The sequence below is a fragment of the Janibacter sp. RAF52 genome, from assembly GCF_052114035.1.
GTDB lineage: Bacteria > Actinomycetota > Actinomycetes > Actinomycetales > Dermatophilaceae > Janibacter > Janibacter hoylei.
The window spans coordinates 1-55,969 of sequence record NZ_JBFRDY010000007.1; the positions used below are offsets into that span (position 1 = coordinate 1).

General features: G+C 71.9%; 54 protein-coding genes, 1 tRNA gene and 1 other RNA gene (1 of these 56 cut by a window edge). 14 read left to right on the forward strand and 42 right to left on the reverse strand.

Annotated elements, in window-relative coordinates:
- Positions 1-607: 607 nt before the first annotated feature.
- Positions 608-1,879 carry a tyrosine--tRNA ligase gene (gene tyrS, locus AB4Y78_RS10570; RefSeq protein ID WP_259921457.1) on the reverse strand — a complete coding sequence of 424 codons (1,272 nt, stop codon included), beginning with the start codon at positions 1,877-1,879 and terminating at the stop codon, positions 608-610.
- Positions 1,880-2,061: 182 nt separating this feature from the next.
- Between tyrS and AB4Y78_RS10575 the strand changes: the two genes are divergently transcribed.
- Positions 2,062-2,283 (forward strand): (2Fe-2S)-binding protein, encoded by a 222-nt coding sequence (locus AB4Y78_RS10575; RefSeq protein ID WP_259921460.1) that lies wholly within the window; start codon positions 2,062-2,064, stop codon positions 2,281-2,283.
- A complete protein-coding gene (gene bfr / locus AB4Y78_RS10580) occupies positions 2,270-2,758 on the forward strand; it encodes a bacterioferritin (protein ID WP_007925953.1) in 489 nt (162 codons plus the stop codon). The genes AB4Y78_RS10575 and bfr overlap by 14 nt, the downstream gene beginning before the upstream one ends.
- Here bfr and AB4Y78_RS10585 read toward each other — a convergent pair.
- Genes AB4Y78_RS10585 through AB4Y78_RS10635 form a run of 11 tightly spaced genes read right to left on the reverse strand, consistent with a single transcriptional unit; the run spans position 2,745 to position 15,583 of the window.
- Positions 2,745-3,374, reverse strand: coding sequence for a DNA-3-methyladenine glycosylase (locus AB4Y78_RS10585; RefSeq protein ID WP_259921463.1), 630 nt, complete (start codon positions 3,372-3,374; stop codon positions 2,745-2,747). The genes bfr and AB4Y78_RS10585 overlap by 14 nt on opposite strands.
- 1 nt (position 3,375) lies before the next feature.
- Positions 3,376-4,824: an argininosuccinate lyase gene (gene argH, locus AB4Y78_RS10590; protein ID WP_259921466.1), complete on the reverse strand. Its 1,449-nt coding sequence runs from the start codon at positions 4,822-4,824 to the stop codon at positions 3,376-3,378.
- Entirely contained in the window at positions 4,821-5,333 is a 513-nt protein-coding gene (locus AB4Y78_RS10595) for a hypothetical protein (protein ID WP_007925948.1), read from the reverse strand. The genes argH and AB4Y78_RS10595 overlap by 4 nt, the downstream gene beginning before the upstream one ends.
- On the reverse strand, positions 5,330-6,268 hold the full coding sequence (gene argF, locus AB4Y78_RS10600; protein ID WP_259921471.1) for an ornithine carbamoyltransferase: 939 nt from the start codon (positions 6,266-6,268) through the stop codon (positions 5,330-5,332). The genes AB4Y78_RS10595 and argF overlap by 4 nt, the downstream gene beginning before the upstream one ends.
- The gene (locus AB4Y78_RS10605) at positions 6,265-7,473 is read right to left on the reverse strand and encodes an acetylornithine transaminase (RefSeq protein WP_259921473.1); all 1,209 of its coding nucleotides are present in this window, start codon (positions 7,471-7,473) and stop codon (positions 6,265-6,267) included. The genes argF and AB4Y78_RS10605 overlap by 4 nt, the downstream gene beginning before the upstream one ends.
- Entirely contained in the window at positions 7,470-8,426 is a 957-nt protein-coding gene (gene argB, locus AB4Y78_RS10610; RefSeq protein ID WP_007925943.1) for an acetylglutamate kinase, read from the reverse strand. Before argB ends, AB4Y78_RS10605 begins: the two co-directional genes overlap by 4 nt.
- Before the next feature lie 14 nt (positions 8,427-8,440).
- Complete coding sequence (argJ, locus tag AB4Y78_RS10615) at positions 8,441-9,592, reverse strand: bifunctional glutamate N-acetyltransferase/amino-acid acetyltransferase ArgJ (RefSeq protein WP_441714838.1); 1,152 nt, start codon at positions 9,590-9,592, stop codon at positions 8,441-8,443.
- Positions 9,589-10,638: an N-acetyl-gamma-glutamyl-phosphate reductase gene (gene argC / locus AB4Y78_RS10620; protein WP_441714890.1), complete on the reverse strand. Its 1,050-nt coding sequence runs from the start codon at positions 10,636-10,638 to the stop codon at positions 9,589-9,591. Before argC ends, argJ begins: the two co-directional genes overlap by 4 nt.
- A gap of 55 nt (positions 10,639-10,693) precedes the next feature.
- Entirely contained in the window at positions 10,694-13,207 is a 2,514-nt protein-coding gene (gene pheT / locus AB4Y78_RS10625) for a phenylalanine--tRNA ligase subunit beta (RefSeq protein WP_441737118.1), read from the reverse strand.
- Positions 13,207-14,301 (reverse strand): phenylalanine--tRNA ligase subunit alpha, encoded by a 1,095-nt coding sequence (gene pheS, locus AB4Y78_RS10630; protein ID WP_007925939.1) that lies wholly within the window; start codon positions 14,299-14,301, stop codon positions 13,207-13,209. The genes pheT and pheS overlap by 1 nt, the downstream gene beginning before the upstream one ends.
- Before the next feature lie 55 nt (positions 14,302-14,356).
- Positions 14,357-15,583, reverse strand: coding sequence for a hypothetical protein (locus AB4Y78_RS10635; RefSeq protein ID WP_441714842.1), 1,227 nt, complete (start codon positions 15,581-15,583; stop codon positions 14,357-14,359).
- A gap of 103 nt (positions 15,584-15,686) precedes the next feature.
- Here AB4Y78_RS10635 and AB4Y78_RS10640 point away from each other — a divergent pair, with 103 nt between their 5' ends.
- Together AB4Y78_RS10640 and AB4Y78_RS10645 are read left to right on the forward strand one after the other, a co-directional pair.
- Positions 15,687-16,133 carry a Fur family transcriptional regulator gene (locus AB4Y78_RS10640; protein WP_265229603.1) on the forward strand — a complete coding sequence of 149 codons (447 nt, stop codon included), beginning with the start codon at positions 15,687-15,689 and terminating at the stop codon, positions 16,131-16,133.
- Positions 16,134-16,174: 41 nt separating this feature from the next.
- Positions 16,175-17,737, forward strand: coding sequence for a catalase (locus AB4Y78_RS10645; RefSeq protein ID WP_441714844.1), 1,563 nt, complete (start codon positions 16,175-16,177; stop codon positions 17,735-17,737).
- Between the two features lie 57 nt (positions 17,738-17,794).
- Here AB4Y78_RS10645 and AB4Y78_RS10650 read toward each other — a convergent pair whose 3' ends face one another.
- The 14 genes from AB4Y78_RS10650 to AB4Y78_RS10715 form a co-directional block, all read right to left on the reverse strand.
- Entirely contained in the window at positions 17,795-18,559 is a 765-nt protein-coding gene (locus AB4Y78_RS10650; RefSeq protein WP_007925932.1) for a TrmH family RNA methyltransferase, read from the reverse strand.
- A 56-nt stretch (positions 18,560-18,615) separates the two neighbouring features.
- Positions 18,616-18,999, reverse strand: coding sequence for a 50S ribosomal protein L20 (rplT, locus tag AB4Y78_RS10655; RefSeq protein WP_007925930.1), 384 nt, complete (start codon positions 18,997-18,999; stop codon positions 18,616-18,618).
- Positions 19,000-19,038: 39 nt separating this feature from the next.
- Complete coding sequence (rpmI, locus tag AB4Y78_RS10660) at positions 19,039-19,233, reverse strand: 50S ribosomal protein L35 (protein WP_007925928.1); 195 nt, start codon at positions 19,231-19,233, stop codon at positions 19,039-19,041.
- 42 nt (positions 19,234-19,275) lie between these two features.
- Positions 19,276-19,899, reverse strand: a complete 624-nt coding sequence (gene infC, locus AB4Y78_RS10665; RefSeq protein ID WP_083853656.1) for a translation initiation factor IF-3 — start codon at positions 19,897-19,899, stop codon at positions 19,276-19,278.
- Positions 19,900-20,216: 317 nt separating this feature from the next.
- A complete protein-coding gene (locus AB4Y78_RS10670; protein ID WP_259910621.1) occupies positions 20,217-20,939 on the reverse strand; it encodes an SseB family protein in 723 nt (240 codons plus the stop codon).
- Positions 20,940-20,944: 5 nt separating this feature from the next.
- On the reverse strand, positions 20,945-21,688 hold the full coding sequence (priA, locus tag AB4Y78_RS10675; protein WP_040880879.1) for a bifunctional 1-(5-phosphoribosyl)-5-((5-phosphoribosylamino)methylideneamino)imidazole-4-carboxamide isomerase/phosphoribosylanthranilate isomerase PriA: 744 nt from the start codon (positions 21,686-21,688) through the stop codon (positions 20,945-20,947).
- Positions 21,685-22,335 carry an imidazole glycerol phosphate synthase subunit HisH gene (gene hisH / locus AB4Y78_RS10680; RefSeq protein WP_441714849.1) on the reverse strand — a complete coding sequence of 217 codons (651 nt, stop codon included), beginning with the start codon at positions 22,333-22,335 and terminating at the stop codon, positions 21,685-21,687. Before hisH ends, priA begins: the two co-directional genes overlap by 4 nt.
- Positions 22,332-22,925, reverse strand: a complete 594-nt coding sequence (locus AB4Y78_RS10685; RefSeq protein WP_259910626.1) for a hypothetical protein — start codon at positions 22,923-22,925, stop codon at positions 22,332-22,334. The genes hisH and AB4Y78_RS10685 overlap by 4 nt, the downstream gene beginning before the upstream one ends.
- Positions 22,926-22,933: 8 nt before the next feature.
- Entirely contained in the window at positions 22,934-23,545 is a 612-nt protein-coding gene (gene hisB / locus AB4Y78_RS10690) for an imidazoleglycerol-phosphate dehydratase HisB (protein ID WP_259910628.1), read from the reverse strand.
- Entirely contained in the window at positions 23,542-24,660 is a 1,119-nt protein-coding gene (locus AB4Y78_RS10695) for a histidinol-phosphate transaminase (protein WP_441714852.1), read from the reverse strand. The genes hisB and AB4Y78_RS10695 overlap by 4 nt, the downstream gene beginning before the upstream one ends.
- On the reverse strand, positions 24,657-26,003 hold the full coding sequence (gene hisD, locus AB4Y78_RS10700; protein ID WP_007925905.1) for a histidinol dehydrogenase: 1,347 nt from the start codon (positions 26,001-26,003) through the stop codon (positions 24,657-24,659). Before hisD ends, AB4Y78_RS10695 begins: the two co-directional genes overlap by 4 nt.
- Positions 26,004-26,047: 44 nt before the next feature.
- On the reverse strand, positions 26,048-29,023 hold the full coding sequence (locus AB4Y78_RS10705; protein WP_282070845.1) for a bifunctional [glutamine synthetase] adenylyltransferase/[glutamine synthetase]-adenylyl-L-tyrosine phosphorylase: 2,976 nt from the start codon (positions 29,021-29,023) through the stop codon (positions 26,048-26,050).
- A gap of 7 nt (positions 29,024-29,030) precedes the next feature.
- Complete coding sequence (locus AB4Y78_RS10710; protein ID WP_128276704.1) at positions 29,031-30,368, reverse strand: glutamine synthetase family protein; 1,338 nt, start codon at positions 30,366-30,368, stop codon at positions 29,031-29,033.
- A 110-nt stretch (positions 30,369-30,478) separates the two neighbouring features.
- A complete protein-coding gene (locus AB4Y78_RS10715) occupies positions 30,479-32,890 on the reverse strand; it encodes an immune inhibitor A domain-containing protein (protein WP_337590119.1) in 2,412 nt (803 codons plus the stop codon).
- Positions 32,891-33,078: 188 nt separating this feature from the next.
- Between AB4Y78_RS10715 and panB the strand changes: the two genes are divergently transcribed.
- The gene (gene panB, locus AB4Y78_RS10720) at positions 33,079-33,975 is read left to right on the forward strand and encodes a 3-methyl-2-oxobutanoate hydroxymethyltransferase (RefSeq protein ID WP_007928099.1); all 897 of its coding nucleotides are present in this window, start codon (positions 33,079-33,081) and stop codon (positions 33,973-33,975) included.
- A 2-nt stretch (positions 33,976-33,977) separates the two neighbouring features.
- Positions 33,978-34,610 (forward strand): class I SAM-dependent methyltransferase, encoded by a 633-nt coding sequence (locus tag AB4Y78_RS10725; protein ID WP_007928101.1) that lies wholly within the window; start codon positions 33,978-33,980, stop codon positions 34,608-34,610.
- Positions 34,611-34,620: 10 nt separating this feature from the next.
- Here AB4Y78_RS10725 and AB4Y78_RS10730 read toward each other — a convergent pair whose 3' ends face one another.
- Positions 34,621-34,818 carry a hypothetical protein gene (locus AB4Y78_RS10730; protein WP_007928102.1) on the reverse strand — a complete coding sequence of 66 codons (198 nt, stop codon included), beginning with the start codon at positions 34,816-34,818 and terminating at the stop codon, positions 34,621-34,623.
- 80 nt (positions 34,819-34,898) lie between these two features.
- Here AB4Y78_RS10730 and map point away from each other — a divergent pair, with 80 nt between their 5' ends.
- The 3 genes from map to AB4Y78_RS10745 all read left to right on the forward strand — a co-directional run bounded on the left by map (position 34,899) and on the right by AB4Y78_RS10745 (position 37,858).
- A complete protein-coding gene (gene map, locus AB4Y78_RS10735) occupies positions 34,899-35,762 on the forward strand; it encodes a type I methionyl aminopeptidase (protein ID WP_259910642.1) in 864 nt (287 codons plus the stop codon).
- Between the two features lie 13 nt (positions 35,763-35,775).
- Positions 35,776-36,531, forward strand: a complete 756-nt coding sequence (ppgK, locus tag AB4Y78_RS10740) for a polyphosphate--glucose phosphotransferase (RefSeq protein ID WP_259910644.1) — start codon at positions 35,776-35,778, stop codon at positions 36,529-36,531.
- Between the two features lie 67 nt (positions 36,532-36,598).
- Positions 36,599-37,858, forward strand: coding sequence for an amino acid permease (locus AB4Y78_RS10745; RefSeq protein ID WP_441714856.1), 1,260 nt, complete (start codon positions 36,599-36,601; stop codon positions 37,856-37,858).
- A 17-nt stretch (positions 37,859-37,875) separates the two neighbouring features.
- On the opposite strand, the gene rnpB is transcribed toward AB4Y78_RS10745, so the two are convergent.
- The 3 genes from rnpB to AB4Y78_RS10760 form a co-directional block, all read right to left on the reverse strand.
- An RNA gene (gene rnpB, locus AB4Y78_RS10750) (RNase P RNA component class A) lies at positions 37,876-38,256 on the reverse strand.
- Positions 38,257-38,286: 30 nt separating this feature from the next.
- Positions 38,287-38,871 carry a TMEM165/GDT1 family protein gene (locus AB4Y78_RS10755; RefSeq protein WP_259910647.1) on the reverse strand — a complete coding sequence of 195 codons (585 nt, stop codon included), beginning with the start codon at positions 38,869-38,871 and terminating at the stop codon, positions 38,287-38,289.
- Positions 38,872-39,108: 237 nt separating this feature from the next.
- Positions 39,109-40,572, reverse strand: coding sequence for an RNB domain-containing ribonuclease (locus AB4Y78_RS10760; protein ID WP_441714859.1), 1,464 nt, complete (start codon positions 40,570-40,572; stop codon positions 39,109-39,111).
- A gap of 62 nt (positions 40,573-40,634) precedes the next feature.
- Between AB4Y78_RS10760 and AB4Y78_RS10765 the strand changes: the two genes are divergently transcribed.
- Positions 40,635-41,381: a YaaA family protein gene (locus AB4Y78_RS10765; protein ID WP_007928129.1), complete on the forward strand. Its 747-nt coding sequence runs from the start codon at positions 40,635-40,637 to the stop codon at positions 41,379-41,381.
- Positions 41,378-42,469, forward strand: a complete 1,092-nt coding sequence (locus tag AB4Y78_RS10770) for an ArsB/NhaD family transporter (RefSeq protein ID WP_441714860.1) — start codon at positions 41,378-41,380, stop codon at positions 42,467-42,469. The genes AB4Y78_RS10765 and AB4Y78_RS10770 overlap by 4 nt, the downstream gene beginning before the upstream one ends.
- 127 nt (positions 42,470-42,596) lie before the next feature.
- Here the strand turns inward: AB4Y78_RS10770 and AB4Y78_RS10775 are convergent, their stop codons facing one another.
- The 12 genes from AB4Y78_RS10775 to AB4Y78_RS10830 form a co-directional block, all read right to left on the reverse strand.
- Positions 42,597-43,814, reverse strand: coding sequence for an O-succinylhomoserine sulfhydrylase (locus AB4Y78_RS10775; protein WP_441714862.1), 1,218 nt, complete (start codon positions 43,812-43,814; stop codon positions 42,597-42,599).
- Complete coding sequence (locus AB4Y78_RS10780) at positions 43,811-44,227, reverse strand: rhodanese-like domain-containing protein (protein ID WP_007928134.1); 417 nt, start codon at positions 44,225-44,227, stop codon at positions 43,811-43,813. The genes AB4Y78_RS10775 and AB4Y78_RS10780 overlap by 4 nt, the downstream gene beginning before the upstream one ends.
- A 62-nt stretch (positions 44,228-44,289) precedes the next feature.
- Complete coding sequence (locus tag AB4Y78_RS10785; RefSeq protein WP_441714864.1) at positions 44,290-44,823, reverse strand: hypothetical protein; 534 nt, start codon at positions 44,821-44,823, stop codon at positions 44,290-44,292.
- 9 nt (positions 44,824-44,832) lie between these two features.
- On the reverse strand, positions 44,833-45,954 hold the full coding sequence (locus AB4Y78_RS10790; protein WP_441714866.1) for a bifunctional RNase H/acid phosphatase: 1,122 nt from the start codon (positions 45,952-45,954) through the stop codon (positions 44,833-44,835).
- Entirely contained in the window at positions 45,954-46,694 is a 741-nt protein-coding gene (locus AB4Y78_RS10795; RefSeq protein WP_441714868.1) for a zinc ribbon domain-containing protein, read from the reverse strand. Before AB4Y78_RS10795 ends, AB4Y78_RS10790 begins: the two co-directional genes overlap by 1 nt.
- The gene (locus AB4Y78_RS10800; protein WP_441714870.1) at positions 46,691-47,554 is read right to left on the reverse strand and encodes a Nif3-like dinuclear metal center hexameric protein; all 864 of its coding nucleotides are present in this window, start codon (positions 47,552-47,554) and stop codon (positions 46,691-46,693) included. The genes AB4Y78_RS10795 and AB4Y78_RS10800 overlap by 4 nt, the downstream gene beginning before the upstream one ends.
- 1 nt (position 47,555) lies before the next feature.
- Positions 47,556-47,628, reverse strand: a tRNA-Val gene (locus AB4Y78_RS10805).
- Positions 47,629-47,676: 48 nt separating this feature from the next.
- On the reverse strand, positions 47,677-48,651 hold the full coding sequence (locus AB4Y78_RS10810) for an isopenicillin N synthase family dioxygenase (protein ID WP_007929305.1): 975 nt from the start codon (positions 48,649-48,651) through the stop codon (positions 47,677-47,679).
- 11 nt (positions 48,652-48,662) lie between these two features.
- Positions 48,663-49,157 (reverse strand): peroxiredoxin, encoded by a 495-nt coding sequence (locus AB4Y78_RS10815; RefSeq protein WP_441714872.1) that lies wholly within the window; start codon positions 49,155-49,157, stop codon positions 48,663-48,665.
- Between the two features lie 17 nt (positions 49,158-49,174).
- Positions 49,175-49,645, reverse strand: coding sequence for a DUF3052 domain-containing protein (locus tag AB4Y78_RS10820; protein ID WP_128276711.1), 471 nt, complete (start codon positions 49,643-49,645; stop codon positions 49,175-49,177).
- Positions 49,642-51,093 (reverse strand): PH domain-containing protein, encoded by a 1,452-nt coding sequence (locus AB4Y78_RS10825; protein ID WP_441714874.1) that lies wholly within the window; start codon positions 51,091-51,093, stop codon positions 49,642-49,644. Before AB4Y78_RS10825 ends, AB4Y78_RS10820 begins: the two co-directional genes overlap by 4 nt.
- Entirely contained in the window at positions 51,090-51,611 is a 522-nt protein-coding gene (locus AB4Y78_RS10830) for a PH domain-containing protein (protein ID WP_265229621.1), read from the reverse strand. The genes AB4Y78_RS10825 and AB4Y78_RS10830 overlap by 4 nt, the downstream gene beginning before the upstream one ends.
- 72 nt (positions 51,612-51,683) lie before the next feature.
- Here AB4Y78_RS10830 and fdhD point away from each other — a divergent pair, with 72 nt between their 5' ends.
- The 3 genes from fdhD to AB4Y78_RS10845 all read left to right on the forward strand — a co-directional run.
- Positions 51,684-52,562 carry a formate dehydrogenase accessory sulfurtransferase FdhD gene (gene fdhD / locus AB4Y78_RS10835; RefSeq protein ID WP_265229622.1) on the forward strand — a complete coding sequence of 293 codons (879 nt, stop codon included), beginning with the start codon at positions 51,684-51,686 and terminating at the stop codon, positions 52,560-52,562.
- Positions 52,563-52,636: 74 nt separating this feature from the next.
- A complete protein-coding gene (gene aceE, locus AB4Y78_RS10840) occupies positions 52,637-55,429 on the forward strand; it encodes a pyruvate dehydrogenase (acetyl-transferring), homodimeric type (protein ID WP_441714876.1) in 2,793 nt (930 codons plus the stop codon).
- Positions 55,430-55,482: 53 nt separating this feature from the next.
- Positions 55,483-55,969, forward strand: the 5' portion of a protein-coding gene (locus tag AB4Y78_RS10845; protein ID WP_441714878.1) for an MOSC domain-containing protein. It continues 116 nt past the right edge of the window; the window shows 487 of its 603 coding nt (coding positions 1-487); it begins with the start codon at positions 55,483-55,485; the stop codon falls past the right edge of the window.

Sequence of the window (55,969 nt, forward strand, 5' to 3'; positions counted from 1 at the left end):
CCAATCCATAACCCAACAAAGGGCTGAACCATGACTGAGCAAGAACAACCAGCGCAATCGCTGTTTGATTCATTGTCAACCAAAGGAAAAAAATTCGCTCGACCAACCACACCCAACCCCCACAACGAGGACCAGGCACAATCAGCCAAGACGAGGTATTGGCATCGATTTTTGACACGCTGTTGAGTTCTCAAGATTCACACGCACACCCCACACAACCCACCACATCAGGCGAACCGCACAAGGGGCAACTTCTCCAACTTACCGCTGTCCATGCTTGGGCGTCAATTCCGTGACCCGCTCTCGGAGCGGCCGGAAACCTTCGCGCTTGGATCTTCAGCGGTGGCCCACCGTAGCAGTCTCGCTGCTCGGCTCCAAGTCCACCTCCCTGACCGCAACGGCCAGATCCCATGGACCAAGATTCACTGGGCTGTCAGCCTGCGGGACCGGCCTGCCTGGGGCGACTGCAAGAGCCACCACTTGGTGTCCGTTCCTCCCTCTCGGGCTGACATCGAGAACACTAGATCACGCCCACCACAGAAACCAAATCGGCGCCCGCTCCCCCCATTTTTCGGGGCGCAGGCGTCGATAGGTGGGCGTGGCGAGGTCACACGAGACGCGCCGCCGCCAGGTTCTTGCGGCCTCGCCGCAGGATCGCGACGCGGCCGTGGAGGTAGTCACCCGGACCGAGGGTGGCAGCGGCGTCGCCCAGCTTGGCCCCGTTGACCGAGACCGCCCCGTCGGCGATAGCCCGCCGGGCGGCCTTCTTCGAGTCCACCAGACCGGTGGCGACGAGCGCATCCACGACAGCGGTGCCGACCGGGACATCGGCACCCGGCAGCTCAGCGGTCGCGTCGACCAGGGTCGACTCGTCGAGTGCTGCCAGGTCGCCCTTGCCGAAGAGCGCCTCCGAGGCCGCCTGCACCGACTCGGTCGCATCGGCCCCGTGGACGAGTGTGGTCATGTCTGCAGCCAGAGCGCGTTGCGCCGCCCGCCGGAAGGGCTCGTCCTCCACGAGTCGCGCGAGCTCGGCGATCTCCTCCTGCGTACGGTCGGTGAAGACCTTGAGCAGCTTGACGACCGAGGCGTCCTCGACGTTGAGGAAGTACTGGTAGAAGGCGTACGGGCTCGTCATGTCGGCCGACAGCCAGATGGCATTGCCCTCGGACTTGCCGTACTTCACCCCGTGCGAGTCGGTGAGCAGGGGCGAGGTCAGCGCGTGGACCGAGACGCCCTCGGCGCGATGGATGAGGTCGACACCGGCGGTGAGGTTGCCCCACTGGTCCGACCCTCCGAGCTGCAATGTGCAGCCGTGGGCGCGGTAGAGCTCCAGGTAGTCGAGCGCCTGGAGCAGCTGGTAGCTGAACTCGGTGTAGGAGATGCCCTCCTGGCTCTCCAGCCTGGCGGAGATCGCGTCCTTGCGAATCATCTGGTTGACGCGGAAGTGCTTGCCGACGTCCCGCAGGAAGTCGAGCGCACTCATGGGCGCCGTCCAGTCGAGGTTGTCCACGAGGATCGCGGGGTGGTCGACGCCGGAGCTGCCGTCGAAGTCGAGGAAGGGCTGGACCAGCTCCTTGATGCGAGCGACGTTCTGCGCCGTGTGCTCCTTGGTCCGCAGCTGACGCTCGCTCGTCGGCTTCGGGTCCCCGATGAGCCCCGTCGACCCGCCGACGAGGCAGATGACCCGGTGCCCCGCCCGCTGCAGTCTCCGCAGGGCGACGAGCTGGACGAAGTTGCCGAAGTGGAGCGAGGGCGCCGTCGGGTCGAAGCCGCAATACACCGTGATCGGTCCGTCGGCGAGGGCCTGTCGCAGGGCGGCCTCATCGGTGGTCTGCGCCACCGCTCCGCGCCACTGCAGCTCGTCGAGGATGTCGGTCACGGTCGTCTCGGTCCTTCCGGGAGGTGCCGGGTGCGCGGTCGCGCGCCCCGCCCCAGCCTGCCATGCGCTCCCCCGCAGGCCGGCAGCCACTCCGGTCCCGGCATGTGGAACACCCGGTGCGGAAGCCTCCCTTCGTCCGGTTAAGGTATGCCTCACCTCATTGAATCGAAGGGAGGGGTCTCGTGATCGTCTGCCACTGCGCCGTCGTCGGTGACCGCGCGATCGCCGACGCTGCCGCTGCGGGAGCCACGACCCTCTCCCGGGTGTGTGCAGCAACCGGTGCCGGTCGCGATTGCGGGGCCTGTGTCTTCTCCGTGCGACGGATCCTCTGCGAGCATGTGGGGAGTGAGGCCGATCACGGTCTCTCCACCACGCCCGCGGAGGTAGACCGTGCAGCCAGCTGACCCCAGGATCGTCACCCTCCTCAACGAGGCGCTCACGCTCGAGCTGAGCGTCGTCAACGGCTACTTCCTCCACGCGCGGATGCTCGACAACTGGGGCTTCCCGCGGCTGGGCAAGGTCTTCTACGACCTGTCGATCGGCGAGATGAAGGACGCCGACGAGCTCATCGAGCGGATCCTCATGTTCGACGGCCACCCCAACGTGCAGAAGCTCAACAACATCCCCATCGGCGAGGACGCGCGGGAGATGCTCGACCTGGCTCTCGCGAGCGAGATCACGGCCGTCGCCCAGTTCAACGCGGCAGCGAAGGAGTGCCACGACCTCGGCGACCACGCGACCGCATCGGTCTTCGAGGAGATGGCCCGCGACGAGGAGCGGCACGCCGACTGGTTCGAGGCCCAGCTGGACGCGATCACCCGCATCGGCCTGGAAAACTACCTGGCCCAGCAGGTCGACGTCGGGGTCAACCCCGCCTGACCCGCGGTCGGCCGGGACGGTACGGCGACACCGACGGCTCGTCCGCCAGCCAGTACCGCCACGGGTACCGCTCACCGTCACCGCCGAGGCCGGAGACGCCCACCCGGGGTCCGGTCCTGATCCGCTCGGCGGCGACCGGCTCGGCCGGCGCGCGCAGCACGAAGGGGGCACCGCGCCCCACGACGGCCGCACCGTCGTCCTCACCGACGATCCCCAACGCCCGGGTCAGCCTGCCCGGGCCACGGGCCAGGTCCCGCCGTCGCACCCCGGGGCGCCGCTGCTCGACGACGCCGTACCCGGCCACGACCTCACCGGCACGCAGGAGGACGGCGGCGCACTCCCCCTTCGCCCCGCACACGATGTTGGCGCACCAGTGCACTCCGTAGGACCGGTAGACGTACAACCGGCCCGCGGGACCGAACATCACCTCGGTCCGCGGCGTCATGCCCCGGTAGCCGTGCGAGCCGGGGTCGTCGACGCCCCAGTACGCCTCCACCTCGGTCAGGCGCAGGGCGACCGGACCGGCGACGAGGTGGCATCCGAGGAGGGAACGCGCGACGGTCAGGGGGTCGCCGGCCAGGTCTCCCCGGGTCAGACGACGCCCCTGACCGGACACGTCAGCGAGCCTCGATCCGGCTGGCGGCGAAGGCCTCCAGCTCGGCGAGTCGCGCCGCCGCGTCCTCGAGCTGCTCGGCGACACGGGCCGGGGCGGTCCCGCCCTTCGCGTCCCGCGAGGCGAGGGAGCCGTCGACCGACAGCACCTCGCGCACGTCGGGCGTGAGGTGCTCGCTGATGCCCGAGAGGTCCTCGTCGGAGAGGTCCCACAGCTCGATGCCGCGCTCCTCGCAGACTCGCACGCAGGCCCCGGCCACCTCGTGGGCGATGCGGAAGGGGACCCCCTGGCGCACCAGCCACTCGGCGATGTCGGTCGCGAGGGAGAAGCCCTGGGGGGCGAGCGAGGCCATCCGCTCCCCGTGGTACGTCATCGTCGCCATCATCCCCGCGAAGGCCGGGAGCAGGACCTCGAGCGTGTCGACCGCGTCGAAGACCGGCTCCTTGTCCTCCTGCAGGTCGCGGTTGTAGGCGAGCGGCAGCGCCTTGAGCGTCGTCATGAGGCCGGCGAGATCACCGACGAGGCGGCCCGCCTTGCCCCGGGCCAGCTCGGCGACATCGGGGTTCTTCTTCTGCGGCATGATGCTCGAGCCCGTGGAGAAGGCGTCGTCGAGGGTGACGAAGGAGAACTCCTTGGTGGCCCAGAGGATGACCTCCTCGGCCAGACGGGAGACGTCGACCGCCGTCATCGCCGCGACGAAGCAGAACTCCGCGACGAAGTCGCGCGAGGCGGTCCCGTCGATCGAGTTGTCGACGGACCCCGCGAAGCCGAGGTCCGCCGCCACGGCCTCGGGGTCCAGCCCGAGGGAGGAGCCGGCGAGGGCTCCTGAGCCGTAGGGGCTCAGGGAGGTCCGCTCGTCCCAGTCGACGAAGCGCTGCACGTCGCGCAGCAGCGGCCACACGTGCGCGAGCAGGTGGTGGCTCAACAGGACCGGCTGGGCGTGCTGGAGGTGGGTGCGCCCGGGCATGGCGACGTCGATGTTGGCCCGCGCCTGGTCGAGGAGCGCCCGCGCCACGTCGAGGACGAGCCCGGAGACGATCCGGGCGTGGTCGCGCAGGTACATGCGGAAGAGCGTGGCGACCTGGTCGTTGCGCGAGCGGCCGGCGCGCAGCCGCCCACCGACGTCGGCCCCCGCCCGCTCGATGAGACCGCGCTCGAGCGCGGTGTGCACGTCCTCGTCGTCGAGTGCCGGGGCGAAGGCCCCCGACTCCACGTCCGCCGCCAGCTGTGCGAGTGCCTGAAGCATCGCGTCGAGCGTCGCGTCGTCGAGCAGACCGGCTCCGTGGAGGACCCGGGCGTGGGCGCGGGAGCCGGCGATGTCGTACGGGGCAAGCCGCCAGTCGAAGTGCGTGGACTTGCTGAGCGCGGCGAGCGCATCGCTCGGTCCGCCGGCAAATCGCCCGCCCCACAGGCTGACCCGCTCACCGGTCGTCACGGTCTCGTCCTGGGTCACGGTGCCTCCTGGCTGTCGGTGGTCTGGGCCAGGCCCAGCAGCTGTGCGGTGACGGCGGCTCCCTCGTCGGGGCCACCGGTGATGATCATGATCGTGTCATCCCCCGCGATCGTCCCCAGCACTCCGGTCAGGCGGGCGTGGTCGATCGCCGAGGCGAGGTAGTTGGCCGCTCCCGGCGGGGTGCGGACGACGACGAGCTGGGCACTCGCCCGGGCCGTGACGAGGAGCTCCTCGCACAGCCGGCGGAGCCGGTCGTCGTACTCGGCCGGGTCGACGGCCGCGCGCGGGGTGCGGTCTCCCCCTTCGCCCGGGATGGCGTAGACGAGGTCACGCCCGACGCGGACCTTTTCCGCACGCAGCTCGAGCAGGTCGCGCGAGAGGGTCGCCTGGGTGACCTCGATGCCGTCGTCGGCGAGCAGGGCGAGCAGCTCCGGCTGGCTGCGGACGGCGTGCTCGCGCAGTAGCTCGGTGATGCGGGAGTGCCGCCCCGGCCGCGTCGTCACGGTCACGACGACGAGCGCAGGAGGAAGGTGAGCAGCGCCTTTTGCACATGGAGCCTGTTTTCGGCCTCGTCCCACACGACCGACTGCGGGCCGTCGATGACGTCGGCGGCGATCTCGAGGCCCCGGTAGGCGGGCAGGCAGTGCAGGACAATGGCCTCGGCTGCGGCGCCGGCGAGCAGCTCACCCGTGACGGCGAAGGGGGCGAAGGGGCTCGCCTCGCCGGTGCGGTCGCCCTTTTCCCTTTCCATGCCCATCGACACCCACGTGTCGGTGGCGACGACGTCGGCTCCCTCGACGGCCGTGGCCGGGTCGTCGGTGACGAGCACCGAGCCGCCCTGCTCGGCCGCGATGCGCTCGGCGCGGGCGAGGACGTCGGCGGACGGCTGGTGGCTCGCAGGAGTGCCGATGCGCACGTGCATGCCGGCGAGGGTGCAGGCGAGCAGGTAGGAGTGGGCCATGTTGTTCGCCCCGTCACCGACGTAGGCGAGGGTCAGCCCGCGCGTGCTGCCCTTGTGCTCACGGACGGTCAGCAGGTCGGCGAGCAGCTGGCAGGGGTGGTAGTCGTCGGTCAGCGCGTTGACCACCGGCACGTCGACGTGGTCGGCCATCTCCTGGAGGCGGTCCTGCCCGTGGGTGCGCCAGACGATGGCGCTCACCTGACGGCCGACGACCCGGGCGACGTCGGCGACGGACTCACGGGTGCCGATCTGGGCGAGGTTGCCGTCGACGACCATCGGGTACCCGCCGAGCTCGGCGACACCGGTCGTGAAGGACAGCTGGGTGCGCAGCGTCGGCTTGTCGAAGATGATCGCGACGGCCTGCGGGCCGGCGAGCGGCTGCTCCGCGTGCCGGTCGGCCTTGAGCGCAGCAGCGAGGTCGAGGACCTCGGCCTGCTCGGCGGCGGTCAGGTCGTCGTCGGCGAGGATGTGGCGGACGGTCATGCGGACTCCTTGGCGGCCTCGTCGAGGATCGCCGGGAGTGTGTCGACGAAGGACGAGAGCTGGTCGGTGGTGATAGTCAGGGGCGGCGCGAGTCGCAGCGCATCGGGCGCCACGGGGTTGACGATGACGCCGTGCCGGCGGGCGACGAGAGCAGCGACCGGGGCGATCGGACGGGCGAGCCCGATCGCGCGCAGCAGACCGGCCCCGCGGACCTGCGTGACGAGCGGGTGCTGGAGCGCCTCGACGGCCGCGACGAGGTGCTCGCCAGCCGCGACGGCGTGCTCGATCAGGCCCTCCTCCTCGATCGTCGCGATCACCGCGAGGGCCGCGCTGCAGGCCAGCGGGTTGCCCCCGAAGGTCGAGCCGTGCTGGCCGGCGGTGAGCAGACCGGTCACCTCGGCCCCGAAGGTCACGAGGCCACCGATGGGGACCCCGCCGCCGAGTCCCTTGGCGACGGTGATGGCGTCGGGGACGACGCCCTCGAGCTGGTGGGCGAACCAGGCCCCGGTCCGACCGATGCCGGTCTGGATCTCGTCGAGCACGAGCAGCGCGCCCGCCTCCCGGGTGATCTCCCGGGCTTCCGCGAGGTACCCGGCAGGCGGGGTGACGACCCCGGCCTCGCCCTGGATGGGCTCGAGGAGGACCATCGCCGTGTCGGGACCGACGGCGACCCGCAGCGCGTCGACGTCGCCGGGGGCCACGTGCGTCACGCCCGGCAGCAGCGGCTCGAAGGGCGCCCGGTAGGCCTCCTTGTGGGTGAGGCTCACCGCGCCGGTGGTGCGGCCGTGGAAGGCGCCCCCGACGGCGACGATGCCGGTGCGACCCGTGCGTCGCGAGAGCTTGATCGCCGTCTCGACGGCCTCGGAGCCGCTGTTGCAGAAGAAGACCCCGGACCCCTGCGGTGCCCGGGCGACGCGCAGCAGCGCCTCGGCGGCCTCGATCTGGGCGGGGGTGGTGAAGAAGTTGCTGACGTGGACGAGCTCGCCGGCCTGCTTCGAGATCGCGGCGACGAGCTCGGGGTGACCGTGACCGAGCGCGTTGACCGCGATGCCGCCGAGGAGGTCGAGGTAGCGCGTGCCGTCGACGTCCCACACGTAGGCACCCTCACCGCGGGTGAGGACGAGGCCGGGCAGACCGAAGACGCCGATGTGGCTCGCGCGGTAACGCTCGAGCAGGGCCTGGTGGGCAGCGGAGACATCGGTCACGACGGGCTCCCTTCGCTCTCGTCGCGCGTGGACTCGTCGGGCAGGATCATCGTGCCGAAGCCTTCGTTGGTGAAGAGCTCGAGGAGCATCGAGTGCGGCTGGCGGCCGTCGACGACGTGCGCCTGGGGCACACCCTGCTCGACGGCACGGATGCAGGCCTCGAGCTTGGGGATCATCCCGGAGTCGACCCGGCCGAGGAGGTCGCGCGCTCCGGAGGCGGTGAGGTGGGACAGGAGCGAGTCGCGGTCCGGCCAGTCGGCGTAGACCCCGTCGACGTCGGTGAGAACGACGAGCTTGTGCGCCCGCAGGGCGACGGCCAGTGCCGCGGCGGCAGTGTCGGCGTTGACGTTGAGCACCTGGCCGTCGACGTCGAGATCGGGCGCGATCGTCGAGACCACCGGGATGCGACCGGCGTCGAGGATGTCGAGGACGGCTGCCGGGTCCACGGACTCGACGTCCCCGACGAGCCCGATGTCGACCGGCTCACCGTCGACGACGACACCCTTGCGGCGGCCGCCGAAGAGGCTCGCGTCCTCGCCGGAGAGCCCCACTGCGACGGGGCCGTGCTGGTTGAGCAGGCCCACGAGCTCGCGGCCGACCTGGCCGGTGAGCACCATGCGCACGACCTCCATGACCTCTGGGGTCGTCACCCTCAGGCCACCCTTGAACTCGCTCTCCAGACCGAGGCGATCGAGCATCGCCTGGATCTGCGGGCCGCCACCGTGGACGACGACCGGCCGCAGGCCTGCGTAGCGCAGGAAGACGATGTCTTCGGCGAAGGCCGCCTTGAGGGCATCATCGGTCATCGCGTTGCCGCCGTACTTGATGACGACCAGGGCACCGCGGAAGCGCTCGAGCCAGGGCAGGGCCTCGACGAGGGTGGTCGCCTTGGACTGGGCGACCCGCAGTGCGGCGGCGTCGATCGCGCCGCGCAGGGTGGATTCAGCAGACATGCTCGTCGGTCCGATCAGGTGGAGTACGCAGAGTTTTCGTGGACGTAGTCGTGGGTGAGGTCGTTGGTCCACACCGTCACCTCGTCGCTGCCGGCGTGGAGGTCGACCTCGACGCGGACCTCGCGCTGCTCGAGGTCGACGAGCGTGCGGTCCTCGCCCACTCCCCCGGCGCGACAGACCTGCACGCCGTTGATCGAGACGTCCAGCTGCGCGGGCTCGAAGGCCGCCCCGGTCGTGCCGACGGCCGCGAGCACGCGGCCCCAGTTGGGGTCCTTGCCGAAGATCGCGCACTTGAAGAGGTTGTTGCGGGCGATGCTGCGAGCGACCTCGAGCCCGTCGGCCTCGCTCGCCGCCTGGTGGACGACGATCTCGATGTCGTGGGCCGCGCCCTCGGCGTCGCCGATGAGCTGGCGGGCCAGGTCGGCGCACACCTCGCGGATCGCCTCGGTGAGGTCGGCCGGGGAGACCGCGGTACCCGACGCCCCGGAGGCCATGGCGACGACGGTGTCGTTGGTCGACATGCACCCGTCGGAGTCGATGCGGTCGAAGGTGGTCCGCGTCGCCTCGCGCAGCGCGGCGTCGAGGTCCTCCGCGGAGGTCACCGCATCGGTCGTGACGACGACGAGCATCGTGGCGAGTGCGGGGGCGAGCATGCCAGCCCCCTTCGCCATGCCACCGACGCTCCACCCGTCGCGGGCGGCGGCCGCGGTCTTGCTCACGGTGTCGGTCGTCATGATCGCCTCGGCGGCGGACGCGCCGCCGTCGGTCGCGAGGGCGGCGCCGGCAGCGGTGACCCCGGCGACGAGCTTGTCCATCGGGAGCAGCTCACCGATGAGACCGGTACTGCACACGACGACGTCGCCGGCGGAGACGCCGAGCACCTCGGCGGTGTGCTCGGCGGTGGCGTGGGTGTCCTGGAAACCCTGGGCACCCGTGCAGGCATTGGCGCCGCCCGAGTTGAGGACGACCGCGTCGGCCCGGCCGTCGGCGAGCGTCTGGCGCGACCACGTGACCGGTGCCGCTTCGACCCGGTTGGTCGTGAAGACCGCAGCGGCGTGGTGGTCGGGCCCGTCGTTGACGACGAGCGCGACGTCGGGGCGTCCGCTCGGCTTGAGGCCTGCGGTCACACCGGCGGCGCGAAATCCTGCGGGGGTCGTCGTGCTCACGGGGCCACTCCTGTCGTGGGAAGTCCGGTGGTCTCGGGCAGGCCGAGGGCCAGGTTCATCGACTGGACGGCCGCGCCCGCCGTCCCCTTCGTCAGGTTGTCCTCGGCGGCCACGGCGACGACACGGCCGCTGCGCTCGTCGAGGGCGACCTGGACGTGGACGAGATTGGAGCCGACGACGCTGCCGGTGTGCGGCCACTGACCCTGCGGCAGGAGGTGGACGAAGGGCTCGTCGGCGTAGGCCAGCTCCCAAGCGGCGCGCACCGTCTCGGCCGTCGCGCCGGCGGCAGCGCGGGCCGTCGTCGTCGCGAGGATCCCGCGGGGCATCGGCGCGAGGGTGGGGGTGAAGGAGACGCGGGCGGCGCGCCCCGCGGCGCGGGCGAGATTGCGCTCGATCTCGGGGGTGTGCCGGTGGACCCCGCCCACACCGTAGGGGCTCATCGCCCCCATGACCTCCGAGCCGATGAGGTGCGCCTTGGTCGACCGGCCGGCGCCCGAGGTCCCCGAGGCGGCGACGACGACGACGTCGTCGGGATCGACGACACCGGCTGCCAGACCGGGGGCCAGGGCGAGGCTCGCGGCGGTCGGGTAGCACCCGGGGACGGCGATCCGACGCGCCCCCGCGAGGTCGCCCCGGTGCTTGGTGCCGTCGGCCTTGACGAGCTCGGGCATCCCGTAGGGCCAGGTGCCGGCGAAGGGGGTGTCGTAGTAGTCGTCCCAGTCCTGCTCGTCGTCGAGACGGAAGTCGGCTCCGCAGTCGACGATGACGACCTCGTCGGGCAGCTGCTGCGCGATGGCCGCCGAGTGGCCGTGGGGCAGAGCGAGGAAGACGACGTCGTGGTCGGCGAGCACCTCGGCGGTCGTCGGCTCGAGCACGCGGTCGGCAAGTGGCTGCAGGTGCGGCGCGAGGTCACCGAGGCGGGTGCCCGCATTGCCCGATGCCGTGAGGGCACCGATCTCGACCTCGGGATGGCCGAGCAGGAGGCGAGCGATCTCGGCCCCTGCGTAGCCGCTGGCTCCGGCGATGGCTGCGGTGATCACCTGCATGACCATACGCAGGCACGCTATTTCATGCAAACGCGTATCGGCGGCGGTCCTTGGGTCAGCGCTGCTGGGCCCCCGTGGCGGAGGCCGCGGAGGCGACCGCCTTGTCACGCAGGGCGGAGACCTCGTCGGTCTTCAGCGTCCGGCCGGCCCGGAAGGTCAGGCGATAGGCGAGGGACTTGCGCCCCTCCCCCACCTGGTCGCCCCGGTAGACGTCGAAGAGGGTGAGCGACTCGAGGTCGTCTCCGGCACCAGATCGCAGTGCTGCGGCGACAGCCGCCGCCGGCACGCCCTCGTCGACGACGAGCGCGACGTCCGTGTTGGCGACCGGCTGGGTGGACAGCTGGCCGGGCTTCACCGGCTCGCCGGAGGCGGCAACGATCGCGTCCAGGTCGAGCTCCGCTGCGACGGTGCGCTCGGGCAGCTCCAGTCGCGAGCAGACCTTGGGGTGCAGCTCGCCCGCGTGGCCGACGACATCGCCACCGGGCACGGAGATCGCCACGCAGCGCCCGGGGTGGAAGGGCTCGCGCTGGGCGGCCTCGACACCCAGCTCGACACCGATGCAGTCACCGATCGCCCGCACCCAGCCGACGACGTCGGTGGCCTCGACGGGCCGCGCCGGACCGTGCGGCCCCGCGGGCAGTGCGGCCCCCGACGCGGCGATGGCGACGTGCCGCGGCTGGGCCGGGACCCCACCGGTGATGCGCGCCAGGGTCTCCGCGTCGGGCTCGACCCCACCCGGAGGCAGGGGTAGCGGCGTGATGCCGCCGGCCGTGACGAGCCCGATCTCGTAGAGCGCGACATCGCGGTGGCCCCGGGAGACGTTGCGTCGCAGCGTGTCGAGCAATGTGTCGAGGATCGAGGTCCGCATGAGCGGGGCCTCGTCCTGCAGCGGGTTGGCCAGGCGCACCGTCGTGCGTCGGGCGTCGTCCGCGGCGTAGCCGAGGGCGTCGTGGCGCTCCTCGGAGGTGAAGGGGTAGGACAGCACCTCGACCAGGCCGGTGGCCGCGAGCGTGCGGGCGACCGTGCGGCGGGCCCGCTGACTGTGCGTCAGGCCGCGGCCGGCGCTGGCCCGGGGCACGACCGACGGGATCTGGTCGTAGCCACGCACGCGGGCAACCTCCTCGACGAGGTCGGGGCCGTCGACGAGGTCGGGTCGCCAGGTCGGCGGGGTGACCCGCAGGAGCTGGCCCTCGTCAGCCACGTCGCAACCGATCGCGGTGAGGGTCGCGACGACCTCCTCGCGGGGGTAGTCGAGCCCGATGTACCGGCTCGGCAGGCTCGGGTCCAGGGCGATCGTCGCCGGCTCTGCGGGGCTCCCGACGTCGGTCGCCGTCGGGTCAGCCGTGCCTCCGCCGTGCTCGACGAGGAGGTCGACGGCGAGCTGGGCGGCCGCCGCGGTGACCGCGGGGTCGACGCCGCGCTCGAAGCGCTTGGACGCCTCGGTCGCCAGCCGGTGACGCCGCGCGGAGCGCGCCACGGTGACGGAGTCGAAGTGCGCGGCCTCGACGAGCACGTCGGTCGTGGTGTCGTCGACCTCGCTCGTCGCGCCGCCCATCACGCCGGCGATCGCGAGCGGGGTGGTGCCGCCGTCGGTGATCAGCAGGTCCTCGGGCACCAAGGTCCGCTCGACGTCGTCGAGGGTCGTGAGCGTCTCACCCGCGCGCGCCCGGCGCACCTCGATGGCCCCGGAGAGCTTGGCGAGGTCGTAGGCGTGCAGCGGCTGGCCGAGCAGCATCATCACGTAGTTGGTGACGTCGACCGCGAGGGAGATGGGGCGCATGCCGACCTCGGTGAGCCGGCGCTGCATCCACTCCGGTGAGGTCGCCGTCGCGTCGATGCCGCGCACGACCCGCGCGACGAAGCGGTCGCACCCGGCCACGCCGTCGACCGGTGTGTCGTCGGCGAGACGCACCTCGTGGCCCGGCCCGGTGGGCTCGGCCACCGGCAGGTCCGCCGGGTCGACGAAGGGGGTCCCCTCCGACAGCGCGTACTCGCGGGCGATGCCGCGCATGGAGAGGCAGTACCCGCGGTCGGGCGTGACGTTGACCTCCACCGTCTCGGCGTCGAGGCCGAGGACGGGGATGAGGTCGTCGCCCGGCGCCAGGCCCGTGACGACGTCGGCCGGCAGGTGCTGGGTGAGCACGATGATGCCGTCGTGGTCCTCGCCGAGACCGAGCTCCATCGCGGAGCAGATCATGCCGGCGCTCACGTGCCCGTAGGTCTTGCGGGCGGAGATCTCGAAGTTCCCCGGCAGGACGCCACCGGGCAGGATCACCGCGACGAGGTCGCCCACGTCGAAGTTGTGTGCGCCGCACACGATGCCCTGCGGCTCGCCGGTCCCGTTGGCAGCGCCCACGTCGACCTGGCACCAGTTGATCGTCTTGCCGTTCTTCTGCTCCTCGGGCGTGCGCTCGAGGACCTTGCCGACGACGAGGGGGCCGGTGACCTCGCCACCGATGATGCCCTCCTCCTCGAGGCCCACGCGCACGAGCGTGGCGGCGACGTCGGCCCCCTTCGCCTGCGGGTCGACCTCGGTCAGCTCACGGAGCCACTCGATGGGTGCCCGCATCAGATCTCCATCCCGAACGCCGCCGAGAAGCGGACGTCTCCCTCGATGATGTCGCGCATGTCGGCGACGCCGTGGCGCAGCATGAGCGAGCGCTCGATGCCCAGGCCGAAGGCGAAGCCGGTGTACTCGTCGGGGTCGATGCCGGCGGCGGCGAGCACGCGACGGTTGACCATGCCGGAGCCCCCGAGTTCGATCCAGCCGGTGCCGCCGCAGGTGCGGCAGCCGGTGTCGGCGCCGCGGCACACCCAGCACTGGCAGTCGATCTCGGCACTCGGCTCGGTGAAGGGGAAGTAGTTGGGGCGCAGTCGCGTGACGATGCCCTCGCCGAAGAGGCCCTGCACGAAGGCGTCGAGCGCCCCGCGCAGGTGGGACATCGTGATGCCCTTGTCGACGACGAGCCCCTCGAACTGGTGGAAGACCGGGGTGTGCGTCGCGTCGAGGTCGTCGGTGCGGAAGACCTTGCCCGGGCACAGGACGTAGATGGGCGGCTCGCGGTCGAGCATCGTGCGGATCTGCACGGGCGAGGTGTGGGTGCGCAGCACGACGCCGGCATCGCTCGGCTCGACGAAGAAGGTGTCCTGCTCACCGCGCGCGGGGTGGTCGGGACCGATGTTGAGCGCGTCGAAGGTCAGCCACTCTGACTCGATCTCGGGACCCTCGGCGATCTCCCAGCCCATGCCGACGAAGATGTCCTCGACCCGCTCGGTGACGAGGCTGATCGGGTGCCGCGCCCCGAGCCGCTGGTAGGGGCTCGGCACGGTGAGGTCGAGGGTCTCCTCGACGAGGATCCGCTCGTCACGCTCGGACTCGAGCTCGGCCTGACGGGCCGAGAAGGCCTGCCCGACACGGCCCCTCGCCTGCCCGACGCGCTTGCCGGCCTCGGCCTTGGCGCTCGGCGGCAGTGCGCCGATCTCTCGGTTGGCGAGCGCGAGCGGGCTCTTGTCGCCCTGGTGCGCACCGCGGATCCGCTTGAGCTCGTCGAGGGTGGTCGCGCCCGCGGCGGCGTCGAGCGCGGCCTGCACGGCGTCGTCGATCACCTGCGGGTCGAGGGCGGCGACCTCGACCGGGTCGTAGTTCGTGTTGGGTCCAGACACGAGGCCCGAGTCTACGTGGGGACGAAGGGGGCCCGCCCCCGGGTTTCGAGGTCGATCACTTCCTCAGGTCGTGGACGGTGAGGCGGTCCCGCGGGTCGGTGTCGCCGACAACTCGGTCGACGATGAAGTCCGGCCCGGGGTTGTCGTCGTACTTGTCGGCCCCGGACTCGTAGAGCTGGTAGAGGCGGCCGTCCACGACCACCGACCCCTCGGCCATGTTGGGGATCTCCTGGGAGCGCCCGTTGTCCTGGGTCCAGCCGCCGTCCCGGGCGAAGTCCTCCGCCGAGACCCGGGTGAGCGTCGACTCGTTGTTGCGCCCGTAGCTCGAGGAGTAGTAGGCGTTGCCGGCCTCGTCGAAGGAGACCCCCTGGGTCTGGGGCGGCACCTGGTATGTCTTCGGGTCACCGGTCGGGCTGCCGTCCGCCCCGATCTCGTACTCGTACATGGTGCCCGGGTCGTCGTCCCCCTTGGTGAACTGCGTGACGTACAGCTTGTCGTCGTGCACGGTGACCGTGGAGTGCGCCTTGGTGTCGACGGTGTCGATGGGCTCCGCCGTGTGCACGACGTCCATCGTCGGGTCCCCGCCCCAGGCGGCCCCCGGGTTCGGGATCGTCGTCGTCTCGGGGTTGCGCAGGTCCTCGGTGCGGTACACCTGTGTGTTGCCACCCCCGGAGACGTAGGTGTACTCACCGTTGACCGTGACCCCGCCGTAGTGGTCGAGCCCCTCCAGCGGGACCCGCGAGGTGACCTCGCCGGTCTCCCGGTCGACGAAGACGATCTCTCCGTCGGTGTCGTCGTCCTCGTCGTAGAAGGTGTAGACGAGCTCGTCGTCCGCCTCGTTGTACCCGAGCCCCTGCGGGATCTGGCCCTTGTCCCTGAAGGGGATCTTCGGTCCGTCCTCGTAGTCGTCGGGCAGGTCGAGGGAGTCCGAGGGCGGACGACCGGGGTTCCCGCCGAGCGCCGCGGCGCCCAGCCCGCCGCCGGTCCCGAGGTCGAAGGGGGCGCCACCCCCGTCGCCGCTGGCGGACCGCTGGTCCGCAGCCTGCCCCTTGGCCCGCTGACCGACCGCCCGCAGCAGCTGGGCAGCCGACGCCAGCTGCTGCTGCGCCCCCTGCCAGTCCCCCACGAAGCCCTCGAGATCAGGACCCGACCACGCGCCCACCAGCACCGCGATCCCCGACGTACCCGAGCCGAGCACCTCTTCGACCCGGTCCCCCTCCGCACACAAGGCATCGCCGATCGCGTCGAGCCGGTGAGGGTCGTTGCCGTGGGTCACTGCCATGAGCGGTCAAGGTAGTCCGTGTCGGCGCCGCCGGCGATGGGGAGCGCTCCCCGGCCCGGTCGTTATCTTGACTGATTCAAGTCTTGGTGGGACTCTGGTGGCGATGAGCACGATGATCGAGACCGAGGCTGCCGCCGACCTGCTGCGCACCCACGCGCTGCGCGTGACCGCCCCACGCGTCGCCGTCCTGCGCGAGCTGTCCGCGATCCCCCACGCCGACGTCGACACCATCGCCCGTGCCACCCGCGAGCGACTCGGGTCCGTGAGCACCCAGGCGGTCTACGACATCCTCGGCGCGCTGTCCGCGCACGGCCTCGTCCGCAAGTTCGAGCCGGCCGGCCACCCGGCCCGCTTCGAGCTGGAGCTCGGCGACAACCACCACCACCTCGTCTGCCGCACCTGCGGCACGATGATCGATGTCGAGTGCGCGCCCGGCAAGGCACCGTGCCTCGATGCCGCCGACGACCACGGCTTCGCCATCGACGAGGCCGAGGTCATCTACTGGGGCACCTGCCCCGCGTGTGCGGCCGCTGCGGTCGCCACCCCCTGACCAGCACTGCACCCCACCCCACCGAGAAAGAGGAGCAGCAGATGTCATCCACCCCTTCCACACCGGAGCCCCGCTCGGACGCCCGAGGGACGCTCGACGTCTCCGGGCCGTCGACCCAGCTGGGCGGCGCGCCCACCGTGAGCGACCGCAACAGCCTCTCGGTCGGCAGCAACGGGCCCCTGCTCCTGCACGACACGCACCTCGTCGACATGCTCGCCCACTTCAACCGGGAAAACATCCCCGAGCGCAAGCCGCACGCCAAGGGCTCCGGCGCCTTCGGCCGCTTCGAGACGACCGCCGACGTCTCGCAGTACACCAAGGCCGCGGTCTTCCAGCCGGGCACGACGACGCGCATGCTCGCCCGCTTCTCCACGGTGGCCGGCGAGCTCGGCTCCCCCGACACCTGGCGCGACGTGCGCGGCTTCGCGCTGCGCTTCTACACGAGCGAGGGCAACCTCGACCTCGTCGGCAACAACACCCCGGTCTTCTTCCTGCGCGACCCGCTGAAGTTCCCCAACTTCATCCGCAGCCAGAAGCGGCTGCCCGACAGCGGGCTGCGCGACAACACCATGCAGTGGGACTTCTGGACCAACAACCCCGAGTCGGCCCACCAGGTCACCTACCTCATGGGTGACCGCGGCCTGCCCCGCTCGTGGCGCCACATGAACGGCTACGGCAGTCACACCTACATGTGGGTCAACGGCTCCGGCGACAAGTTCTGGGTCAAGTACCACTTCCACACGCAGCAGGGAGTGCAGGGCCTCACTGGTGACGCCGCCGACCGGATCGCCGGTCAGGACGCGGAGTTCCACCGCCGCGACCTCTTCGAGGCGATCGCGCGCGGGGAGGCCCCGCAGTGGAAGCTGTCGGTCCAGGTCATGCCCTACGAGGACGCGAAGGACTACCGCTTCAACCCCTTCGACCTGACCAAGACCTGGCCGCACGCCGACTACCCGCTCATCGAGGTCGGCACGATGACCCTCGACGAGAACCCGGTGAACTTCTTCGCCCAGATCGACCAGGCGGCCTTCGCCCCGAGCAACACCGTGCCGGGCGTGGGCTTCTCCCCGGACAAGATGCTGCTCGGCCGGGTCTTCGCCTATGCCGACGCCCACCGCGCCCGCATCGGCCCGAACTTCCACCAGCTGCCGGTCAACCGCCCGGCCGTCGAGCGGGAGAACCACTACTCCTTCGACGGGCCGATGCGCTACGAGCACTCGGGCGCCGCGCCGACCTACCACCCCAACAGCTTCGGTCGCCCGGTCGCGGACTTCGAGGGGCCGGTCGACGACGGGTGGGAGGCCGACGGCGCCATCGTCCGCTCGGCCTACCATCTGCACGCCGAGGACGACGACTTCGGCCAGCCGGGCACGCTCGTGCGGGAGGTCTTCGACGACGCCCAGCGCGACCGGCTCGTCGACACGGTCGTCGGCTCCCTGGCCGGGGTCGAGGACCCGGTGCTCTCGAGGGTCTTCGAGTACTGGACCAACATCGACGCGACGATCGGGCAGCGCATCCGTGACGGCAAGGCCGCCGCGGACGAGTCCCCGGTCGACCCGGGTGAGGTCCTCGGCGGGCAGGAGACGCACGCCGCCCAGGGCTGACGCCGGCACGACGAAGGGCGCCGCCCCCGAGATCATCGGGGGCGGCGCCCTTCGTCGTCAGGCCCGCTGCTGCCGGGCCGAGGCGTAGAGGCAGATGGTGCTCGCCATCGCGAGGTTGAGCGACTCGGCGTGCCCGTGGATCGGGACGCGCACCACCTCGTCGCAGACGCGCAGCGTCGCCTCCTCCAGGCCCCACGCCTCGTTGCCCATGACCCAGGCGTGCGGGCCCGTGAGGTCGGCGTCGTCAGTCGTGACGCTTCCCGCACCGTCGGCAGCCAGCCGCGTGATGCCGGCCTCGCCGAGCCTCGCGAGGGTCGGCTCGATGTCGAGCCCCGTGACGACGGGCAGGTGGAAGATCGACCCGGCCGTCGACCGGATGACCTTGGGCGAGGTGACGTCGACGGACGCCGCGCTGACGAGCACCGCGTCGGCGCCCGCGGCGTCGGCGCCACGGATCACGGTGCCGAGGTTGCCGGGGTCGCGCACGTGGGTGAGCAGGACGAGCAGGCGCGGACCGGCCGCGAGGACCGGCGCGAGGTCCGTGGGTGTCCACTCGACGACGGCAGCGGTGCCCTGCGGCGTGTCCGCATCGCACATCGCGGCAAGGACCTCGTCGCTCGTGCGGTGGACGAAGACACCGGCCTCGCGGGCCGGGTCGATGAAGTCCGCGTACCGCTGCGCCGCCTCGTCCGTGACGTAGAGGTCGACGATCCGCTCGGGCGCGAAGCGCACGGCCTCGCGCACCCCCTGCGGACCCTCGACGAGAATCCGACCGGTGCGTCGACGCGCAGGACGCCGGGAGAGCCCGCGCACCGACTTCACCCGCTCAGCAGCGGGATTGGTCAGTGGTGGGCGCTCCCGGCGTCCGGAGTGGTCGCTCAGGCCTCGACCTTGGCGTCGGTGGCCGCCGGCACGTTGGCCTTGGCGATCTCGACGAGCGCGGCGAAGGCCGCCTCGTCGTTGACGGCGAGCTCGGCGAGCATGCGACGGTCGACCTCGATCTCCGCGGCGCGCAGGCCCTGGATGAACCGGTTGTAGGTCATGCCGTTGGCGCGGGCGCCGGCGTTGATGCGCTGGATCCACAGGCGACGGAAGTCGCCCTTCTTGGCGCGACGGTCACGGTAGCTGTAGACCGCGCTGTGGGTGACCTGCTCCTTGGCCTTGCGGTACAGGCGGGACCGCTGGCCCCGGTAGCCGCTGGCGCGCTCGAGGACGACCCGACGCTTCTTGTGGGCGTTGACCGCCCGCTTCACGCGTGCCACGTGATGACTCCTTCAGTGTGTGGGGACAAGAGGCTCAGGTCAGCGACCGAGCAGCTTCTTGATCTTCTTCTCGTCGGCCTTGGAGACCAGGACGTCGTTCGCGAGACGACGCGCGTGCTGCGGGGTCTTCTCGTGGAACTTGTGGACGTGGTTGGCGCGCTCGCGCATGATCTTGCCCGAGCCGGTGACCCGGAATCGCTTCTTGGCACCGGAGTGCGTCTTGTTCTTCGGCATGGCGCCGATCTCCTTCTCGTTGCTTGCTGGTCTGTTGCCGGCTCAGGACTCGGCCGGGGCCTCGGCGGTCTCGGCGGGGGCCGACTCCTCCGCGGCGGCAGCCGGGGCCGCCTTCTGCTCGTCCTTCTTGCGTCGGGCCTCGGCACGCGCCTCGGACTTCCGCTTGGTCGGGGCGAGCACCATGATCATGTTGCGCCCGTCCTGCTTGGGCGCGGACTCCACGGTGCCCAGCTCCACGACGTCCTCAGCCAGGCGCTGCAGCAGCCGGAAGCCCAGCTCGGGGCGGGACTGCTCGCGACCGCGGAACATGATCGTCACCTTGACCTTGTCGCCAGCGCCGAGGAAGCGCTCGACGTGGCCCTTCTTGGTGCCGTAGTCGTGGCTGTCGATCTTCGGGCGGAGCTTGATCTCCTTGATGACCGTGTTGACCTGGTTCTTGCGGGCTTCCCGGGCCTTCATGGCGGCTTCGTACTTGTACTTGCCGAAGTCCATGAGCTTGGCGACGGGAGGCTTGGCCATGGGGGCGACCTCGACGAGGTCCAGGTCAGCCTCTGCCGCGAGTCGGAGGGCATCCTCCACCCGCACGATGCCGACCTGCTCCCCGTTGGGGCCGACCAACCGCACCTCGGGAACGCGGATTCGGTCGTTGATGCGAGGCTCGCTGATGTGCTGCTCCTTAGCTCGGTGTGTCACTCCCGCTACCGACGAAGAAAGGCTCCTCGCCGATCGCGAGGAGCCTCCACCAGAGCACGACACGGACGACGGGCTGGACACCTGCGGTGTCCGGCGACGTGCGTCGCGTCGAGACCTGAGACCCGGCAACCTGTGAGTCCGAGGACTCCGGTCGACGCGGGTGGGAAGCGAGGCTCCTCTTGCGTCACCGCCACGAGGACGGTGACCGGTCGTTGCGGACCACGATAGCAGCGGCCGGACCGGACCCGAAATCGGCTCGCGCCACGGGCCCGCTGAGGGGTGGCCGTGGGTCAGACGACGGCGAAGGAGAGGCCGTCGACCCGAGCCCGCAGCTCGCCGTCGGTGGCCAGCTGCTCCGCGACCGCGGTCACCAGGGCCTGGACCTCCTCGACCTGCAGGCCCGGCACGAGGGTCAGGCGCACCTGGAGCACACCCTGCCCATCGGGGATGCCTTCGACGAGCTCGGTCCCCGTGATCTCCGGGTGCTCGGCGCAGGCCCGCTCCACGGACTGCTCGACGAAGGGGTCCTCGTGCGCGGGCAGCCACGGACGCTGCTGCGCCAGGGCCCACACCATCGAGGCGCGGATCTCGAAGGCCTGCTCGCTCGCGCAGTCGAGCACCATGAGGTCGGCCGACTCGCTGACGGCGGCCTGCGCGGCGCGGGCCGCCTCGACCGGCACCGGTCGCACGGACGCGTCGAAGGCCGCCAGCGACTCCATCGAGGTGAAGACCGGCAGGGCGGTCCGCCCGTCGGGGTGCTCGAGGAGCAGGACGGCCATGTCGGCCTCCTTGTCGGAGGTCTGCCCGTGCTCGCCCTCCGTGGTCTCCGTGGCGACGGCGGTGACCGGCACGAGGAGCCGAGCGGCCGCGAGGTGCTCGAGCACCTCGGCCTCGCCGCCCGTCGTCAGCGCCCGCATCAGGCCTGCGTCGGCTGCGCCGTCGTCGCCCTCGAAGCCTCCGGTCGGCAGCGACCGTCCCTGCCAGGGGACGCCCGCGGAGTCGGTCGGGTCCACGCCGCTCACGGCCGTCCCGCCGCGTCGAGGGCGTCGGAGAGGGTCACGGTGCCCTTGTACAGGGCCGAGCCGATGATCGCCCCCTCGACACCGACCGGGACCAGCTCGCGCAGGGCGACGACGTCCTCGCGGGTCGTCACCCCACCGCTCGCCACGACGGCGGCATCGGTCGCCGCGCACACGTCCCGGAGCAGCTGCAGGTTGGGGCCGGCCAGCATGCCGTCCTTCGCGACGTCGGTGACGACGTAGCGGGAGCAGCCCTCCGCGTCGAGCCGCGCGAGCGTCTCCCACAGGTCGCCGCCCTCCTTGGTCCAGCCGCGGGCGGCGAGGGTCGTCCCCCGGACGTCGAGCCCCACGGCGATCCGGTCGCCGTACTCGGCGATGGCCCGGGCCGTCCACTCCGGGTCCTCGAGGGCAGCGGTGCCGAGGTTGACCCGGGTGCAGCCGGACTCGAGCGCCGCCACGAGGGAGTCCTGGTCGCGGATCCCGCCGCTCAGCTCGACCTTGAGGTCGAGCTGCCCGACGATGCCGGCGAGGAGGTCACGGTTGCTCCCTTCGCCGAAGGCCGCGTCGAGGTCGACGAGGTGGATCCACTCGGCCCCCTGCTCCTGCCAGGCCTGCGCCGCCTGCAGCGGGTCGCCGAAGTCCCAGCCGGAGTCGGCCACGCCCTGCTGCAGCTGGACCGCGCGCCCTCCCCGCACGTCGACGGCGGGCAGGAGCTCCAGGCGGGGGCTCTCGGTCGTGGTCACAGTGACATCACCCAGTTCTTCAGGAGGTGCAGTCCCGCGTCCCCGGACTTCTCGGGGTGGAACTGCGTGGCGGACAACGGGCCGTTTTCGACGGCCGCGACGAAGGGGGACCCGTGCTCGCTCCACGTGACGCGGGGCGAGGCGGCGGACAGTGCGCCGGGTGCCGTCGGCAGGTCCCAGGACCCGACGGCGTAGGAGTGGACGAAGTAGAAGCGCTCGGACTCGACCCCGGCGAAGAGCCGGGTGCCCTCGGGGGCCTGCACCGGCGACCAGCCCATGTGCGGGACGACGGGCGCGGTGAGCCGCTCGACGGTGCCGGGCCACTGGTGCAGCCCGTCCTGCTCGGGCTGGGTGCCGTGGGGCTCGGCCGAGCCGTCGAACATCACCTGCATCCCGACGCACACCCCGAGCACCGGGCGCCCGCCGGCCAGTCGTGTGTCGACGAGCGAGGGCCCGTCGACCGCCCGCAGACCGGCCATGCACGCGTGGAAGTTGCCGACACCGGGCACGAGCAGGCCGTCGGCGCCGAGCACGGCAGCGCGGTCCGCGGTCAGCTCGACCTGCGCCCCGACATGGCTGAGCGCGCGCACGGCGGAGTGGACGTTGCCGGAGCCGTGGTCCAGCACGACGACACGGGGAGAGCTCATGGGTGGACATCCTTGACGACGGACTCGAAGGCGGAGACGGACCGCGCATCGGGGCGGATCACGGGGCCGAGATCGGTGTCGGCTCCGCCGATGATGCGCGCGCCGGGCAGGCCGAGGACCGTGGTGACCTCGACCAACCACTCGGCGTGGGTCAGGTCGGTGCGACCCCACAGGGAGCGCACCTGCCTGATGGGGACCTGTCGCGCCGCGGGGTGGCTGGACAGGGTCCGGTGCAGGTCCTCCGGCGACAAGGGCGGCAGCTGGGGCCCGCGGACCACCTCTCGGTCGGCCGCGCGCAGCGCCCAGCGGATCGGGGCCCGGCCCGGTGCCCGAGCGGTCACGACCGCCGCGTCACCGATCTCGAAGAGCCCGATGGACGGCGCCATCGGCGACGGGACGTGACGCGAGGCGAGCACGGTGAGCGCGTCGTCGTAGGGCTGCGCGGCGGCACTCGTCGCCGAGGCCGTCACGACGATCGACCACGCGCTGTGCTCGACGACGTGGCACGGCACGACGCCGCGCCGCACCCACTCCACGGCCCTCGCGGACGACGCGGAGAGGAGCACCACTCCCCTGCCCGGCTGGCTCATCGCACGCTCTACAGCGCGCCCTTGGCACTCGGGATGCCGGTGACGCGCGGGTCGGGCTCGACGGCGGACCGCAGAGCTCGGGCCAGGGCCTTGAACTGTGCCTCGACGACGTGGTGCGGGTCGCGGCCGGCGAGCACGCGCACGTGCAGCGCGATGCCGGCGTTGTACGCGAAGGACTCCATGACGTGCCGGGTCAGCGAGCCGACGAAGTTGCCGCCGATGATGACGTGCTCCTGGCCGGCCGGCTCACCGGTGTGCACGACGTAGGGGCGCCCGGCGACGTCGACGACGGCGTGGACGAGGGCCTCGTCGAGGGGGACGGTGGCGTCGCCGAAGCGGCTGATGCCCCGCTTGTCGCCGAGGGCCTCGCGCACGGCCTGCCCGAGCACGATGGCCACGTCCTCGACGGTGTGGTGGGCGTCGACGTCGACGTCGCCCTCGGCCCGCACCGTGAGGTCGATGAGGCTGTGCTTGGCGAGCGACAGCAGCATGTGGTCGTAGAAGCGCACGCCGGTGGAGACCTCACCGACGCCGGTGCCGTCGAGGTCGACGGTCACCTCGACCCGGCTCTCGGAGGTGCCGCGCGTGACCGTCGCGGTGCGGTGGGTGGTGGTGCTCACGGGGTCTCCTTGCTCAGGGCGTGGGTGGGGACGATCTGCGCCATGGCCTCGAGGAACCGGCCGGTCTCCTCGGGGGTCCCGGCGGTGACCCGCAGGTGGTGCGGGATGCCGACGTCGCGGACGAGGACGCCCCGGTCGAGCAGAGCCTGCCACGTGGCCGCCGCGTCGGCGAGACCGCCGAAGAGGACGAAGTTGGCATCGCTCGGCACCGGCGACAGCCCGAGAGCGGAGAGCTCGGTGACGAGCCGGTCGCGCTGCCGCTTGATCGCGTCGACCGTCTCGAGCAGCCGATCGGCGTGCTCGAGCGAGACCCTCGCGATCGTCTGCGTCGGCGACGACAGGTGGTAGGGCAGCCGGACGAGACGCAGGGCGTCGACGACCTGCGGGTCGGCGGCGAGGTACCCCAGTCGCCCCCCGGCGAGGGCGAAGGCCTTGCTCATCGTGCGGGTCACGACGAGGCGCGGGTGCCGGTCGAGCAGGGTGAGCGCGCTCGGCGTCCCCGGCCGGGCGAACTCGGCGTAGGCCTCGTCGACGACGACGACGGCCCGCGGAGCGGCCTCAAGCATCGCCTCGACGACCTCGAAGGGCAGGGCCGTGCCGGTGGGGTTGTTGGGCGAGCACAGGAAGACGAGGTGGGGATCGGTTGCCGTGGCCTGCTCGACGGCAGAGTCGACGGTCAGGTCGAAGGTGCCCGCGTCGCGCTGCCCGTCGACCCACGTCGTCCCGAGCGTCTCGCTGATGATCGGGTGCATCGAGTACGCCGGGGTGAAGCCGAGGGCGGTCCGCCCGGGGCCGCCGAAGGCCTGGACGAGGTGCGAGAGGACTTCGTTGGACCCGTTGCCGGCCCACACCTGCTCCGGGCGAAGGGAGACCCCGCTGCGGTCCTCGAGGTAGGTGACCAGCGCCTTGCGCAGGTCGGTGAACTCCCGGTCGGGGTAGCGGTTGAGCCCACCGAGCTGCTCCGCGAGCTCGGCGACGACGGCCGAGACGACCTCGTCGGGGACGGGGTAGGAGGACTCGTTGGTGTTCAGCTGCACGGCGACGTCCAGCTGGGGGGCGCCGTAGGGGCTGCGGCCACGCAGCTCCGGGCGCAGCAGCTGCTCGATCTCGCTCATCGGGTCACCTCGCCGACCCGGGCGGTGACGGCCTCGCCGTGCGCGGGCAGGTCCTCGGCCTCGGACAGGGCGAGCACGTGCGGTGCCACCTCGGCCAGGGCGTCGGCCGAATACTCGATGACGTGGATGCCGCGGAGGAAGGACTGGACGGACAGGCCGCTGCTGTGCGCGGCGCTGCCGCCCGTGGGCAGCACGTGGTTGGACCCGGCGACGTAGTCACCCAGGCTCACCGGCGAGTGCGGCCCGACGAAGATCGCCCCGGCACTGCGCACCCGGGCAGCGACGGCGGACGCGTCGGCGGTGATGACCTCGAGGTGCTCGGCCGCGTAGGCGTCGACGACCCGCAGACCGGCGTCGAGGTCGTCGACGAGGACGATCGCGGACTGCCGCCCACCGAGGGCCTCGGCGACCCGCTCGCTGTGCTTGGTGGCGGCGGCACGGCGCTCGACGGCCACGCGCACGGCGTCGGCGAGGTCGGTGGAGTCGGTGACGAGCACCGACCCGGCGAGCGGGTCGTGCTCGGCCTGGCTGATGAGGTCGGCGGCGACGTACTCGGGGTCCGCGCTCGCGTCGGCGAGGACCGCGATCTCGGTCGGGCCGGCCTCCGCGTCGATGCCGATGAGCCCCTTGAGCAACCGCTTGGCAGCGGCGACGTAGATGTTGCCCGGACCGGTGACGAGGCTGACCGGTGCGCAGGCGACGGTCTCGCCGGACGACGTGTCCTCGAAGCCGTGGGCGAAGCCGGCGACCGCCTGGGCGCCGCCCATGGCCCACACCTCGTCGACGCCGAGCAGGGCGCAGGCGGCGAGGATCGTCGGGTGCGGGTAGCCGGCGAGGTCACCGACGTTGTCCCGCTGCGGCGGGCTGGCGACGGCGATCGAGCCGACGCCGGCGAGCTGGGCGGGCACGACGTTCATGACGACCGAGCTCGGGTACACCGCGCGTCCGCCGGGCACGTAGAGCCCGACGCGCTCGACCGGCACCCAGCGCTCGGTGACGGTGCCCCCGGGGTGCAGCCGGGTCGTCGTGTCGACGCGCCGCTGGTCGGCGTGCACGGCCCGCGCGCGCTCGATCGAGATCTCGAGTGCGGCGCGGACACCGTCGTCGAGGGTGTCGAGAGCGGCCTCGAGCACGTGCGGCGGGACGCGCAGGGAGGTCGGTCGCACCCCGTCGAAGCGCTCGGCGTACTCGTAGAGGGCCTGGGCCCCGCGGTCGTGCACGTCGTCGCAGATCGGCCGGACGGCATCGAGGGCGGCCTCGACGTCGTACTCCGCACGGGGCAGGGCGGCGCGCAGCTCCCGGGCCCCGAGGGGTCGCGAGCGCAGATCGATCGTGGCGAGCATGGCCCCCAGTCTAGGTTCGCTGCCGGCGCTGCCTGACCGGCGTCTCACCGCTGCTGCTCGTCCTCGCCGTAGAAGATGCGGTCGACGACCTGACGGGCGCGTCGCGCCGTGCGGCGGTAGGACTCGGCGAGCGCGAGGCCGGACTGCGGCTCCATCCCGACAATCCGGCCGACCCCGTCGGCCTCGCGCAGGTTGGACGGCACCGAGTCGACCGGGCGGCCGCGGAAGAGCATGCCGGCATTGCGCAGCAGCGAGGCCATCGACCAGGCCTCCCGCAGGACGGTCGCGTCGTGGCCGTCCACGAGGCCGAGGTCGACGGCGGCGGCGAGCGCCGGCAGGGTCCGCGTGGTGCGCAGGCCCTCGTGCTCGTGGGCGTGCTCCATCTGCAGCAGCTGGATGGTCCACTCGACGTCGGAGAGACCACCCATGCCGAGCTTGAAGTGCGCCTTGCGGTCGGCCCCCCGCGGGAGTCGCTCGGCCTCCATCCGTGCCTTGAGTCGGCGGACCTCACGGACCTGCCGCGCGTCGAGCCCCTGGGGCGACCACCGCAGGGGGTCGATGAGCTGCGTGAAGCGCTCACCGAGACCCGGGTCACCGGCCACCGGCCGGGCGCGCAACAGGGCCTGCGCCTCCCACGTCTCGGACCAGCGCTCGTAGTAGCTGGCGTAGGAGGCCAGCGACCGCACCAGGGGGCCGCTCTTGCCCTCCGGCCGCAGGTCGGCGTCGAGACCGAGCGGCGGGTCGGACCCCGCAGCGCCGATGAGTCGACGCAGCTCGGTGACGACGGCCAGGGCCGCCTCCTGGGCCGCCTGGTCGTCGGCGCCGGGACGCGGGTCGTGGACGTAGAGGACGTCGGCGTCGGAGGAGTAGCCGACCTCGCGACCACCCAGCCGGCCCATGCCGACGATGAGCAGGTCGGTGCCGAGGTCCGCGCCCCGCTCGGCCTCGACCTTGTGCACGACGACCTCGAGTGCGGCCTGGATCGTCGCCTCGGAGACATCGGTGAGCGCCTCCCCCACCTCGTCGAGCGTCAGCCGGTCCTGCAGGTCGGCGACGCCGACGCGGAAGATCTCGGCCCGGCGGATCGCCCGGATCGCGGCGACGGCGGCCTCGGGGTCCTCTCGGCGACCGGCTGCCGACCGCATCCGGCGCAGCAGCTCGTCGCGGGTGCGCGGGCGCAGCCCGTCGGCCTCACCGAGGTACTGGACCGCCTCCGGGCTCGCGAGCAACAGATCCCCGGCGAAGCGGCTCGCGCCGAGGGTGTGCGCGAGGATCTGGGCTGCCTCGCCCTCGTCGCGCAGCAGGCGCAGGTACCAGTGGGTGGTGCCGAGCTCCTCGCTGACCTTGCGGAAGGCGAGCAGCCCGGCGTCCGGGTCGGCCATCTCGGCAAACCACTCGAGCATGACGGGGAGCAGCTGCCGCTGGATCGACGCCGCACGGCTCATCCCTTCGGTGAGCACCTCCAGGTGGCGCAGCGCTCCGGCCGGGTCTCGGTAGCCGAGGGCACTCAGGCGCTCGCGGGCCGCGTCGGGACTGAGCGAGGCCTCGTCGGGGCTCAGGCGGGCGACGGCCGACAGCAGGGGCCGGTAGAAGAGGCGCTGGTGCAGCCGACGCACCTCGCGTGAGTGCCCGGTGCGCAGCGCGACGACCTCGTGGGCGGGCTGGTCCCAGAGCCGCATGGCCCGGCCGAGCCGCCGCAGGTCGTCGTCGGAGGTCGGCATGAGGTGGGTGCGCCGCAACCGGTGCAGCTGGATGCGGTGCTCGAGCGTGCGCAGCACCCGGTAGGCCTCGCCGAGGACGGCGGCATCGGCCCGACCGATGTACCCACCCCTGGACAGGGCGGCCAGTGCGTCGAGGGTGGTGCCGGAGTGGAGGGTCTCGTCGGTACGCCCGTGGACGAGCTGCAGCAGCTGCACGGAGAACTCGACGTCTCGCAGCCCGCCCGGCCCGAGCTTGAGCTGGCGGGCGGCCTCAGCACTGGGGATGTGCTCCTCGACCCGGCGCCGCATGGCCTGGACGTCGTCGACGAAGTCCTCGCGGGAGGCGGCCTCCCACACGAGGGGCCGCACCGCCTCGAGGTACTCGGCACCGAGGGTGGCGTCGCCGGCGAGGTGACGCGCCTTGAGCAGCGCCTGGAACTCCCAGGTCTTGGCCCACCGCTCGTAGTAGGCACGGTGGCTGGCGACCGTCCGCACGAGCGGGCCCTGCTTGCCCTCGGGGCGCAGCGCGGCGTCGACGGGCCACAGGCTGCCGTGCGACGTCGCGTCGGCACAGGCGTGCATCATGCGGCTGGCGACGCGGGTCGCGACCTCGAGTGCCGCGGCCTCGTCGACCCCGTCGACGGGCTCGGCGACGAAGATGACGTCGACGTCGGAGATGTAGTTGAGCTCGCGGCCGCCGGCCTTGCCCATGCCGATGACGGCGAAGCGGCAGGACTGCCCCTCCTCCCCCAGCTCGTCGATGGCGATGCGCACCGCGCCTTCGAGCGCCGACCCGGCCAGGTCGGCGAGCGCGCGGGCGATGTCCGGCAGGTCGGCGACGGCGTCGTCGGAGGTGACGTCACGCGCGACGATGCCGAGCAGCTGGCGCCGGTAGCCCACCCGCAGCGCGTCCTGCGGCTCGAGGTCACCGTGGTCGGCGATCTCGGCGAGCAGGGCCTCGGTTCGCTCCTCCGGCGTCATCTCGACCGCGTCGACCGCGTCGCGCCACTGGTCCGGGTGCGCCACGAGGTGGTCGACGAGCGCCGAGGAGATGCCGAGCACGCCGATGAGCCGGTCCCGGGCCGCCGCGTCGCCGGTGAGGGCTCGCACGAGTGCCTCGTCGTCGCTGGCCTCGAGCACCCGGACGAGACCGAGCAGCGCCTGGTCGGGGTCGGCCGCCCGGGCGATCGCGCGCAGGAGCGGCTCGTGGTGCTGACCGAGCGGCTCGAGAGCCGCGTCGGCGAGGAGGGCCTCGGCGCGACGCGTGTCGCTGAAGCCGCGCCGGGCCAGGGTGGGGACGGGCCGGGAGGGTGGGGTCACGCTGTCCTCACAGGCGCGGCAGCAGCCGCTCGAGCTCGAAGGGGGTCACCTGGTTGCGGTAGTCCGCCCACTCCTGCTGCTTGTTGCGCAGGAAGAAGTCGAAGACGTGCTCACCGAGCGTCTCGGCGACCAGCTCGCTCTCCTCCATGGCCTCGATCGCCTCGATGAGGCTGGAGGGCAACGGCTTGATGCCCATGGCCCGGCGCTCGCGGTCGGTGAGGCCCCACACGTCGTCCTCGGTCTCGGGGGGCAGCTCGTAACCCTCCTCGATGCCCTTGAGCCCGGCGGCGAGCATGACGGCGAAGGCCAGGTAGGGATTGCACGCGGCGTCGAGGCTGCGCAGCTCGACCCGGCTGGAGTTGCCCTTGTTGGGCTTGTACATCGGTACGCGGACCATCGCCGAGCGGTTGTTGTGACCCCACGTCAGGTGCGCGGGTGCCTCGCCACCGCCCCACAGCCGCTTGTAGCTGTTGACCCACTGGTTGGTGACGGCCGCGTACTCGCGCCCGTGGTGCAGGAGGCCGGCGATGAACTGCCGCCCGACCTTGCTCAGCTGGTACGGGGCGCCCGGCTCGTAGAAGGCATTGGTGTCACCCTCGAAGAGCGACATGTGGGTGTGCATCCCGCTGCCCGGGTACTCGGCGAAGACCTTCGGCATGAAGGTGGCGTACACCCCCTGCTCGAGGGCGACCTCCTTGATGACCGTCCGGAAGGTCATGATGTTGTCCGCCGTCGACAGGGCGTCGGCGTAGCGCAGGTCGATCTCGTTCTGCCCCGGAGCCCCCTCGTGGTGGCTGAACTCCACGGAGATGCCGACCGACTCGAGCATGGTGATGGCTGCCCGACGGAAGTCGTGGGCCTCCCCCTTCGGCACGTGGTCGAAGTACCCGCCGTCGTCGACGGGGACCGGACGCTCACCGGGGGTCGTGCCCTGCTTGAGCAGGAAGAACTCGATCTCGGGGTGGGTGTAGAAGCTGAAGCCCATGTCCGCCGCCTTGTCGAGCGTGCGGCGCAGGACGTAGCGGGCATCGGCCAGTGCGGGGCTGCCGTCGGGCAGCTGGATGTCGCAGAACATCCGGGCGGTGCCCGGGTGCTCGCCCCGCCACGGCAGGACCTGGAAGGTCGAGGGGTCGGGGCGCGCCAGCATGTCCGCCTCGTAGACCCGGGTGAACCCCTCGATCGCCGAGCCGTCGAAGCCGATGCCCTCGGTGAAGGCACCCTCGAGCTCGGCCGGGGCGATGGCCACGGACTTCAACGTCCCGAGCACATCGGTGAACCACAACCGGACGAACCGGATGTCGCGCTCCTCGATGGTGCGGAGGACGAACTCCTGCTGACGATCCATGTGCCCATCCTGCCCTAGCCGGAGGGGTCGCAACGCAACGGACACCGGGCCCGCTCCGTCCGGTGGACGGGGCGGGCCCGGTGTCGGGTGCCGTGCTCAGGTGGGTGCGATCAGCGCCCGGCCTCGATGCGCAGCTTCATCTCGTCCTTCTTCTCCTTGAGGACGGTGATCTTCGTGCCGGACCCGGCGACCTTCGTCGAGCTCCACGGGTTCTCCGCCGACCAGTAGCGGTCGGGGTCGGAGTCGTCGAAGGTGCGGATGCCCTTGCTCGACGGGACCGTCTGCGGGATGCCCGCGTTGTGGAAGGTCACCTCGTCGGTGCGCTGGGTGCCGAAGGTGGCGTCGAAGGGCTGACGGCGGTTGCCGAGCAGCTTGCCGTTGGAGAACTTCACCGGCGCCGGACGGGCGTCCACGGGCAGGACCTGGCCGTAGCCGGGGTGCGTGCTCGTGTTGTTGTCCGAGTAGGCGTTGTTGATGTACCAGACGAGCAGGCCGTCCTGGTACGGGAAGCGCTCGACCCAGTCGGGACGCTCGGGGTCACCGAAGTTGTACGGGCCGGTCTTGAGGTTCTCGTCGTAGCCCGAGTACACGCGGTTCTCGGCGAGGTAGTAGCTCTGGACCTTTTCGGAGGTCGAGCCCGACATCCGGGTGAAGCCGTCGGCGGTCCAGCCGTTGTCGCCGGACTCGACGTCGTCGGTGAGGACCGCGGTGCCGTCGACGGTGATCGTGATGTCGTCGATGAAGGCACCGGCCATGGAGACACCGCCGTCGGACTGGTAGCGCCAGCGGAACTGGACCTTCTGGCCCGCATAGGCGCTCAGGTCGGTCGTGACCTCGCCCCAGGTGAGGTCACCGCCGTCGGTGGCAGCCAGCTCCTCCCACGTCGACCCACCGTCGGTGCTGACCTCCGTGTACAGGAAGTCGTAGCCGGCCTCGATCTCGGTGGCCAGCTGGGCGGAGACGGACGCAGAGCTCGCCCCGGTGAGGTCGATTTCACGGGTCAGCGTGTTGTTGAGGTCGTCCGCGGAGCCGGACCACCACTCGAACTCACCCGAGTGCGGCGTGTTGTAGTCGGTCGTCACCGTCTCCTCGGGCAGGAGGACGGCGGCAGCCTGCGGCAGGGCCTTGTGGTCACGGTCGGCGGGACCGAGGTCGAGGTTGACCTTCTGGCCCTGCTTGACCGTCTCGACGTCGAGCCAGCCCAGCTGGAGCTTTTCCCAGGCACCCATGTAGCCCGGGCTGGAGCCGATGTCCTCGGTGCCGTCGTTGAGCCACGAGCCGCCGGACATCAGGGTCCAGAAGCCGGTGCCGTTGTCACCGCCGGCGGTGTCGTAGAGGTCCGGCAGACCGAGGTCGTGACCGAACTCGTGGGTGAAGACACCCAGGCCACCGTTCTCCGGCTCGGTCGTGTAGTCACCGATCCAGATGCCGGAGTCGCCGAGCGGCACGCCACCGAGCTTGTTCTGCGCCGGCCCGTCCTTGCCCATGTTGTTGGAGAAGGCGTACCACCGGTGGCTCCAGATGGCGTCCTCGCCCTGCTCGCCGCCGCCGGCCTCCTCCCCTTCGCCGGCGTGGATCGCCTGGAAGTGGTCGATGTAGCCGTCGGGCTCGTTGAAGTCGCCGTCACCGTCGAAGTCGTAGCGGTCCCAGACGTCGAACTGGGCGAGGTACTCCTTGATCTCGGCCTCGCTCTTGCCCTGCGCGACCTGGTCCTCGTACCAGGCGGTCGCGGTGTCCGCGATGTAGTTCCAGTAGCCCTCGGCCTCGGACGTGCCGTCGCCCGCGACCGGGTTGTGGCCGTAGCGAGCCTCGTTGTAGGGGACGGTCACCCAGTCGCTGACGTCACCCTTGGTGAGGAAGCGGCCCTGGGACTGCTTGAGGTAGAAGTCACGGAAGGACTGCTGGTCCTTCTTCTTCCCCTTCCCCTTGCCCTTGCCCTTGCCCTTGTCCGCGTCATCGGCACCGAACATCAGCTCGGTGTAGTGGTCGCGGCTGAAGTCCTCGTCCCAGATCGTCGAGTTGTTGACCGAGCGGTCCGGCTCGGGGATCTCGTTGTGCACCGGGCCGGCCTCGCCGCCCTGGGCAGGCTTGGTCTTGTCGCCGAAGTCGGTGAGGATCGTGAAGATGCTCGCCTCGCGGTCGACGTCGTACTGGACGTACTTGGTGCGCGGCTTGCCCTTCCCCTTGCCCTTCCCCTTGCCCGCAGACGTCTTGTCCTGGTGGCCCTTGGCCTTGGCGTGGGTCTCGGCGGCATCGTCGCTGGTGATCTCGATGACCTGCGTGCCGTTCTTGGTGACGACGCGGGCTTCGCCGCGCATCAGCTTGTCGACGGCGTCCTCGCGCAGCTCGCGCTGGGCGTCACCCAGAGGGTTGGGCAGGTCGTCGTGCCGGGCCGTCGAAGCGGCCTTGTCCTCGGGGGGCATCGCAGCGCTCGTCCCCGCGGTCGCCGACATCGGCGCGAGGGTCAGGACGAGGGCGGAAGCCGCGAGGCCGGACACGACATGGGTGTGGCGTCTCTTCACGGGTCCTCCAAAAAATGTTGTGGCTCGTGCCACAGGGGTGAGCGCACTCAACCAAGATTTGCCGGCGACCGGGAGACAACACAGGATTTCCTGAAGGAATCCTTACTCTTCGGGGTGACCCCGTGCGGGTTTTCCCTCTATCCACCACTCGTGGCTTGCCCCAGGGCCCCTCCCCCTACGCTGGACCCATGACCACCCCTGCGCCCGACGCCACCCCCACCGACGGCTCCGCGCCGGAGGGCACCGCCCCCTACGGCAACGGCCCCGCCGCGGCGGCTGCCCCGCCCAAGCGGGTGCGCATCCCCCACCTGCAGGCGATGAAGGAGCGGGGCGAGCGCTGGGCGATGCTCACCGCCTACGACATGTATGCCGCGCAGGTCTTCGACGGCGCCGGGATCCCGGTGCTCCTCGTCGGCGACTCCGCCGGCAACAACGTCTACGGCTACGAGACCACCGTCCCCGTGACCCTCGACGAGATGATCCCGCTGACCCGGGCCGTCGCCGGCGCCGCGGCGAGCGCACTCGTCGTGGCCGACCTCCCCTTCGGCACCTACCAGGCCTCTCCCGAGCAGGGCTACCTCTCCGCGGCCCGCCTGATGAAGGAGGGCCTGGCGCACGCCGTCAAGCTCGAGGGCGGCGCCGAGATGGCCCCGACCATCGAGCGGATGACGCAGGGGGGCATCCCCGTCATGGCACACATCGGCTTCACCCCGCAGAGCGAGCACACCCTCGGCGGCTACCGCGTCCAGGGGCGCGGCGAGGCCGCCGCGAAGCTGCTCGAGGACGCCCGCGCAGTCCAGGCGGCCGGCGCCTTCGCCGTCGTCATGGAGATGGTGCCGGCCGCGTCCGCCGCCGAGGTCACCCGCGAGCTGCGCATCCCGACCATCGGCATCGGTGCCGGTCCGGACTGCGACGCCCAGGTCCTCGTCTGGCAGGACATGGCCGGCCTGCGCACCGGCCGGGCACCGCGCTTCGTCAAGCGGTACGCCGACCTGAGCACCGTCCTCGGTGACGCGGCCCGGGCCTACGCCGCCGACGTCGCGGCTGGCACCTTCCCTGCCGCCGAGCACTCCTTCGAGAGCTGACGATGTCGCCTGCCGCCGAGCTCCCCGAGATCCGCACCCGGTGGTCGGAGGTGTCCGGGGGCATCGACGCCGCGCACGCGTACCAGCAGCGCTTCGACGCGCTCGCCGAGCAGGGGGTCGACCTCGACGGCGAGGCGCGCTTCGTCCACGCCCTCCACGAGGCACCGGCCCGCATCCTCGACGCGGGGTGCGGCACCGGCCGGGTCGCCTCGACGCTCACCGCCCTCGGGCACGACGTCGTCGGGGTCGACGCCGACGGCGCGATGATCGAGGTGGCCCGCGAGCGCGACGACACCACCCGCTTCGTCCACGCCGACCTGGCGACGCTCACGCTCACCGGTCAGGCCTTCGACGTGATCGTCCTCGCCGGCAACGTCGTGCCCTTCCTCGCCGACGGCACGCTCGTCGACGTACTGCGCCGGCTCCGGGCCCACCTGACGACCGACGGCCGCCTCGTCTGCGGCTGGGCCCTGCCGGGCCACCAGCCGCCCGGCGCTGCCGCGGTCGACGCCGACGACGTCGACCGCGCGGCCTTCGCTGCCGACCTCTCGCTCGTCGTCAGGTACTCCTCGTGGGACCGGGACCCGTGGCCCGGTGACGGCAGCTGGGCCCTCACGGTCCACCGGCCCCGGTGAGCAGGGAGGATCAGGCCTGCGCGTCGCCGGTCTCCCACTCCTTGTCCTTGCGGTCCTGCTCGTCCCAGGCCTCCGTCTTCGCCCGTGCCGTGGCGAGCGCGCCGGCCGCCTCCGCCTCGGTCTCGTAGGGACCCATGACGTCCGCGCCCTGGGAGCGGTTGTCGTCGCTCTCGACCTGACCGGACTCGATGTTGAACCAGTACGCCATCGTCGTGCCGTCCTTCCTCGCGGACCTCGTCCGCAGCCCGGGGCGCGTGGGCCGCGCCCTCGTTGCCTAGACTCCACCGCATGCCCGCCCCCGTCGCAACCGTGACACCCGGTCAGGTCTCCCCCCGCCGCGAGGTGCCCGGCCGGATCGCCCACCCCGAGTACGTCGGCAAGGAGGCTCCCACCCCCTTCGCCGGGTCCGAGGTCAAGGACGCCGAGACCATCGAGGCGATGCGGCACGCCTGCCGCATCGCGGCCCGCGCACTCGCCGCCGCCGGCTCCGCGGTGGCCCCCGGGGTGACGACCGACGAGATCGACCGCATCGGCCACGAGTACCTGCTCGACCACGGCGCCTACCCCTCGACCCTCGGCTACCGCGGCTTCCCGAAGTCGCTGTGCACCTCGGTCAACGAGGTGGTCTGCCACGGCATCCCCGACGACCGCCCCCTCGAGGAGGGCGACCTCGTCAACATCGACATCACCGCCTACGTCGGCGGGGTGCACGGGGACACCAACGCGACCTTCTTCGCCGGCGAGCCCGACGAGGAGTCGCGGCTGCTCGCCGAGCGCACCCACGAGGCCATGCTCCGCGGGATCACGGCGGCCCTGCCCGGCCGCCAGATCAACATCATCGGCCGGGTCATCGAAAAGTACGCGGCGCGCTTCGGCTACGGCGTCGTGCGCGACTTCACCGGTCACGGCATCGGGACGAGCTTCCACTCGGGCCTGGTCGTCCCCCACTACGACGCGGCCCCGCAGTACGACACGGTCATCGAGCCGGGCATGACCTTCACGATCGAGCCCATGCTCAACCTCGGGACCCCGCAGTGGGACCTCTGGGACGACGGCTGGACCGCCGTGACGCGGGACCGCCGCCGGTCGGCGCAGTTCGAGCACACCATCCTCATCACCGATGAGGGCAACGAGATCCTCACGCTCCCCTGACAGGAGACCCACGATGAGCAAGCAGCACGACGCCCTCGGGATCGACATCGGAGGCTCCGGCATCAAGGGGGCACCCGTCGACCTCGACAAGGGGTCCTTCGCGGAGGACCGCCTGCGCATCGCCACCCCCGACCAGGCCACGCCCGACGCGGTCTGCGAGGTCGTCGAGCAGGTCGTCGACCACTTCGGGGTGAAGAAGGGCGTCCCCGTCGGCATCACCGTGCCCGCGGTCGTCACCCACGGCGTCGTGCAGACCGCCGCCAACATCGACTCCTCCTGGATCGGGGTCGATGCCCGCGAGCTCTTCGGCGACCGGCTGGGCCGGGACGTGCACGTCGTCAACGACGCGGACGCAGCCGGCGTGGCCGAGCGCTACTACGGCGCAGCGAAGCGGCAGGACGGCGTCGTCGTCCTCACCACCCTCGGCACCGGCATCGGCACGGCCCTGCTCGTCGACGGCCACCTCGTGCCCAACACCGAGCTCGGCCACATCGAGATCGAGGGCCACGACGCCGAGACCCGCGCCGCCGACTCCGTCCGCGAGCGCGAGGGCCTGGACCTCGAGGAGTGGGCCGCTCGCCTGCAGGTCTACTACTCCCGACTCGAGGCCCTCCTGTGGCCCGACCTCTTCGTCGTCGGTGGTGGCATCAGCAAGAAGGCCGACACCTTCCTGCCGCTGCTCGACCTGCGCACCCCGGTCGTCGCGGCCAAGCTGAAGAACAAGGCGGGCATCATCGGCGCAGCGCGCCTGGCGGCCAAGGGCAACTGACCTCCCCTTCGTCCCGGATCGGCGCGCTCCCCGCCGTCGCGGGTGGCCATGCGGCAGGGTAGGGCGCATGACGAGAGCGTCGGAGGGAGCCTCGGCGGCCACGAGCCGTCCGTCGACGCTGCCCGACGCCGTCGGCACCGGGCTGGCCTCCGTCGTCGGCGCCGGCATCTTCGTCGCCCTCGCTCCCGCCGCCATGGCGGCCGGCGACCAGCTCCTCCCGGCCGTGCTGCTCGCCGCGGCCGTCGTCGCGCTCAACGCGGCCTCCGCGGCCCGACTGGCCGTCTCGAGCCGGGCACCGCTCGGCACCCACGTCCACGGCCGGGACCGACTGGGGGTCGCGTGGGGTCACCTGTCCGGATGGGCCTTCGTCGTCGGCGCGGTCTCGGCCGCGGCGGCGCTGGCGCTCACCCTGGGCATGCACCTGCTGCCCGGGTTCCCCAAGGTCGTCGCCGTGGCCGCCGTGCTCGGCGCGCTCGGGCTGCACCTGCAGGGCATCACCCGCTCGACCCGCGGCGAAGGTGTCCTCGCGGCGCTGGCGGTCGTCGTGCTGCTCGTCTTCGTCGTGAGCCTGCTCGCCACGCCACCGGTCCTCGCCGACGGCCGACCCAGCGCGCCCGAGGGGTCGGGCGGCGTCACGGGTGTCGTCCAGGCAGCGGGCTTCGTCGTCTTCGCGCTTACCGGTTCGGTGCGTCTGCTCAACCAGCGCACCCGGGGTGGAGCGCTGGACCGCACGGTGCCCCGGGCCCTGACGGTCTCGCTCGGCATCGTCATCACGACCACCCTGCTCGTGGCCTTCGGCCTCTCCCGCACCCTCGGCACGGGCTGGGTCGCCGCGCGTCAGCTCCCGGTCGTCGCGGCCGCCGAGATCTCCGCCTGGCCGTGGCTCGGCCCGGTGCTGCAGGTCGCCGCGGTCCTCACCGCCGGCGGGGTGCTCCTCGGGCTCGTCCTCACGACGTCGGGCACCGTCGCGGCCATGGCACGTGACCGTCACCTGCCCGTGGCCCTGGCCGTCCGCGAGGGACCGCACCTGCTGCCACGACGCGCTCTCGTCGTCGTCGCGGCCTTCGTCGTCGTCTCGATCGTGCTCGTCGACGTCCGCCAGGCGATGGCCTTCGCCTCCTTCTGCGTGCTCGTGCACTTCGCCCTGCTGCACGCGAGCGCGTGGACGCTCGACCCGCGGTGGTCGCGCCGGGTGGTCCCTGCCCTCGGTCTCGTCGGGTGTCTCGGCGTCGCCGCGCTGCTGCCGTGGCAGAGCGTCGTCGCGGGAGTGCTCGTGCTGCTGCTCGGGGCCGTCATCGGATGGGTCAGGCACGCCACCCGGGAGTGAGCCCCGACGAAGGGGGCGGGATGAGTCGGCCTGTAAGCCGGGTTCTGTCCCCCGACGCGGTTGCCCGTGCCGGGGTGACGGCCATCCATCTCGGGTCGCCGTTGCCGACGACCTCCAGCGTCCTACCCGTGTGCTCGGGCGGGCAGCCCTCGGACGCACACTGTCTGGACTTGCTCCGGGTGGGGTTTACCGAGCCGATCCGGTCACCCGGATCGCTGGTGGTCTCTTGCACCACCGTTTCACCCTTACCGCGACGACCGAGGTCGCCGTGGCGGTCTGCTTTCTGTGGCACTGTCCCGCGGGTCACCCCGGGTGGCTGTTGGCCACCACCCTGCCCTGTGGAGCCCGGACTTTCCTCGACACCGCCGAAGCGGTGACGCAGCCGTCCGGCCGACTCATCCGCCGAGCAGTCTACGGGGCGCCGCAGGTCAGCCCAGCCACCCCGCACCCTCGGCGACGAGGACCAGCCCGAAGATCGCGAAGGCGGCGGCCGCTCCGTACTGGATGACCTTCTCGGGCAGCTTGCGCCCGAGCAGGGCGCCGACCCCGATGGCGAGCGCGTCGGCAGCGACCATGCCCACGGTCGAGCCGATCCAGGTGCCGAGCCAGTCCTCCCGGACCGCGAGGGTGATCGTCGCGAGCATCGTCTTGTCGCCGAGCTCGGCGAGGAAGAAGGCCAGGCCGACAGCCAGCAGCGCCGACCCCTTCGCCTTGCGCGCCTTCTGCGCCTCCTCGTCGGTCAGCTCGTCGCCGCGCAGGGTCCACGCGGCGAAGCCGAGGAAGGCGATACCGGCCGCGATGGCGATCGGCCCCTGGTAGCGCTCGAAGCTCGCGCCGATGAAGTAGCCGATGCCGACGGAGGCCAGGTGCACGATCGCCGTCGCGGCGGTGATGCCGAGGATGACGTCGCGTGCGCGGTAGCGGGTGGCGAAGGTCATCGCCATGAGCTGGCTCTTGTCGCCGAGCTCGGCGACGAAGATGACCACGGTGCTGAGCACCAGTGCAGAGAACATGAAAAAAACTCCTCGTCCGCCCGGACGAGGAGTCGTGGTGCGACGAGCCTCGACCGGGATCGTCACATGACAAACCGGTCGAAAGTCTCGTCCGCCAGCAGTGCTGGCCCGATGCGCCGGAGCCGGGGCCGAGGCCTCAGGCTCAGTGTGTCGACACACCTGTTGGGGACTACTCCCTTTCGCTGCCGCCACCCTACCCGATCCCGGCATCGCGCCGGCGCACGGTCGGGGTGGCGGTCAGGCCACCTCGAAGTCGACCCGTCCCTCGTCGAGCGAGACGCCGGTCAGGCGCACGGTGACCTCGGCGCCGAGCTCGGCTGCTCCCTTCGCCCGCGCCAGCACCGGCGGGTCGACGAGCTGCACCTCGAGGGCACCCCCGTCGTCCTTGCCCTCGGGCACGTCCACGACGACGGCCGCAAACTCCTCGCCCACCCGGTCGGCGAGGGAGGCGGCCTCGACGGCGTCGGTCGTCGCCCGCTCCACCCCCCCAGCGCGACGGTCGGAGGTCTCCATGAGCTCGGGCAGCGACGGCAGCGCTTCGCGGACCCAGGCCGGCACCTCGGTCCCGGCACTCACCGCCGCGCACAGCGCCAGACCGAAGCGGTCGACCAGACGGCGCAGCGGCGCCGTCACGTGGGCGTAGGGCGCGGCGATGGCGGCCTGCTCGACGAGCTCGGGCAGCTCCCCGTCGAAGGCGGTGTAGCCGGCCCCGCGGAAGAGGACCGTCGACTCGTGGATCAGCGCGAGGTGCTTGGGGTCGGTGCCGTCCAGGGAGCGCAGGAAGGTGCCGTGGTCGGTCCCCTCCGCCCACTCAACGCCGAGGGCGCGGGCCACCCGGCGCAGCTGACCGACGGCGCGCTCGTCGGGCTCGGGCATCGTGCGCAGGATGCCGACCTTGGCCTCGAGCATCATCTCGGCGGCGACGATGCCGGTGAGGAGCGAGATCTGGGCATTCCAGTCCTCGGCCGGCACGAGCGGGCGCAGGTGCAGGCGGAAGCCGCCCTCGACCTCCTCGACCTGCTGGTCGGGCATCGGGAGGTAGGCCCCACCGCGCTCCTGCTCGAGCGCGATGCGCTTGTCCCCGATCTCCCGGAGCAGCAGCAGCCGCTCGTCGTCGGTGCCGCCGTCGACCGCCTCCTGGACGGCGGTGTACTCGAGGCGCTCGACGCTGCGCACGAGCGCCGGGTAGACCTCGGCGGCCGTGTGCTCACCGCGGGCGTCGAGGCGGATGTCCCACACGTAGGCCGGGCGCACTTCGTCGGGCAGCAGGCTCGCCGCGCCCTCGCTGAGCACCGGCGGGTGCAGCGGAGTGCGCTCGTCGGGTGCGTAGATCGTCTGCCCGCGGCGACGGGCCTCCTCGTCGATGGCCCCGCCCGCCTCGACGAAGGACTCCAGGTGCGCGATCGCGTACCGCACGCGGTAGCCCTCACCGTCGCGCTCCAGGTGCATGGCCTGGTCGAGGTCCATCGACCCGGGCGGGTCGATGGTGACGAAGGGGAGGTCGCTCTCGTCACGCTCGGGCCGGGAGAGCGGCTGCGCCGCCACCCGCTCCGCCTCCGCGACGACCTCCGCCGGGAACTCGCCGGGCACCTCGAGCTCGGCGCGGATCGCGTCGAAGCGCGGGGTCAGCCCCGCGGCGGCGACGACCTCCCCCACCTCGGGGTCGCTCGGACGGAGGGTCACGGTGCGCTGCGAAGCCATGCTCGCCACCCTAGATGCCCCTGGACGCCGACGCCCGCAGTCGGCTCTCGTATCGTCTGGGGGTGCTCGTGCTGCTGCCCCCGTCGGAGTCCAAGGCCGGCCGCTCCCGCGGCAAGGCGCTGGACCTCCCTTCGCTCTCCCACCCGGACCTCACCGACCACCGCCGGATGGTCCTCGACGCGCTCGCCGAGGTGAGCGGCCGGCCCGACGCCCACGAGGTCCTCGGGGTCAGCCCCAACCTCGTCGAGGAGGTCGCGCGCAACACGCGCCTCACCACCGCACCTGCTCCCCCGGCAGCCGAGGTCTACACCGGCGTGCTCTACGACGCCCTCGGCCTCGGCGACCTCACCCCCGGGCAGCGACGGCGGGCCAACCGGTGGCTCGTCGTCGTCTCCGCGCTCTTCGGCGCGGTCCACCCCACCGACCGTATCCCGCCCTACCGCCTGTCGATGGCGGTCAACCTCCCGGGTGTCGGCCCGCTCGCCGCCCACTGGCGCGAAGCGCTCGACACCGAGCTGACCACGGCCGCGGGCACCGGCCTCGTCGTCGACTGCCGCTCGAGCACCTACGTCGCCGCGTGGACGCCGAGCGGCGACGTGGCGCGCCGGTGGGTGCAGATCCGGGTGCCCGGCGCCACCCACATGGCCAAGCACACCCGTGGCCTGGTGGCGCGCCACCTCCTCGGCGTCGACCGCGAGCCACGTACCCCCGCGTCCCTGGCCCGGGCGCTCGAGCCCGGCTTCGACGTGACCCTGCACGAGCCGGCCGGACCCGGCCGACCCTGGGTCCTCGACACGACCGCCCGGTGACCTGGCCGGAGGTCGTGGCGGTCCTCTCCCGGACTTTGCCCGTCATGGCCTTCCTCGTGGCCATCACCGTCGTCGCGGAGGTGGCCGACCTCGCCGGAGTCTTCGACGTCGCGGGCCACGCCACGGCACGGCTCGCGGGTCACCGCACGGTCGTCCTGTGGCTGCTGATCAGCGGGCTCGCCGTGCTCGTCACGGTCTTCCTCGGTCTGGACACGACCGCCGTGCTGCTCACACCGGTCGCGCTCACGGTCGCCCGCCAGGTCGGGGTGGGGGCGGCCCCCTTCGCCGTGACGACCCTCTTCCTGGCCAACACCGCATCCCTCTTCCTGCCCGTGTCCAACCTGACCAACCTGCTGGCAGTGCAGCACCTGGAGCGGCTGGGCGGGGCGCACGCCGACTTCGTCCGGCTGGCGCTCGCCCCGGGCGCGGCCGCCGTGGTCGGGACCCTGCTCGTCGTCGGCCTCGTGCACCGGCGCGACCTGCGGGGCCGCTACACCGTGGCGCCCCCGGATGCTCCGCACGACCGCGTCCTGCTGCGGCTGGCCGCCGGCACCTGTCTGGCGATCGGGCCGCTCTTCGCCCTCGGCGTGGAGCCCTGGCTCGTGGCCGGCGCCGCGGCGCTCGTCCTCGTGACCGCAGTGAGGCTGCGGGCCCCCTTCCTCGTGCAGCGGGTGCGCCCGCCGTGGGCCATGGCCGTGGTCGTCGGTGTGTTCTTCGTCGCCGTCCAGGCACTGCTCGACGCCGGCGCCGGCACGGCGCTGCGCGACCTGGCCGGAGCGGGCGAGGGCCTCGGCGACCTCGCCCGGGTCGCCGGTCTCGGCGCCCTGGCGGCCAATGCGCTCAACAACCTGCCGGGCTACCTGGCGCTCGAGTCCGCGGCGGGCACGAGCCCCACCCGGCTCATGGCGCTCCTGGTGGGGACCAATGTGGCCCCGATCGTCACCCCGTGGGGCTCGCTCGCCACGCTCCTGTGGCTCCACCGGGTGCGCGCCGCAGGCGTGCGCATCGGCGCCGGCGCCCTGGCGGCCCAGGGCCTCGCAGTTGCCCTCGTCGCGGGCGGCGCGGCGCTCCTCGTACTCGCGCGCTGATGGTTGTGTGTTGACGTGGTAGCCCAGCCTGCCGGCAAGCCCCCACCAGGCGCTGTCGGCGCACAGGACTACCAGTTCCACCCACAACCATGGCCAGAGGGCCGGACCTGGTCGCCCGCTCGAGGGGTCAGCCGAGCGCGCGACGCAGGTCCGCGACGAGGTCCTCCGCGGCCTCGAGGCCGACGGAGATCCGCAGGGTCGTGTCGGTGATGCCGATCGCAGCCCGGGCCTCCTCCCCCATCCGACGGTGGGTCGTCGTCGCCGGGTGGGTGATGAGCGATTTGGAGTCACCGAGGTTGTTGGAGATGTCGACGAGCCGGAGGGCATTCATCACCGCGAAGGCCTGCTCCTTGCCACCCCGGACGTCGAAGGTCACGACGGTGCCGCCCCCGGTCATCTGGCGCCGGGCGAGCTCGTGCTGCGGGTGGTCCTCGAGCCACGGGTGGATGACCCGGTCGACGCCGGCGTGCTCCTGCAGGGCCCTGGCGATGGCCAGCGCCGACTCGGCCATGCGGCGCACCCGCAGGTCCATCGTCTCCAGCCCCTTGAGCAGCACCCAGGCGTTGAAGGGTGAGAGCGAGGGGCCGGTGTGGCGGATGAGGTTTTGCACCGGGCCGTCGATGTAGTCCCGGGGTCCGAGGATCGCGCCACCGAGGACGCGCCCCTGGCCGTCGATGTGCTTGGTCGCCGAGTACACGACGATGTCGGCACCGTGCTCGAGGGGCCGGGAGAAGACGGGCGTGCCGAAGACGTTGTCCACGACGACCTGTGCGCCTGCGGCGTGCGCGAGCTCGCTCACCGCCGCGATGTCGACGAGCTCCTGCATCGGGTTGCTCGGGGTCTCGAAGAAGACCGCGGTCGTCGGCTCCGACAGCGCCTCGCGCCACTGGTCGAGGTCGTGCCCGTCGACGAGCACGGTCTCGACGCCCCAGCGCGGGAGGATCTCGTCGACGATGACGAAGCAGCTGCCGAAGAGCCTGCGGGAGGAGACGAGCCGGTCACCCTGCCCGACAAGGGCGGCGAGCGCGGTGAAGACCGCCGACATCCCGGAGGACGTGGCGTAGGCCGCCTCGGCGCCCTCGAGCACGCGCAGCCGCTCCTCGAGCATCGCGACGGTCGGGTTGCCGTAGCGGGAGTAGACGAACTTGTCGACGCCGTCGCTGAAGGCCGCCTCGGCCTCCTCGGCGCTGCCGTAGACGAAGCCGGAGGTGAGGAAGAGCGCCTCGGAGGTCTCGTCGAAGGTCGTGCGGGCCTGGCCGCCGCGCACGGCGAGGGTCTGCGGGGAGAGCCCCTCGGGGGCGAGGTAGGGCCGCGGGTTGCCGGGGCCGAAGGGAGTACCGCTCACCCCTGCCTCCACGGCAGACCGGCCTGCTTCCAGCCGTTCACCGCACGGTGCCCGTGGGCGTCGACGTCGCCCTCGAAGCCCTCGAGCACGTTGACGGTGCGGCTGTAGCCGGCGGCGCCGGCGGCCGTCTGGGCCGCGACAGAGCGCGCCCCCGAGCGGCACAGGAAGAGCACGGTCGTCTCCTCGGTGGGGACGACGGCGCGCAGCTCGTCGAGGAAGGCCGGGTTGGGGGCACCGTCGGGGAAGCTCGTCCACTCGATCGGGACGACCCGCTTGCCCAGCGAGGTCAGGTCGGGCAGCCCGACGAAGGTCCACTCCGCCCGGGTGCGCACGTCGACGAGGATTGCCTCCGGGTCGCTGGCGAGGTGGTCCCACGCCTCCTGGGGCGTGAGCTGTGCTGCTGGCTGACTCATGACCTCAGGCTAATGAGCGGGCTGGCGGCCACCGCCGTCGGGTCACGACCCGAGACGTGCCCTCAGTGCCCGAGGGAGATGCCGCGGCTGACGAGCCACGCGGTGACGAGGAAGCGGGCCAGGCACCCGATGGTGGTCACCGCGAAGAAGAGCACCATGTTGACCCGCTTGATGCCTGCCGCGACCGTGACGACCGCGAGCGGCGGGAAGCCGATGCCGGAGGAGGCGAGCATGACGAGCGGACCGAGCCGGGGCCGGTCGAGCACGTCGATCATCGCCTTGCTCCATCGGGCGAAGCGGGCCCGCACCGGGCCAGTGGGTCGGCGGTCCTCCGGCGCCTCGCGGGCCTCCTTGGCCTCCCGCCGAAGGGTGTATGCCTCGGCTCCCTTTTCGGCGACGAAGAAGTGGCTCATCTTGCCGACGACGAGACCACCGGTCATGGCGCACACGTGCACGACCCAGGCGTCCGGGAAGATCACGGGCGCGGCGAGCGCGTAGATCTCGGCGTTGAGCGGCGGGAAGAAGGCCGAGAGCAGCCCGAAGAGGACCGCCCCCACGAGACCGGTCGCGATGAGCCAGTCGGGCACGTTGGTCATGTCGACTCCTCAGGTGCGGTTGGTGAAGGCGACGACGGCCTCACCACCCGGCCAGGCCTCGATCGCCGTGAGCGAGCCCGGGCTGCCGGCGAGGCGCCAGAGCCGGTCGTGCGGCAACCCGAGGACGTGGGCGAGGACGACGAGGATCGGCTTGCGGTGGGCTGCGACGACGACCGTCCCGCCCTCGGCGACGAGTGCCTCCCAGGCGGTCAGGACGCGTGCAGCCATCTGCGTGTGGGACTCGCCGCCGGGACGTGCGTAGTCGGGGTCGTCGCGCAGGGCACGGAAGTCGTCACCGTGCTCGCGCACGAGGTCGGCGATGGCCAGGCCGTCCCAGTCGCCGAAGGACTGCTCGTCCCAGGCGGCGTCGGCGAAGGGGGTGACCCCCAGCCGGTCGGCGATGGCGGCGCCCGTCTGCCGCGCCCGGGCGAGGTCGGAGGTGACCACCCGGGCGTCGGCCTCGCCGACGAGCTCGGCCACGAGCTCGGCCGCCCGCGCGGCCTGCTCGCGCCCCGTCGCGCTGAGGTCGGGGTCCACACCACCGCGGCCGTCGATGCGCACCTGCTCGGTGAGCTCGGTGACGCCGTGCCGTACGAGGACCACCCGGGTCGGCTCCCCACGCCCGGGCCGCGGGCGCACCGGCTCCTGCTCGCCGTCGCGCGAGGGCGCGAGGTCGTCACGGGCAGCCTCGCTGCCGTGCCAGTCCTCGACGTGCTCACCGTCCATGCCCCGGTTGGACAGGGCGTCGGCGTCACCGTTGTCGGCCCGCGGGACCCAGACCCACTCGACGGATCCTCCCGCGGCGGTGATCTCGGCGACGACGTCTCGGGCCTGCAGGGCCAGCTCGCGCATGTCGGGGTGCTTGATCCGCCACCGCCCGGCCATCTGCTCGACGACGAGCTTGGAGTCCATGGCGACGACGATCTGGGCGTCGGCGGCGATGGAGCGGGCGGCGGTGAGGCCGGCGATCATCCCGCGGTACTCGGCGACATTGTTGCTCGCGGTGCCCAGTGGCGCGGCGAGCTCGACGAGGCGCTCACCGGTCGCGGTGTCGCGCACGAGGGCGCCGTACCCGGCGATGCCGGGGTTGCCTCTGGACCCGCCGTCCGCCTCGACGCGCAGCCGCCGCATCAGTCGCCGCTGTGGGTGCGCACGAGGATGCGCGAGCACTCCTCGCACCGCACGACCTCGTCGCTCGCCGCCTGGTCGATGGCGGCGAGGTCGACGGGGTTGAGCTCGAGACGGCATCCGCCGCAGCGGCCGTGCTTGAGCTCGGCCGCGGCCAGACCTCCCGAGCCCTCGCGGATCCGCTCGTAGAGGGCGAGCAGCGGGTCGTCGATGCCGCCGGCGATCTCGTGGCGCGGACGGGCCACCTCGACGCGCTCGGCATCGAGCTCGGCCACGGCCGCGTCGCGCTCGGCGGCGAGGCGGTCGACCTCGGCCTGGATCTCGTCGCGCTGGGCCTGCAGCTGCTGCAACCGGGACTCCGCGGTCTCCTGCCGCTCCATGACCTCGATCTCGACGTCCTCGAGCTCGGCCTGACGGCGCCCCAGGGACTCGATCTCGTGCTGCAGCGACGTGAGGTCGCGCGAGGTCATGCCGGTGCCGGCCTCGAGGCGCGCCTGGTCGCGGGCGGCGCGGTCGCGCACCTGCTGCACGTCTGCCTCGGCCCGCGCGACCTCGCGCCGGATGTCGGAGAGGGTGGTCTCGACGCGCACGACGTCGTCGCTCACCTGCTGGAGCCGCTCACCGGCCTCGGCGACCGCGGCGATCTGCGGCACCCGGGTCAGCGCGTGGTCGATCTGCTGCAGGCGCGTGTCGAGCGCCTGCAGGTCGAGCAGTCGTGCCTGGACGAAGGGGTCGGCCTTCACTGCGGGTCTCCTTGGAGGGGTCGGGCGCCGACGGTGAAGCTCCACGGGTCGGTGCAGATGGTGCTCACGTGGGTGTCCAAGCCAACCACGTCGTGACCGGCGGCTGCGAGCGCCCCCACGACGCGCTCGAGCATCTCCTCGAGCCACAGCCACTCGGTGGCCCAGTGACCGGCGTCGACGAGGTAGGGGGTGCCGCCGCGCGCGGCGGCCTCCTCCCGGGCCTCGAGCACGGGGTGGTGGCGCAGGTCCGCGGTGACGTAGACGTCCGCCCCGGCGGCCACCGCCGCGTCGACGAGCCCGTCGCCGGCGCCGCCGAGCAGGGCGACGCGGCGCACCGGCGCCTCTGCCGGCCCGGCGACCCGGATGCCCGCCGGGGCCGAAGGGAGTGCCGCCGCCAGTCGCACAGCGAAGTCCGCGAGGGTCACCGGCTCGTCGAGGTCACCGACCCGTCCCATGGGCCGGTCCTCCTCGGTGCTCAGCGGCTCGGTACTCGCCAGGCCGCACGCGGCGGCGAGCGCGGTGTTGACCCCGGGCTCGGCGACGTCGGCGTTGGTGTGGGCGACGTAGAGCGCGACGTCGCCGACGACGAGGGAGGTGATGGCGGCCCCCTTCGCGCTCGTCGTGGCGACGGAGTGCACGCCGCGCAGGAGGAGGGGGTGGTGGGTGATGAGCAGGTCGGCGCCGGCGTCACGGGCCTGCGCGATGACCTCGAGGGTCGGGTCGACGGCCGCGTGGATGCGCCGCACGGGTTGCTCAGGGTCACCGGTCACCAGGCCGACGCGGTCCCAGGACTGCGCCGAGTCCTGGGGGTAGAGCCCCTCGAGGACCGTCAGCACGTCGCGCAGTCGGATGGAGGTCATGTGGGCCCGGCCGGGCTCGAACCGACGACACCCGCGGTGTAAACGCGGTGCTCTACCAACTGAGCTACAGGCCCCGAGCGCCTACGGCGCCGGGGTCATCATGACAGGCCGCGGCCCGCGTCTCAGACGCGACGCGCGTCCTCGATGAGGTTGATCTCGTAGAGGACGAGGTCGAGGGCGTCGGCGGCGCTGATCGGCGAGAAGAGCTGCGGCGTCTGCTCGGTGACCGTCGACACGAGCGGGCTGAGGACGGTCCACGGCGTCGGGTGGGTGAACTGGACGACGGAGTAGCGGTCGCCCTCCTGCCCCGGCGCGGCGACGACCCGGTGGATGCCGGGCTCGATGACGCCATTGGTCACGACCTCGAGCATGAGGCCGGTGTTGATGATCGCGCCACCCTCGGGGGCGATGGCGTCGATCCACTCGCCGGAGTCCTTCAGGCGCACCTGCAGTCCGGCCGCGGTCGCCCGGGGCAGCGCGGTGATGAGGTTGATGTCGGCGTGCTCGGCCGCCCACACGTGCGGGGCCTCCGGGGCCGACTCCATCGCCGGGTAGTGGATGGCGCGCGAGAGCGTCGGACCGTCGACGAGCATCTTCTCGAAGTAGTCGGGGTGGGCTCCGACACCGGTCGCGATGATCCGCAGGACCCGTCGCTGCAGGTCGGCGACCGAGCGGTGGAAGGCGGTGAGCGTCTCGGTGATGCCCGGCACCGCCGACTCCGGCAGCACCGGGTCGTGGTAGCGGTGCGGGTAGCGCGTGCGCAGCGGGTGCCCGGCCGGGATGGAGGGACCCCAGTTGAGCATCTCCTTCCAGTCCGCGACGTCGGCGGTGGCGGCGGTCTCGACGAGCAGGCCGGTGTAGCCGGTCTGGCCGTGCGTGCCCGGGGCGACGAACTGCTCCTTGACCTCGCGCTCGGCGGTGAAGAACTCCTCGAGCATCCCGTAGGCGCTGTCGATGAGGTCCTCGGAGAGGTCGTGCTTGACGTAGACGAAGCCCGTCTCGAGGGAGGTCATCAGACCGTCGACGACGGCGCGTGCCCGCTCACCGTCCCCGGACTCGAAGGCCAGCAGGTCCACCTCGAGGATGTTGTCGCTCATGACGACCGAGGCTACCCGCCCGAGGGCCCCCGGGAGTCCACGATGCGGGACAGCGCCTCGTGGTAGCCGGTGAAGTCCCGGGCCCGGCCGGCGGGGTTGACGAGCGACCAGACAACCCGCCCGTCTGGGCCGACGAGGAAGGTCCCGCGCTCGGCCTTGCCGGCCTGCTCGTCGAGGACGCCGTAGGCCCGGGCGACCTCGCCGTGCGGCCAGAAGTCCGACAGCAGCGGGAAGAAGTAGCCCTCCCGGTCGGCCCACGCGCGCAGGCTGAACATCGGGTCGCACGAGATCGCCATCGTCGTGACGTCAGGCGACTCGAAGCGCCCGAGGTCGTCGCGGATCTCACCGAGCTCGCCCGTGCAGATGCCCGAGAAGGCGAAGGGGTAGAAGACGAGCAGGACACTGCGTCGGCCCGCGTGCTCGCGCAGCGACACGTCCCTGCCGTTGTGGTCACGCAGGGTGAAGTCGGGGGCGATCTCCCCCACGGCGACGGGCTGACGGCTCATGCCGGCAGTGTGCCGGATCAGGCGACGCCCTTGCGCGCGGCCAGGCGCGTCGCGACCCAGTGCTCGGAGCACATGACATTGCCCGAGGTGTGCAGCCCCGCGGTCGTGGCCGCCTCGTCGACCTCGCTCGGGTCGACCTCCTCCGGCTGGCCGGGGCGCGGCGTGAGCAGGACGATCGAGGACCCCTCGGCGAGGGTGCCCAGGGTGTCGACGAGCGCGTCGGTGAGGTCACCGTCGCCGTCGCGCCACCAGAGGATCACGGCGTCGACGACACCCGTGTAGCTCTCGTCCTCTATGGGGTCGCCGACGACGTCCTCGATCGCGAGGCGCAGGGCCTCGTCGACGTCGTCATCCCAGCCGTACTCCTGGACGATCTGCTCCTTGGTGAAGCCCAACTTGGCCACGGCGTCCCGGGCGATGTCGTCGCCCTGCTCCGTCGACTCCCCCGTCACGACCGTGGTCCCTTCTCCTGCTCGCTGCTGATTCATCCGTCACAGTCCACCGTGTCCGGCCCCGTGACGCAAGCAGGCCCGCCCGATCGGCCCCGTCGTGCTGGGCTCGCGTGCTGCTCGGCGAGGGCTCGCAGCCGCTCGGCACCCGCCCGGTCGAGGTGCTGCACCCGGGGGCTCACCGGCCCGACCGTGCTCACGACCTCGACGCTCGCGAGGTCCAGCCGCTGCGAGATCGGCCCCTGCGTCACGGTCAGCGACTGGATCCGCCCCCAGGGAACGATCTGCAGCGTGTGGTCGAGCCAGCCGGAGCGCGTGAGCAGGGCCCGCTGCCCGGCGAGGTAGCCGATGCGACGTCGGGCGAAGGGGTGGACCCACCGGCTCCGCCCGGGGAGACCGACGAAGCCCTCGGGGGTCCCGGCGACGAGCGAGCCGGCCTCGGCCGTGGTCTGCGGGTCGCCCGTGACGACCTCGAGCAGGCGCAGGACCTCCGTGGTCGTGGCCACGGGCACGAGCACGGTGTCCGTCGACTCCGACGCCGAGCCGATCTCGGCGCCGGCGACGTTGACCTTGAGCGACCACCACCCGGGGCGACGCCACAGCCAGGGCTGCTCGATCGCGACGGCCTGCACCCGGTGCAGGGGCACCGACGAGGTCCGGGTGTCGGTGAGGCCCCGCTGGCTCGTCAGGGTCCGCGGGCCGCGCAGCCCGATCGTCAGACCCCACCAGCGCGTCAGGCGCATGAGTGCCCGGCCCGCCCCGATGACGGCCGCGGGGGCGAGACCACCGATCGCCGCACCCAGCCCGAGCACGGACAGCACGAGCGCGACGAGCAGGAGGAGCGCGACGAAGATCGCCTCGCCGCCGAGCAGCACCGAGGCGACGATCCGTGCCGGTGGGACCACGAGCAGGGGCGCCCCCTCCGTCGGCGCGGCGGCGGCGACCGTCCGCTCGGGGTGCGGGGCGCTCCCTTCGTCGGCGGGGACCTCGGATCCGGACTCGTGGGCCAGCCCGAGCAGGCGCTGCCGCACGGCATCGGCCTCGGCCATCCGCAGGTAGGCGATCGACAGGTGGGAGTCGCCGCCGCCGGCCGACTCGACGCGCACCTCCGACAGCCCGAAGAGCCGGGCGAGCAGCGGACGGACGACGTCGACGGCCTGGATCCGGTCGTAGCGCACCTGACGGTGCTGCCGGAAGATCGCGCCCGTGCGCATCTCGATGCTGTCGCCGCCGATCCGGTACCGCGTGAACCACCAGGACAGCAGACCGATGCCGATGGCGCCGAGTACGACGAGCGCGAGGACGCCGAGCTGGACCAGCCCGACGCCGAAGGCCCCTCCCTCGGCATCCGGCCCGAGCGAACCGGCGACCCGGTCGAGCTGCTGCGACAGGACGTAGCCGAGGAAGCCCAGGACGATGAGCCCGCCACGGATGAAGGGCGAGACCGGGTGCACCCGGACGAAGTCAGTGGTCGGGGTCTGGCTCACAGCCCGGCCCGCTGGGCGTCGCCACGAGCGGCCAGCCGCACCCGCAGCTCCTCCGCGACCTCGGCCGGCAGCCCGGGGATGTCCCCAGAGCTGGTCGGCGAGGCCGTGTGCACGGTGATGTCGGCCATCCCCTTCGCCCGCTTGTACGGACCGGAGGACAGGTCGACGTACTGGATCCGCCCGTAGGGGATCGTCACGAGCCTCCGCCAGAGCCGACCCTTGCGGATCGCCAGCTCCTCCGGCAGCTCGGCCCAGGTGATCGCGCGCACCTGCACGCCGACGAGCCACATGAGCCAGGCCCACAGCAGCAGGAGCGCCACGGCGCCGGCAGCGACCCAGGTCCACGTGAAGGCCGCCGCGACGGCGCAGGCCACGGCGAGCGGCAGCAGGACCGCCGACGCACTGACCCGTCGCACCTGCACGAGCGCGGGCGAGACGGGGTGCCAGTCCGCGCCGGCGTCACCACGCAGGGGCAGCACGGCCGGGAGCGAAGGGGGCGGGGTCGGCTGGTGATCCACGGGTCCATGACACCAGACGCCTCCGTAGGCTGACCGGGTGGTCGACGGACGTGGAGGTGCCCGGTGGGACGGATGACGCGACGGCTGCGGGTGCAGCGGCTGGGGCCGTCGGCGGTCTCACGGATCGAGTCGGTTGCGGTCGAGGAGCCGCTGGAGATCCGGGTCGCTGCGCTGCCCGAGCGGGCGCTGGCCGCCGGGGGCGCCCCGAGCGAGCTGCGGCCGCCGTCGCAGACCGTGACGACGACGATGCGTCTGCCGGGTGACGACTTCGACCTCGCGCTCGGCCACCTCGTCGCCGAGGGCCTCGTCGGCGACGGCGCCGACATCGCGACGATGATGCACTGCACCGACGTCGGGCCCGACGGCTCGCCGACCTTCAACGTCGTCGAGGTGACCCTCGCGGCGGGCGTCTCGCTGCGACGACCGGTCACCGAGCGGACCGAGGTCGCGACGAGCGCGTGCGGCGTGTGCGGGTCTGCCTCGGTCGACGACCTGCTCGAGACCCTGCCCCACTCCCCCGCCGACGACGACGTGCGCATCGGGCTCGACGTGGTCCACGCCGGCGTGGCGGCGATGCGGGAGCGGCAGAAGGTCTTCGCCGCCAGCGGCGGGGTCCACGCGGCCGCGCTGCTCGACCCGGCGGGCACGGTGCTCGTCGTGCGCGAGGACATCGGCCGGCACAACGCCGTCGACAAGGTCATCGGGTGGGCTGCCCGCGAAGGGCGTCTCCCCCTGCGCGGGCACGCCCTCGTCGTCTCGTCCCGTGCGGGCTTCGAGATCGCGCAGAAGGCCGCGGTCGCCGGGGTCCCCACGCTCGCCTGCGTGTCGGCCGCGACGACCCTGGCCGTCGAGGTCGCCGAGCGCTCCGGCCTGACGCTGCTCGGTTTCGTCCGTGAGGACCGCGCCACCGTCTACACGCACCCGTACCGCGTGACGGCACCCGGTTTGTGACGGGCGACACGAGCGCGAGATAGTGGGTGTGTCCGCCGTCACCTCTGGCGGACCATCTTGCGAAAGGACGACCCGTGCCCGGCTCGGCAGACCACCTCAGCGACGGCCCCATCCTCAACGGCATCCCGACCCACCTCCCGGACATCGACGCCGAGGAGACGGCGGAGTGGCTCGAGTCCATCGACCACCTCATCGACGAGTCCGGCCGGGAGCGCGCTCGCTACGTCATGCTGCGCCTGCTCGAGCGCGCCCGGATGAAGAACGTCGGGGTCCCCTCGCTGACGACGACGGACTACGTCAACACCATCGCCCCCAAGGACGAGCCCTGGTACCCGGGTGACGAGGAGGTCGAGCGCCGCTACCGCGCCTGGATCCGCTGGAATGCCGCGGTCCAGGTCCACCGCGCCCAGCGCCCCGGGGTCGGCGTCGGCGGGCACATCTCCTCCTACGCCTCGGCGGCGACCCTCTACGAGGTGGGCTTCAACCACTTCTGGCGCGGCAAGGACCACCCGGGCGGTGGCGACCAGATCTTCTTCCAGGGCCACGCCTCCCCCGGCATGTACGCCCGCGCCTTCCTCGAGGGGCGTCTCAGCGAGGAGCAGATGGACGGCTTCCGCCAGGAGGCGGCCCAGCTCGCCGGGCAGGGCACGACCGGCATGCCCTCCTACCCGCACCCGCGCCTCATGCCCGACTTCTGGGAGTTCCCCACGGTGTCGATGGGCATCGGGCCGATGAACGCGATCTACCAGGCGCAGTTCAACAAGTACCTGCACAACCGCGGCATCAAGGACACCTCCCAGCAGCACGTCTGGGCCTTCCTCGGCGACGGCGAGATGGACGAGCCGGAGAGCCGTGGCCTGCTGCAGACGGCGGCCTTCGAGGAGCTGGACAACCTCACCTTCGTCGTCAACTGCAACCTGCAGCGGCTCGACGGCCCCGTCCGCGGCAACGGCAAGATCATCCAGGAGCTCGAGGCGCAGTTCCGCGGCGCCGGGTGGAACGTCATCAAGGTCGTCTGGGGTCGGGGCTGGGACCCGCTGCTCGCGGCCGACCGCGACGGCGCCCTCGTCAACCTCATGAACCAGACGCCGGACGGCGATTACCAGACCTTCCGCGCCAACGACGGCGCCTACGTCCGGGACAACTTCTTCAACCGCGACCCGCGCACCCGCAAGCTCGTCGAGGACTGGTCCGACGCGGACGTGTGGTGGAAGCTCAAGCGCGGTGGCCACGACTACAACAAGGTCTACGCCGCCTACCGCGCCGCGATGGAGCACACCGGCCAGCCGACGGTCATCCTCGCCAAGACGATCAAGGGCTACGGCCTCGGCACCCACTTCGCCGGGCGCAACGCGACCCACCAGATGAAGAAGCTCACGCTCGACGACCTCAAGGGGTTGCGCGACGGGCTGAGGATCCCGATCACCGACGAGCAGCTCGAGGCCGACCCGTACCTGCCGCCGTACTACCACCCCGGCGAGGACGACGAGGCGATCCAGTACATGCGGGAGCGCCGCAGCAAGCTGGGCGGCGGACTGCCCTCGCGGCGGGTCGAGTACACCGCGCCGGCCTTGCCGGGCGACGACAAGTACGCCCAGATGGCCAAGGGCTCGGGCAAGCAGGAGGTCGCCACGACGATGGCCTGGGTCCGTCTGCTCAAGGACCTCATGAGAGAAAAGGGCTTCGGCGAGCGGATCGTGCCGATCATCCCCGACGAGGCGCGCACCTTCGGGATGGACTCCTTCTTCCCCACCAAGAAGATCTACAACCCGCACGGGCAGAACTACACCTCGGTCGACGCCGACCTCATGCTCGCCTACCGCGAGTCCGAGCAGGGCCAGATCATCCACACGGGCATCAACGAGGCCGGCTCGGTCGCGGCCTTCACCGCGGCGGCGACGAGCTACGCGACGCACGGCGAGCCGATGATCCCCGTCTACATCTTCTACTCGATGTTCGGCTTCCAGCGCACCGGCGACGGCATCTGGGCGGCGGCCGACCAGATGTCCCGCGGCTTCATGCTCGGCGCGACCGCCGGCCGCACGACGCTCACCGGTGAGGGCCTGCAGCACGCCGACGGTCACTCGCCCCTGCTCGCGGCGACCAACCCGGCCGTCGTCACCTGGGACCCGGCCTACGGCTTCGAGACCGCGCACATCATGCGCCGGGGGCTGGAGCAGATGTACGGCGGCGACGCCCCGCAGAGCGACCCCAGCCGCAACGTCATCTACTACCTCACTCTCTACAACGAGCCGATCGTCCAGCCCCAGCAGCCCGAGGGCATCGACGTCGACGCCCTGCTCAAGGGCATGTACCGCTACCGGGCGGGCGACGACTCCGGTCTGGGCGGCACTCCCCCGCGCTGCCAGCTGCTCGCGAGCGGCGTCGGCATGGCGTGGGCCCTCGAGGCGCAGCAGCTGCTGCGCGACGACTGGGGTGTCGTCGCCGACGTGTGGTCGGTGACGAGCTGGAGCGAGCTGCGCCGCGAGGCCATGGCCTGCGACGAGGAGCGCTTCCTCCACCCCGACCAGGAGCGGCGGACCCCCTTCGTCACGCAGGCGCTGGAGGGCGCGGTCGGCCCGATCGTCGCCGTCTCGGACTACATGAAGCAGGTCCAGGACCAGATCCGCCCGTGGGTCCCGGAGGAGTACTCGGCCCTGGGCACCGACGGCTTCGGCTTCTCCGACACCCGCGCGGCGGCGCGGCGCTACTTCCATGTCGACGGACCGTCGATGGCGGTGCGGGCCCTGCAGATGCTCGCCGACCGCGGGTGGGTCGCCGAGGACGTCCCGGCGCAGGCCGCGGAGAAGTACCGCCTGCTCGAGATCGGGGCCGGGACCTCCGGCAACGCCGGAGGCGACGCCTGACGGTATGACCACGCCGGCCGGAGGGGGCGCACCTGCCGTGGGAGGATCCCGGCATGGGCGCCCCCTTCGTCGTCGCGGTGAGCCGGGACGAGACGCATCGCTTCAGCAAGGTGCCGCGCGAGGCGATCGAGCTCGTCGCCGGGCTCGGCGTGCGCGGTGACGCCCACGCGGGCACCCGCGTCCAGCACCGCTCCCGGGTGCGCCGCGACCCCGACCAGCCCAACCTGCGGCAGGTCCACCTCATCCAGGACGACCTCGTCGACGAGGCTCGTGCCGCCGGCCACGACGTCGGTCCCGGCACCCTCGGGGACAACGTCCTCACCCACGACATCGACCTGCTCGCGCTGCCCGAAGGCACGCGGCTGAGTCTCGGCGAGGCCGTCGTGCGGCTCACCGGGCTGCGCAACCCGTGCCGGCAGATCGACGAGTACTCGCGCGGGCTGCTCAAGCTCGTCGCGCGACGGGTCGACGGGGTCGCCTCCGACTCCGACGTGGAGCTCGGGCCGACCGGGGGCGTGCAGAGCCTCGACGGGGTCGGCA

Bases quoted from the DNA above. Each gene is read 5' to 3' on its own strand.
- AB4Y78_RS10640 (WP_265229603.1), top strand. From the start codon at position 15,687: ATGAGCACGATGATCGAGACCGAGGCTGCCGCCGACCTGCTGCGCACC.
- argC (WP_441714890.1), bottom strand. From the start codon at position 10,638: ATGCAGGTGATCACCGCAGCCATCGCCGGAGCCAGCGGCTACGCAGGG.
- AB4Y78_RS10645 (WP_441714844.1), top strand. From the start codon at position 16,175: ATGTCATCCACCCCTTCCACACCGGAGCCCCGCTCGGACGCCCGAGGG.
- panB (WP_007928099.1), top strand. From the start codon at position 33,079: ATGACCACCCCTGCGCCCGACGCCACCCCCACCGACGGCTCCGCGCCG.
- AB4Y78_RS10790 (WP_441714866.1), bottom strand. From the start codon at position 45,954: ATGCGGCGGCTGCGCGTCGAGGCGGACGGCGGGTCCAGAGGCAACCCC.
- hisD (WP_007925905.1), bottom strand. From the start codon at position 26,003: ATGCTCGCCACGATCGATCTGCGCTCGCGACCCCTCGGGGCCCGGGAG.
- AB4Y78_RS10815 (WP_441714872.1), bottom strand. From the start codon at position 49,157: ATGAGCCGTCAGCCCGTCGCCGTGGGGGAGATCGCCCCCGACTTCACC.
- hisH (WP_441714849.1), bottom strand. From the start codon at position 22,335: ATGAGCTCTCCCCGTGTCGTCGTGCTGGACCACGGCTCCGGCAACGTC.
- argF (WP_259921471.1), bottom strand. From the start codon at position 6,268: ATGACCGTCCGCCACATCCTCGCCGACGACGACCTGACCGCCGCCGAG.
- AB4Y78_RS10820 (WP_128276711.1), bottom strand. From the start codon at position 49,645: ATGAATCAGCAGCGAGCAGGAGAAGGGACCACGGTCGTGACGGGGGAG.
- pheT (WP_441737118.1), bottom strand. From the start codon at position 13,207: ATGCGGGCACCCATCGAGTGGCTCCGTGAGCTGACCGAGGTCGACCCG.
- AB4Y78_RS10730 (WP_007928102.1), bottom strand. From the start codon at position 34,818: ATGGCGTACTGGTTCAACATCGAGTCCGGTCAGGTCGAGAGCGACGAC.
- argB (WP_007925943.1), bottom strand. From the start codon at position 8,426: ATGTCTGCTGAATCCACCCTGCGCGGCGCGATCGACGCCGCCGCACTG.
- rpmI (WP_007925928.1), bottom strand. From the start codon at position 19,233: ATGCCGAAGAACAAGACGCACTCCGGTGCCAAGAAGCGATTCCGGGTC.
- AB4Y78_RS10725 (WP_007928101.1), top strand. From the start codon at position 33,978: ATGTCGCCTGCCGCCGAGCTCCCCGAGATCCGCACCCGGTGGTCGGAG.
- AB4Y78_RS10755 (WP_259910647.1), bottom strand. From the start codon at position 38,871: ATGTTCTCTGCACTGGTGCTCAGCACCGTGGTCATCTTCGTCGCCGAG.
- AB4Y78_RS10635 (WP_441714842.1), bottom strand. From the start codon at position 15,583: ATGGCAGTGACCCACGGCAACGACCCTCACCGGCTCGACGCGATCGGC.
- fdhD (WP_265229622.1), top strand. From the start codon at position 51,684: ATGACGCGACGGCTGCGGGTGCAGCGGCTGGGGCCGTCGGCGGTCTCA.
- ppgK (WP_259910644.1), top strand. From the start codon at position 35,776: ATGAGCAAGCAGCACGACGCCCTCGGGATCGACATCGGAGGCTCCGGC.
- AB4Y78_RS10780 (WP_007928134.1), bottom strand. From the start codon at position 44,227: ATGAGTCAGCCAGCAGCACAGCTCACGCCCCAGGAGGCGTGGGACCAC.
- AB4Y78_RS10760 (WP_441714859.1), bottom strand. From the start codon at position 40,572: ATGGCTTCGCAGCGCACCGTGACCCTCCGTCCGAGCGACCCCGAGGTG.
- AB4Y78_RS10810 (WP_007929305.1), bottom strand. From the start codon at position 48,651: ATGAGCGACAACATCCTCGAGGTGGACCTGCTGGCCTTCGAGTCCGGG.
- AB4Y78_RS10800 (WP_441714870.1), bottom strand. From the start codon at position 47,554: ATGACCTCCATCCGACTGCGCGACGTGCTGACGGTCCTCGAGGGGCTC.
- AB4Y78_RS10710 (WP_128276704.1), bottom strand. From the start codon at position 30,368: ATGGATCGTCAGCAGGAGTTCGTCCTCCGCACCATCGAGGAGCGCGAC.
- AB4Y78_RS10685 (WP_259910626.1), bottom strand. From the start codon at position 22,925: ATGAGCCAGCCGGGCAGGGGAGTGGTGCTCCTCTCCGCGTCGTCCGCG.
- AB4Y78_RS10745 (WP_441714856.1), top strand. From the start codon at position 36,599: ATGACGAGAGCGTCGGAGGGAGCCTCGGCGGCCACGAGCCGTCCGTCG.
- map (WP_259910642.1), top strand. From the start codon at position 34,899: ATGCCCGCCCCCGTCGCAACCGTGACACCCGGTCAGGTCTCCCCCCGC.
- AB4Y78_RS10695 (WP_441714852.1), bottom strand. From the start codon at position 24,660: ATGAGCGAGATCGAGCAGCTGCTGCGCCCGGAGCTGCGTGGCCGCAGC.
- AB4Y78_RS10785 (WP_441714864.1), bottom strand. From the start codon at position 44,823: ATGACCAACGTGCCCGACTGGCTCATCGCGACCGGTCTCGTGGGGGCG.